The following is a 57,671-nucleotide window of genomic DNA, read 5'->3' on the forward strand; positions in this document are numbered from 1 at the left end:
CGCCCATCACCACCGGATCACCGGGCAGCAACGCGTCGCTGATGTTCGACGCCACCGTCGACTCGGTGGGACCGTAGGCGTTGAAGAACGCGCGGCGCGATCCGTCGGGCAGGATCGTCGCCCAGCGCGACACCAGGCCCGGGGAGCACGCCTCGCCGCCCGTGATCACCACGCGGACGCAGTCGAGGCCCGCAGGGTCCACCGAGCCGAGGGCAGCGGGGGTCACGAAGGCATGGGTGACCGCTTCGTCCGCCAGCAGGCCGGCGAGTTCGGCGCCGCCGTACACGGAGGTCGGCGCGACGACCATCGTCGCGCCCGCGCCGAACGCCAGCAGCAGTTCGAGAACCGACGCATCGAAGCTCGGCGACGCGAAGTGCAACGTCCGGGAGTCGGCGGTGACGGAATACCGTTCCACCTGTTCGGCACAGAAGTTCACCACGCCGGCATGCGCGACGACCACACCCTTCGGCGTGCCCGTCGTGCCGGAGGTGTAGATGACGTACGCCGGATGCGCCGGAAGCAGCGAGCGTACGCGCTCGGCGTCGGACACCGGTTCCGACGGCAGCCCGGCGCCGGCCTCGACCGCCTCCTCGAGCACGAGCCAGGACACCGTGCCCGGCAGCGCGCCGGCTGATTCGGCCGATGTGATACCCAGCGCCGCACCGGAATCCGACAGCATGTACGCGATCCGCTCGATCGGGTACGTCGGGTCCACGGGGACGAACGCCGCTCCGGACCGGACGACCGCCCACAGCGCGACCACCGACTCGATCGACCGCGGGACGGCGAGCGCCACACGGTCTTCCGGTCCGATGCCGCGGGAGATCAGCAGCCGCGCCAGGCGCGACGACGCCGCATCCAGCTCCCCGTACGACACGGACCGGCCGTCGAACCGCAGGGCCACGGCGCCGGGATCGCGCCGGGCGGCGGCGGACAGGATCTCGTCCAGCGTGCCGGCGGGCTCGGCCGGTGCGCCGTGCACCGACGTCAGCGCCCGCCGCTCGGGCTCCGACAGGAACTCGACGTCGCCCACCGCCCGCGCCGGCTCGGCCGCGACGGTCCCGAGCACCCGCAGCAACCGCCGCACGAACGAGGCGATCGTCGCCTCGTCGAACAGATCGGTGGCGTACCGCAGGTCGCAGGCGAGGCCACCCGGCTCGCCGTCCTCGTCGACCGTTTCGACGAAGATGAACGACAGATCGTACTGGGACTGTTCGAGATTCGCGGTGACCGGGCTGATCGCGAGGTCGCCGAGCTCGAGGGTGGTCTGTTCGAGATTCTGGAACGCGAGCATCACCTGGAACAGCGGGTGATGGGACTGCGACCGGACCGGATCGAGCACCTCCACGAGCCGCTCGAACGGGACGTCCGCGTGCCCGAACGCCGCGAGGTCGGACTCGCGCACGCGCGCCAGGAGCCGGGTGAACGGCTCGCCCGGCGCGACCTCGGTGCGCAGCACCAGGGTGTTGACGAACATGCCGATCAGGTCGTCGAGTTCCTGCTCACCGCGACCGGCGATCGGCGTGCCGATGGTGACGTCCGCCGAGCCCGACAGGCGGCTGAGGACGGCCGCCAGGGCGGCGTGCACCACCATGAACGGCGTCGTCCGGGTGTCCTGCGCCAGCCGGACGAGACCCCGGTGCACCGATTCGTCGACGGTGAAGGCGTGCACCGAGGCACGGTTGGTGGCGACGACGGGCCGGGGCCGGTCGGCCGGCAGGTCCAGCCGCTCGGGCACACCGTCGAGACGGCGCGCCCAGTACTCGATCTGCTGCGTGACGACCGACTGCGGATCGTCCTCCGAACCGAGGGCCTGCCGCTGCCAGATGGCGTAGTCGGCGTACTGCACGGCCAACGGCTCCCAGGCGGGTGCCTCGTGCCGGGTACGGGCGTCGTAGGCGACCATCACGTCCCGCGTGAGCGGACCCATCGAGAAGCCGTCCGCTGCGATGTGGTGCACCACGAGCACCAGCACGTGCTCGGTGTCCGAGACCTGCAGCAGACGGACGCGAACGGGCACCTCGGTCGTGACGTCGAACCCGGCCGCGACGGTGCCCGCCACCGTCGACACGATCTCGGACTCGGTCACCCTCGCCGGCGTGAGGTCCAGTTCCACGCCGGAGGCCGGCAGCACCTGCTGGTAGCCGACCCCCTCCGTCTCCGGGTAGACGGTGCGCAGCACCTCGTGCCGCGCGACCACGTCCGACACGGCCGCCCGGAGCGCGTCGACGTCGAGCGTCCCGGACAGCCGCAGTGCGACCGTGATGTTGTTGACCGCCGAGCCGGGATCGAGGCGGTTGAGGAACCACATCCGCCGCTGCGCCAGCGACAGCGGCACCCGCTCCGGCCGCACCTGCGGCACCAGCGGAGGCCGGTGGGAGTCGCCGGCGGCCATCGCCGTGTCGACGAGCGTGGCGAGCTGCGCGGCGGTCGGGGCGTCGAAGAACTCCCGCACGTCGATGCGGACCTTGTGGTCGGCGTTGATACGTGCCACGACGCGCGTCGCACTCAGCGAGTTGCCGCCCAGGGCGAAGAAGTCGTCGTCGACGCCGAGACGCTCGACGCCGAGCACGCTCTCGAAGGCCGCGACGACCGTCTCCTCGGTGGGAGTGCTCGGTGCGCGGTATTCGGTTGCCAGAGAACTGAAGTCGGGCTCGGGCAGGGCCCTGCGCTCGAGCTTGCCCGACGCGTTGAGAGGGAACTCGGTCATCTCGACGAACAGCGACGGCACCATGTAGTCCGGCAGCCGCCGGCGCACGGCCGCGGCCAGTTCGGTGCGGTCGATCGGTTCGCCGTCGGTGACGAGGTAGCCGACGAGGTGGTCGCCGAGCGTCTCGTCGGAGTGCACGACGACGACCGCCTGCCGGACCCCGGGATGGTCGAGCAGGGCGGATTCGATCTCGCCGAGCTCGATGCGCAGGCCGCGCAGCTTGACCTGGAAGTCGGTGCGGCCGACGTACTCGATCAGGCCCTCGGCGTTCCACCTGACCAGGTCACCGGTGCGGTACATGCGGTCGCCGGGCGCACCGAACGGGTCGGCGACGAAGCGGTCCGCGGTCAGGTCGGGTCGGCGCAGGTAGCCGCGCGCGAGCTGGATGCCCGCGAGGTACAGCTCTCCCTCGACACCCTGCGGAACGGGTCGCAGGCCCTCGTCGAGGACGTAGAGGTCGGTGTCGGCGACGGCCGCACCGATGGGGACGACCGCGTCGTCGCCGTGGGTCGCGTAGTAGGTGACGTCGACCGCGGCCTCGGTCGGGCCGTACAGGTTGTGCAGCCCGGCCGTGGAGATCCGGTGGAATCGGGCGACGGTCTGCGCGGGCAGCGCCTCGCCCGAGGCGAAGACATACCGCAGCGAGGTGACGGCCGCGGCGGTGGGCTCGGCGAGGTAGACCGCGAGCATGGACGGGACGAAGTGGGCGACCGTGACCCGGCGCTCGATCATGGTCTGCGCGAGGTAGGCGGGGTCGCGGTGGCCGTCGGGCCTCGCGATCGACAGGCGCGCCCCTACCTGCAGCGGCCAGAAGAACTCCCACACCGACACGTCGAACGTGAACGGCGTCTTCTGCAGCACGACGTCGTCGCCGCGCAGCCCGTACTCGGCCTGTCGCCAGGCGATGTTCGCGACGATGGCCCGGTGCTCGACCGCGACGCCCTTCGGGCGGCCGGTGGAGCCGGAGGTGAAGATGACGTACGCGAGACTGTCGGCGGTCAGGGGGCCGAGCCGCTCGTCGTCGCGCACCGGGTCCGCGGATACGTCCGCGAGGTCGAGGGTGTCGACGAGCACCACGGGCACCGACCCGGGCAGATCCACCCGGTCGCGGGCGGTGGTGACCACCGCGACGGGTTCCGCGGTGTCGAGGACGTAGGCGATGCGGTCGGCGGGGTGATCCGGGTCCAGCGGCACGTAGGCCCCGCCGGCCTTGACGATCGCGTACATGCCGACGAGCAGGTCGAAGGACCGCCGCATCGACAGGCCGACGCGCGCGTCCGGGCCCACGCCGAGCCCGATCAGGTGCCGCGCGAGCCGGTTGACGCGGGCGTCGAACTCCGCGTAGGTCAGGGTCTCGCCGTCGAACTCGAGGGCGACCGCGTCCGGGGTCGCCTCGACCTGGGCGTCGAAGCGGCCCGCGAGGGTGCCGAGGTCGGGGCCGGCGGGGGCGGCCGCCGCGTCGCCGAGGACGGACGCGGCGTCGGCGAGGAGCCGGTCGAGCACGGCGGGCAGCCCACCGTCGGCGAGAAGCGCGGGCGCGAGGTTGGACAGCACGACCGGGACCAGCGCTTCGATACCGAGCACGCCCCCCATCGCGGCGTCGAGGGTGGCGATCTCCTGCTGGAGCCGGCTGTAGGTCAGCTGCGTGTCACCGTGGGCGAGGGCGACGCGGTCGGGCTCGCGGTCCACGACTCCGGCCAGCAACCGGGGCAGGTCTGCGATCGTCAGCGCCTGCTTGCCCGACGTGCCTTCAGCCATCTACTTCATCCTCCGATACCTCTGCGTGTCGCACACAGTCGTGCGCGCTCCGTCGACCCCGCGGCCACCTCGGTGCCCACGGGGTCGGACGACAGTCGATGTTCGATTATCCCGGTCGGACCGACAGCAAACGAAGCGCCCAGGTCAGAGCCCCCTACCGGTGATCTCGTCGGCCGCCGCGAGCACGGATCGGACCAGTTCGGCGAACCCGTCGGCGCCCAGCGCGGGCAGGACGCCGGGGATGAGGGTGTTCAACACCACGGGCACGAGCGCCTCCGCGGTGAGTGCCCCGCCCGTCGCGGTCGCCGTCGCGGCCAGTTTCTGCGCGAACTCCCCGAAGGTGACGTCCCGGCCGCCGTGGCTGAGCGCCACCGTGTCGGGGGCGGTCTCGGCGGCGGCGGCGACCAGGTCCGGCAGGTCCGCCACGGTCCGGGGCTTGCGCGGCGCGGCCACGCGGGCCCGTTCGGCCTCGGTGAGGATGTCGATCGCGCGCAGCCGCACCTGGGGGTCCGACGTCACCGCGTCCAGGACGCGGGTGAACCGCTCGGCGAACAGCTCGACCGTCTCCCGGTCGAACAGCGCGGTCGCGTAGGTGAAGATCACGTCGAGGCCGCCGAGGCCACCGCCGGGCGCGAACTGCTCGACGAAGGTGCACTGCAGGTCGAACTTCGCCTGATGGGCACCCGCCTCGAGCGGGGTGACCGCCAGTCCGGGCAGCTCCAGCGTTCCGGTCTCGATGTTCTGGAACGTGAGCATCACCTGGAACAGCGGCGTGTACGAGCTCGACCGCTTACGGCCGACGGCGTCGACGAGCCGCTCGAACGGCACGTCGGCGTTGCCGAACGCCGCCAGGTCCTTCTCCTTCGCCTGGGCGAGCAGGTCGGCGAACGTGTCCCCGCCGGCCACGCGGGTGCGCAGCACCAGCGTGTTGACGAACATGCCCACCAGGTCGTCGAGAGCTTCCTCGGCGCGGCCGGCGGTCGGGGTACCGACCGCGACGTCCTCGGCGGACGCGAGCCGCGACAGGAGCACCGCGAGGGCGGCGTGCACGACCATGAACACCGTCGCGTTGTGTTCGCGGGCGGTCTTCTCGATGCGCTGCGCGAGCGCCTCACCGATGGTGAACGCCACCGCGTCGCCCTGGGTCGACTGCCGCGCCGGCCGCGGCCGATCGGTCGGCAGCGCGAGCAGCTCGGGGCTGCCGGCCAGCTCGGCGGTCCAGTACCCGAGCTGGCGGGACAGCTCGCTGTCCGGGTCGTCCGGGTCGCCGAGCACCCGCTGCTGCCACAGCGTGTAGTCGGCGTACTGGACCGGCAGCTCCGCCCATCCGGGCACCTGGGCCTCGGCGCGGGCGGCGTACGCGACCATCACGTCGCGCACGAGCGGCCGCATCGAGTAGCCGTCGGCGCTGATGTGGTGGGCCACCAGGGCGAGCACGTGCTCGTCGTCGGCGACGCGGAACAATCGCGCCCGCACCGGCGGGGTCGGTGCCGTCACGTCGAAGCCGGCGCCGAGGACGCCGGTGAGCCGGTCGACGATCTCGCTCTCGGGCACGGGCACCGGGGACAGGTCCGGCAGCGCCTGCGCCGTCGGGAGCACCACCTGGACCGGGCCGTCCTCCGTGTCCGGGTACACCGTGCGCAGCACCTCGTGCCGGGCGATCACGTCGGCGACGGCGGCGCGCAACGCGTCGACGTCGAGGGAGCCGCTGAGCCGCACCGCGACGGGGATGTTGTAGGCCCCCGATCCCGGATCCACCTGGTTGAGGGTCCACATCCGCTGCTGCGCGAGCGAGAGCGGAACCCGGTCGGGCCGCGGCTCCGGCACCAGCGGCGGCCGGGCGCCGCGGCCGACGGACGGCTGGATCCGCCCCGCCAGCGCCGCGACGGTCGACGCCTCGAACACGGTCCGCACCGACACCCGGGTGTCGAGCGCGGCGCCGAGCCGGGAGGCCAGCTGCGTCGCGAGCAGGGAGTTGCCGCCGAGCTCGAAGAAGTCGTCGTCGAGGCCGGCGCGTTCGATGCCGAGAACCTCGGCGAGGATGCCGGCGACGATCTCCTCCACCGGGGTGGTGGGGGCACGGAACTGCCCGGCCTCGAACTCCGGTTCGGGCAGTGCCCTGCGGTCGAGCTTGCCGTTGGTGTTCAGCGGCAGTGCCTCGAGGACGACGAACACCGACGGCACCATGTACGACGGAAGCGCCTGCGCCAGCGCGGTCTTCGTCGCGGCGGCGTCGAGTTCGGCACCACCGGCCGGAACCACGTAGGCCACCAGCCGATCTCCGACGTGCGGGTCGTTGCGGACGAGGACGGCGACGTCCCGCACCTCGGCGCGGGCGCGCAGCACCGACTCGATCTCACCGAGTTCGATGCGGTAGCCGCGCACCTTGACCTGGAAGTCGGCGCGGTCGCGGTAGACCAGTTCGCCGCCGCGGTTCCAGTGCACGATGTCGCCCGTGCGGTACATCCGGCCCCCGCCGAACGGGTCGGCGACGAACCGGTCGGCGGTCAGGTCGGGACGGCCGTGGTAGCCGCGCGCCAGCTGGGCACCGGCCAGGTACAGCTCGCCGGCGACCCCGACCGGCACCGGACGCAGGCGCGCGTCGAGCACGTGGACCCGGGTGTTCCACTCGGGCACACCGATCGGCACGACCGTGGTGTCGGCGTCGTCGGTCTCGTGCACGGTGACGGACACGGCGGCCTCGGTCGGCCCGTACAGGTTGAACAGGACCGCCGCGTTGTCCGCGCGGAACTGCTGCGCGGTGGCCGCCGGCAGCGCCTCGCCGATGGCGAGCACGCGGCGCAGCGACGATGCGACCTCCCCGCCGGCGGCGGTCATGAGCATCGAGAGCATCGACGGCACCGAGTGCAGCGTGGTGACGCGCTCGTCGCGCAGCAGCCGCAGCAGGTAGTCGGGATCGCGGTGCCCGTCGGCGGTGGCGATCACCAGGCGCGCGCCGGAGGTGAGCGCCGACCAGAACTCCCACACCGACAGGTCGAACGTGGCGACGGTCTTGAGCAGCACCGCGTCGTCCGGTCCGAGGTCGAACGCGTCCCGCTTCCACAGCATCTGGTTGACGACGGCGGAGTGCGGAACCGCCACCCCCTTGGGCCGGCCCGTCGACCCGGACGTGAAGATCACGTACGCGGTGTTCGCGGCGCGCAGCGGCGCGCGGCGCTCCGCCGCCGTCACCGGCGCGTCCGGCAGCCCGGACAGGTCCACGCGGTCGAGTTCGACCACCGGCACGCCGGGCACGTCGAACCGGTCCGCCGCGACCGTGACCACACAGGTGGGGGCGGCGGTGTCGAGGATGTAGGCGTTGCGCTCGGCCGGCTGATCCGGATCGAGGGGCACATACGCGGCGCCGGCCGTGGCGATCGCGTACATGCCGACTACGAGTTCCGGCGAGCGTCGCGCGACGAGCGCCACCCGATCCTCCGGGCCCACGCCCAGGGCGATCAGGTGCCGGGCGAGGCGGTGGACTCGGGCGCCGAACTCGCCGTACGTGACGGCAACGCCCTCGTACACCAGTGCGACCGCGCCGGGATCCCGGCGCACCTGCTCGTCGAACAGGTCGACGAGCGTTGCGGCCGTGCCGGTCTCGTGGACGGTGTCGTTCCACGCCGTCAGGACGTCGTGCTGTTCGCGCGCGAGCAGCAACGGGTGGTCACCCACCGGCACGTCCGGCGCCTGCACGAGCGCACGGAGCAACTGCTGGAAGCGCTCGGCCACGGCACGGGCGGTGGACTCGTCGAACAGGTCGGTGGCGAACGTCAGGATCGCGTCCATCCCCGACGGGGCGCCCTGCTCGTCGTACCGGTCGCTGACGATCAGGTGCAGGTCGAACTGCGACGTGCCGCCCTCGAGGTCGATCGGCGCGACGGTCAGGCCCGCCAGTTCCAGTGCGGTGCGCTGCTGGTTCTGGAACGAGAAGCCCACCTGGAACAGCGGGTGCCGCGCGGTCGAGCGAGCCGGGTTGAGCACCTCCACGAGCCGCTCGAACGGCACGTCCGCATGCGCGAACGCCTGCAGGTCGGTTTCGCGGGCCGCCGCGAGCAGTTCGTCGAACGAGCGGCCGCCGTCGACGGAGAGCCGGAAGACCAGCGTGTTGACGAACATGCCGATCAGGTTCTCGACGGCGGCCTCGCCGCGGCCGGCGATGGGCGTGCCCACCGCGATGTCGGCGGATCCGGACAGGCGGGCGAGCAGCGTGGCGAACGCGGCGTGCATCGCCATGAACACGGTCGCGTTGCGGGCGCGGGCGAGATCGCGCAACGCGGCGTGCACGTCCGCGTCCACGGTGAACTCGACCCGGTCGCCGCGGAACGACTGCTGCGCCGGACGCGGCCGGTCGGTGGGCAGGTCGAGCTGGTCCGGCAGGTCGGCGAGCGCGGTCCGCCAGTGGTCGAGCTGCCGGGCGGCGAGCGACTCGGGGTCGTCCTCGGAGCCGAGCAGTTCCCGCTGCCACAGCGCGTAGTCCGCGTACTGCAGCTCGAGCGGCGCCCACGCCGGTTCGGTGCCGGCGGCCCGGGCGGCGTACGCGGTCATCACGTCGCGGACCATCGGGACCATCGACGAGCCGTCGGCGGCGATGTGGTGCACCACGGTGACCAGGACGTATTCGGCGGGCCCGAGGCGCAGCAGCGCGATCCGCAGCGGGATCTCGCGGGTGACGTCGAAGCCGGTCGACGCGAGTGCGCGCAGCCGCGACTCCAGCTCGGCCGCCGGGACGTCGACCGGCTCGAGACCGATCGGCACCGCGGTGGCGGGCCGGATCTCCTGCACCGGACCGGAGTTCGTCTCCGGGTACACGGTCCGCAGCGTCTCGTGGCGGGCCACCAGGTCGGCCACGGCGGCGCGCAGCGCGGCGACGTCGAGGTCACCGGTCAGCCGCAGGGCCATCGGGATGTTGTAGGCCGTCGACTCCGGGTCGAAGCGGTTGAGGAACCACATGCGCTGCTGCGCCGGCGAGAGCGGGATGCGTTCCGGACGCGTCCGCGCCGTCAGCGGCACCCGGCCGCCGCCGGTGGCGTCCTGCTCGACCCGCGCCGCGAGCGCGGCGACGGTCGACGCCTCGAACAGGGTCCGCACCGGAACCTGCGTGTCGAGCGCCGCCCCGAGCCGCGAGACGACCTGCGTGGCGATCAGCGAGTTGCCGCCGAGCTCGAAGAAGTCGTCGTCCGCACCCACCCGCTCGACGCCGAGCACCTCGGCGAACGTGCCGGCGACGATCTCCTCGACCGGGGTCGACGGCGCCCGGAAGACCCGGGTCTCGAACACCGGTTCCGGCAGCGCCCGGCGGTCGAGCTTGCCGTTGACCGTCAACGGAATCGCGTCGATCACCACGAACGCCGACGGCACCATGTACTCCGGCACCAGCGCGCCCACCCCGGCGCGCAGTTCCTCGACGTCGACGGTCGCGCCGTCCGCCGGCACCACGTACGCGACGATCCGCGCCGCCCCGGGGGCGTCCTCGCGCACGATCACCGCGGCCTGCCCGACCGGCTGCTGGGCCAGCACGGCCGACTCGACCTCGCCGAGCTCGATCCGGAAGCCACGGATCTTGACCTGGTCGTCCGCGCGGCCGAGGTACTCGAGGTCACCCGAGACCGCCCAGCGCGCCACATCGCCGGTGCGATAGAGCAATCCGCCGTCGGCGGAGAACGGATCGGCCACGAACCGGGCCGCGGACAGGTCCGGACGGCCCAGGTATCCGCGGGCCAGCTGCCCGCCGCCGACGTACATCTCACCGGCCACGCCCACCGGGACGGGGTTGAGACGGGTGTCGAGGACGTAGACCCGCAGGCCCGCGATCGGCACGCCCACGATGCTCGCCGAACCGGCCTCGGCCAGGTCCGCACCGATCTCCCGGTACGACACGTGCACCGTGGTCTCGGTGATGCCGTACATGTTCACCAGCCGCGGCGAGGTGTCCCCGTGCCGGGCGAACCAGCCCTCCAGGCGGCGCGGCTCGAGCGCCTCACCACCGAAGATCACGTACCGCAGGGCCAGCTCGCCACCGGTCCCGCCGGCCGTGCGGTCCGCCTCGGCGAGCTGGTAGAACGCCGACGGCGTCTGATTCAGCACCGTCACACCCTCGCGAACGAGCAACTCGCGGAACGCCTCCGGCGAGCGCGAGGTGAACCAGTCCACGACGACGAGGGTGCCGCCGTACAGCAGCGGACCCCACAGCTCCCACACCGAGAAGTCGAACGCGTACGAGTGGAACATCGTCCACACGTCCGACGGGCCGAAACCGTAGACCGACTCGGTGTTGACCATCAGCCGCACCACGTTCCGGTGCGGGATCAGCACGCCCTTCGGCCGGCCCGTGGACCCGGAGGTGTAGATGACGTACGCGAGGTTCGTGGCGCCCAGCGGCGCGGTGCGCTCCTCGTCGCGGATCGGCGCGTCGTCCACCCCCGACAGGTCGACGGTGTCGAGCTCGACCACCGGCACCGCGGTGGGCACGTCGACCCCCGTGCCGGAGAGGGTGAGCACCGCGGCCGGCGCGGCGTCGGTGAGCATGAACTCGATCCGGTCGGCCGGGTAGTTCGGGTCCACCGGCAGATACCCGCCGCCGGCCTCGAGCACCGCGACGAGCGCGACCACCAGATCCAGCGACCGCGGCAGCGCGACCGCCACGAGCGACTCCGGACCCACACCCACGGAGATCAGGTGCCGGGCCAGTCGCCGCGCCCGGGAGGCGAACTCGGCGTAGGTGAGCGCCTCGTCGCCGAACCGCACCGCGATGTCGCCGGGTGCGGCGGCGACGCGCGCCTCGAACATGTCCACCAGCGTCACGTCCGCCGGGGCGACGTCGTCGCCCAGCGAGTTCCACCGGGAGACCACGAGCTCGCGCTCGAACTCGTCGACGATCTCGATGTCACCGACCGCGACCGACGCGTCGGCCGCCACGGCCCGCAGGATCCGCAGCAGCTGCTCGGCGAACGCGGCGACCCGCAGCTCGTCGAACAGGTCGGTGGCGTAGGTCACGGCGGCATCGATGCCGGCGGCCGAGCCGTCCGGGGCCACCTGCTCCGAGAAGGTGAACTGCAGATCGAACTTCGCCGTGGGCGGGTCGTAGTCGAGCGCCTCCAGAGCGAGGCCGTCGAGTTCGAACTCGGCCTGTCCGATGTTCTGGAAGGTCAGCGCCACCTGGAACAGCGGGTGCCGGGCCTGGGAGCGTTCCGGATCGAGGATCTCCACCAGCCGTTCGAACGGCACGTCCGCGTGCGCGAAGGCATCGAGGTCGTTCTCGCGCACCGCGCTCAGCAGGTCCGCGAAGGACTGCCCGCCCCGCACGTCGGTGCGCAGGACGAGGGTGTTGACGAACATGCCGACGAGGTCGTCGAGGGCGGCCTCGCCGCGACCGGCGACCGGCGTGCCGATCGCGATGTCCTCGGTCGCGGACAACCGGGCCAGCAGCACCGCGAGCGCCGCGTGCACGACCATGAACAGCGACGTGTTCTTCTCGTGCGCGAGGTTCTGCAGGCGGTCGTGGAGCGCCTCCTCGACGCGGAAGCGGCTGGTGCGGCCGTGCCCGGAGGCCCGCTCGGGACGGACACGATCGGAGGGCAGGTCGAGCTGGTCGGGCAGGGCGGCGAGGGTGCGCTTCCAGAACTCCACCTGCTCGGCGGCCACGGATCCCGGTTCGTCCTCGGAGCCGAGCACGTCGCGCTGCCACAGGGCGTAGTCCGCGTACTGGATCTCGAGCGGTGCCCAGCCGGGCAGCTCACCGCGGGTGCGGGCCGCGTAGGCGACCATCACGTCGCGGGCGAGCGGACGCACCGAGAACCCGTCCGTGGCGATGTGATGGGCGACGAACAGCAGCACATGCTCGGTCCGGCTCAGCTCGAAGACCACCGCGCGGAAGGGCACCTCGGTGGTGACGTCGAATCCGCGCGTCACCAGTTCGCGGGCGCGGTCCGGCAGGGCCTGCGCGTCGATGCGTTCGATCACGAGCCGCACCGGGGACTCCGGCAGGATCTGCTGGTAGCCGGTGCCGTCCACGTCGGGGTAGACGGTGCGCAGCACCTCGTGGCGCTCGGTCAGGTCCCGTATCGCCCCGCGCAGCGCGGGCACGTCGAGGGCGCCGGTGAAGCGCACGCCGATCGGCACGTTGTTCACCGCCGACTCGGGGTCGAAGCGGTTGAGGAACCACATGCGCTGCTGCGCCGGCGAGAGCGGGATGCGCTCGGGCCGCTCGTACGGGACCAGCGGCGTGCGGCGGCCGGCGCCGGCCTCCTGCTCGGCCCGCACCGCGAGGGCCTCGACGGTCGGGGCATCGAACAGGGCCCGCACCGGGATCGACGCGTCGAGCGCCTCGCTGAGGCGGGCCGCGACCTGCGTCGCGACGAGCGAGTTGCCGCCGAGGTCGAAGAAGTCGTCGTCGCGGCCGACCCGCGGCACGCCCAGTACCTGGGCGAACACGCCCGCGACGATCTCCTCGACCGGGGTCCGCGGCGGGGTGAAGGTGCGCACCTCGAAGGTGGGGGCCGGCAGCGCGCGCCGGTCGATCTTGCCGCTGGCGTTCAGCGGGAAAGCGTCCAGTGCGACGAACGCGGAGGGCACCATGTACGACGGCAGCGTGGCCGCGAGCGCGTCCTTCGCCTTCGCGGGATCGAACTCCGCACCCGGCTCGGGGACGACGTAGCCGACCAGCTGCGGCCCGAAGCGCGGGTCCTCGCGCACCACGGCGACGGCCTGGCGCACCTCGTCGAGGGCGGCGAGCTGCGACTCGACCTCCCCGAGTTCGATGCGCAGCCCGCGTAGCTTGACCTGCAGGTCCGTGCGGCCCAGGTAGTCGAGCTCGCCCGCGGCGGTCCACCGCGCGAGGTCGCCGGTGCGGTACATCCGCTCGCCGGCGGCCCAGGGGTTCGCGACGAACCGCTCGGCCGTCAGATCCGCGCGGCCGTGATAGCCGCGGGCCAGCTGGACACCGGTGAGATAGAGCTCGCCGGCGACGCCGACGGGCACGGGGTGCAACCGTTCGTCGAGCACGAGCGCGTCGGTGTTCCACACCGGCGTACCGATCGGCACCGCCCCGGCGTCGTCGGCACCCGCCGTGCGGTGGACGGTCTGGATCGTCGTCTCGGTGGGTCCGTACAGGTTGTGGACGGGCGCGTCGTTCAGTGCGCGGAACCGTGCGACGGTTTCGGCCGGAAGGCTCTCGCCGCCGCAGAAGACCTGGGTCAGGGACGCGGCGGTCGTCCGGTCGAGGTGTTCGAGGACCGCGTCGAAGACGGCGGGCACGAACTGGGCCACCGTGACGGCGTGACGCGCGATCGCCGCCGCCATTCCGGCGGGGTCGCGGTGCAGGTCGGGCGCACCCACCACGATCCGCGCCCCCACCAGCGGGGGCAGGAAGATCTCCCACACCGAGGCGTCGAAGGTGGCGGGGGTCTTGAGCAGCAGGACGTCGCCGGCCGTCGGGCCGAACCGGTCCCGCATCCACAGCAACTGGTTGACCACGGCGGCGTGCGGCACGGCCACGCCCTTCGGCCGACCGGTGGAGCCGGACGTGTAGAGCACGTACGCGAGATGCTGCGGCCGCAGCGGCGCGAGCCGGTCGGCGTCGGTCAGCGGCGCGTCGCCGTACGGTGCGGTGTCGGCCTCGTCGAGCGCCACGACCGGCACCGCGTCGGCACCGGGCAGGCGGTCCCGCCCGGACCGGGTGAGAACCAGGACGGGCGAGGCGGATTCGAGGACGTACGCGATCCGGTCCGCCGGCTGGTCCGGGTCGAGCGGGACGTAAGCGGCCCCTGCGGCGAGGACCGCGTGGATCGCCACGAGCGTCTCCGTGGAGCGGCCGGCGGCCACCGCGACCACCGTGTCCGGTCCCGCGCCGCGCGCGACGAGATACCGCGCCAGCGCGTTGACCCGGGAGCCGAACTCGCGGTAGGTCAGCGCCGACTCACCCGACTCGATCGCCACGGCGTCGGGGGTGCGGGCCGCCTGCTGGGCGAGGAGATCGACCAGCGTGGCCCCGCAGTCGAGCGTGCGGCGGGGCCCCCGCGCGAGCTGCTCGACCGCGTCGAGTTCCGCGCCCGGCAGCATCGGCAGGTCGCCGACCGGCACGTCGGGCTGCTCGGTCACCAGCCGCAGCAGCCGGACGAACCGGTCGCCGACGGCGGCCACGGTCGGGGCGTCGAACAGGTCGGTGGCGTAGGAGATCTCGACGGCGAGGTCGCCCGCGTCGGTGCCGGCCGCCTGACCCTCGAGGATCGTGACCATGAGGTCGAACTTCGACACGCCCGCGTCGAGGGGCAGCTGCGCGACGGACAGCCCCGGCAGTTCCAGGGCCACGTCGCCGATGTTCTGGAACGCCAGCATGACCTGGAACAGCGGAGTCCGGGCCTGGGTGCGTTCCGGCGCGAGCACGTCCACGAGACGCTCGAACGGCACCTCGGCGTGCGCGAAGGCCCCGAGGTCGACCTCGCGCACCCGGGCGAGCAGTTCGGCGAAGGTGTCGGCCGTGTCCACCTCGGTGCGCAGCACCAGGGTGTTGACGAACATGCCGATCAGATTGTCGAGCGAGCGTTCCCCGCGGCCGGCCACCGGGGTGCCGACGGCGATGTCCCGGGACGTGCCGAGGCGGGCCAGCAGCAGCGCCAGGGTCGCGTGGACCACCATGAACACCGTCGCGCGCTGTTCCCCGGCGAGCCGGCCGAGCGCGGCGTGCAGCGACTCGTCGATGGTGAGGCGATGTGTCGCACCACGATTCGTCGCGACCGCGGGCCGCGGCCGGTCGGTCGGCAGGTCGAGCCCGTCCGGCAATCCGTCGAGCGCCTGCTTCCAGTACTCGAGCTGACGGGTGACGACGGAGTCCGGGTCGCCCTCGGAGCCGAGCACGTCGCGCTGCCACAGGGTGTAGTCGGCGTACTGGATCTCCAGCGGCTCCCAGGCGGGCTCGTTGCCGAGCGACCGGGCCGCGTAGGCGACCATGATGTCGCGGGTGAGCGGCCCCATCGAGAAGCCGTCGCCGGCGATATGGTGCATGACCGCGACGAGCACGTGCTCCTCGGGACTCAGGCACAGCAGGCGCACGACGATCGGGACGTCGGTGGACACGTCGAAGTGGGTGGCCGCCAGCGCCCGCAGCTCGCCGGGGAGCTGCGCCGGCTCGATCCGCACGGGCTCGAGCGAGACGCGGACCTCGGACGGGGCGAGCACCTTCTGGTAGCCGTACCCGTCGAGGTCGGGGTAGACGGTGCGCAGCGACTCGTGGCGGGCGAGGACGTCGCACACCGCTTCCTCGAGCGCCGGGACTTCGAGCCGGCCGGACATGCGGACGGCGACGGGGATGTTGTTCGCCGTCGAGTCGGGATCGAACCGGTTGAGGAACCACATGCGCTGCTGGGCCAGCGACAGCGGCACCCGCTCGGGCCGGGGCTGCGGCACCAGCGGGGCCCGTCGCGCCGGGCCGTCGTGACCGTCGATCCGGGCGGCCAACGTCTCGACGGTCGAGTTCTCGAACAGCAGCCGCAGCGGCACCGACGCATCGAGCGCCGCACCGATCCGCGAGACCACCTGCGTGGCGATCAGCGAGTTGCCGCCGAGGGCGAAGAAGTCGTCGTCGAGGCCCACCCGGTCGAGACCGAGCACCTCGGCGAACACACCCGCCACGATCTCCTCCACCGGAGTCGTCGCGGCCCGGAACGCCTTGACCTCGAACACCGGCTCCGGCAACGCCTTACGGTCCAGCTTGCCCGACGCGTTCAGCGGCAGCGCGTCCAGTTCCACGAACGCCGACGGCACCATGTACGACGGGAGCATCTGCCCCACCGCCGACCGGGCCGCGCCCTCGTCGAACACGGCACCGGCGGCCGGCACGACGTACCCCACCAGCTGATCCGACCGGACCAGTACCACTGCCTGCTCCACCGCCGGCACGTGCAGCAGCGCCGCCTCGATCTCGCCCAGCTCGATGCGCAGGCCGCGCAGCTTGACCTGGAAGTCCGTGCGCCCGATGTACTCGAGTTCCCCGCCCTCGGTCCACGTCACCAGGTCGCCCGTGCGGTACAACCGCTCCCCGGGCGCGCCGAACGGCGACGCGACGAACCGGTCGGCCGTCAGGTCCGCCCGACGGACGTAGCCGCGGGCCAGCTGCACCCCGGCCAGGTACAGCTCCCCGGCCACCCCCACCGGGACCGGGCGCAGCCGGGCGTCGAGCACGTACACCCGCGTGTTCCACACCGGCGCACCGATCGGCACCGACACCACGTCCGCGTCGGTCACCTCGTGGAACGTCACGTCCACCGCGGCCTCGGTCGGCCCGTACAGGTTGTGCACGCTCACACCCGGGACCAGCGTCCGCATACGCGCCGCGACCGCGCCCGGCAACGCCTCACCCGATGCGAAGACGTAGCGGAGCGCGGAGAGGCCGGCCACGGCCGGTTCGGCGACGAACACCGCCAGCATCGACGGCACGAAGTGCGCGACCGTCACCGACCGTGCGCGCATGACCGCAGCGAGATACCCCGGGTCACGATGGCCGTCCGGCGCCGCCACCACCAGCCGCGCCCCGACCTGCAACGGCCAGAAGAACTCCCACACCGACACATCGAACGTGAACGGCGTCTTCTGCAACACCACATCCTCGGCGGTCAGCCCGTACCGCCCCTGCATCCACACCAGACGATTGACGATCGCCGCATGCGAGACGCCCACACCCTTCGGCCGGCCCGTCGACCCCGACGTGAAGATCACATACGCCGTGTTCGACGGCCGCAACGGCGCCGTCCGGTCCGCATCGGTCAACGGCGCATCCGACAGCGCCGCGACGTCCACCGCGTCGACCGCCAGCACACGCACCGCCGACTCCGCCGGCGCCTCGAACCCGTCCCGCGTCGTGGTCAGCACCACCACCGGTTCCGCCACCTCGAGGATGTAGCCGTTGCGCTCGGCCGGCTGATCCGGATCCACCGGCACATACCCGCCCCCGGCCTCCACGACCGCGTACATCCCCACCAGCAGATCCACCGACCGGCGCATCGCCAACCCCACCAGCGACTCCGGCCCCACCCCCACCGACACCAGATGCCGCGCCAACCGGCGCACCCGCCCGGCGAACTCGCCGTACGTCAACGACTCGTCCCCGAACACCACCGCCACCGCCTCCGGCGACCGGCGCACCCGCTCCTCGAACAACCCCACCAACGTCACCGACGGCACCGGATGTGCCGTGTCGTTCCACACCTCGAGCACCCGCGACCGCTCCACCGGCTCGAGGATCTCCAGGTCGCCCACCGCCACCGACGGATCCGCCACCACCTCCTCGAGCACCCGCACGAACCGCGCCGCGAACCCCGCCACCGTCGACGCATCGAACAAATCCGTCGCATAGGTGATCTCGGCGACGAGCCCGTCGGCGCGGCCGTCGTCCGAGGACTCGGACAGCGTCAGCTGCAGGTCGAACTTCGCCACCGAGGTATCGATGGCCTGCGTCTCCAGGACGAGACGGGGCAGCTCCACGTGGGTCGATCCGAGATTCTGGAAGGCCAGCATGACCTGGAACAGCGGATGCCGCGCCGTCGACCGGGCGGGATTGAGCACCTCCACCAGCCGCTCGAACGGCACGTCCGCGTGCGCGAACGCCCCGAGCGCCGCCTCGCGGGCCCGGGCGAGCTGCTCGGTGAACGGCCGGTTCGGGTCCACCTGGGTGCGCAGCACCAGGGTGTTGACGAACATGCCGACCACGTTGTCGAGTTCCTGCTCGCCGCGGCCGGCCACCGGGGTGCCGATGGCGATGTCGTCGGTGCCCGACAACCGCGCCAGCAGCACCGACAGCGCCGCGTGCACCACCATGAACAGGGTGGTGCCCTGCCGGCGCGCGACCTCGTCGAGCGCGGAGTGGATCTCGGAGGACACGACGAATCGTTCGGTCCCGCCGCGGAACGACTGCCGTGCCGGCCGGGGCCGGTCCGACGGCAGGTCGAGCTGGTCGGGCAGCCCGGCGAGGGTGTTGCGCCAGTACGCGAGCTGATCGGCGATCAGCGACTCCGGGTCGCCCTCGGAGCCGAGCAGTTCGTGCTGCCACAGCGTGTAGTCCGCGTACTGCACCGGCAGCGGCGGCCACGCGGGGCGCTCCCACTCGATGCGCGCGGCGTAGGCGGCCATGACGTCGCGCGCGACGGGTCCCATCGACCAGCCGTCGGCGGAGATGTGGTGCATGACGATCGCGAGCACGTGCTCGGTCGGGCCGATCTCGAACAGGTGGGCCCGGATGGGCACCTCGCGGGTCACGTCGAACCCGGTGGATGCCAGCGCCGAGATCTCCTGCTGCAGATCCTCTTCCGTGATCAACGTGGGCGTCAGGTTGGGCACCGCCGTGGCGGCGTCCGTGACGACCTGCATCGGCCCGTCCGGCCCTTCCGGGTAGACGGTGCGAAGCGACTCGTGCCGGTCGATGACGTCCATGATCGCGACCTGCAGCGCGGTGATGTCGAGCTCACCGGACAGCCGCAGGGCGAAGGGCAGGTTGTAGGTGGCCGACTCGGGCTCGAATCGGTTGAGGAACCACATGCGCTGCTGGGCCAGGGACAGCGGGATCCGGTCGGGGCGCGGCCGGGCCACGAGAGGGATGCGCCGACCGGCGCCGGCCCGGTGTTCGACCCGCGCGGCCAGCGCGACGACGGTCGACGCCTCGAACAGCAGGCGCACGGGCACCTGGGTGTCGAGGGCCGCGCCGAGCCGGGACACGAGTTGTGTCGCGACGAGCGAGTTGCCGCCGAGTTCGAAGAAGTCGTCGTCCAGTCCGACGCGGTCGATACCGAGGACGTCCTCGAACGTGCCCGCGACGATCTCCTCGATCGGCGTGGTGGGGGCGCGGAAGGTCCGCGCCTCGAACACCGGCTCGGGCAGTGCCTTGCGGTCCACCTTCCCGTTCGGGGTGAGGGGGACGATGTCGAGGACGACGCACACCGAGGGGACCATGTAGGACGGCAGGAATCCGGCGACGTACTCGGTGAGTTCGTCGCTGTCGAGGCCGGCCTCGCCGTGGACATAGGTGACGAGAGTGGTCTGGCCCGAGGGCGTCTCGTGCCCGATCGTGGTGGCGAAGTCGACGGCGGGGTGGGACAGGAAGGCGGCGTCGATCTCACCGAGCTCGATGCGGTAACCGCGGACCTTGACCTGGAAGTCGGTCCGTCCGGCGTACACCAGCCGGCCCTCGTCGTCCCACCGCACGACGTCCCCGGTGCGGTACATGCGCTCGCCCGGCGCGCCGAACGGGGAGGCGACGAAGCGGTCCGCCGTCAGCGCCGGTCGCCGGTGGTAGCCACGGGCGAGGGCGTCCCCGGTCAGGTACAGCTCGCCGGACACGCCGACCGGGACGGGGTGCAGACGCGGGTCGAGCACCAGGGCACCGACCCCGGCGACGGGCGTGCCGATGGTGATGGGCTCCCCGGGGCGCAGTTCGCCACGGGTGGTGACGATCGTGGTCTCGGTGGGGCCGTACGCATTGAAGTAGCGGCGGCCCGGAGACCAGCGGGCGACCAGGTCGCCGGTGGAGACGTCGCCGCCGACGTTGAGGACGCGCAACGTGTCGAGGTCGCGGGGGTCGACCGAACCGAGCACGGCGGGAGTGATGACGGCGTGGGTCACCCCGTGCGCCTTGATCAGGTCGTGCAGTTCGGTGCCGCCCAGCACGTTCGCGGGGGTCACCACGAGCTCGGCGCCGGAGGCGCCGGCCATCAGCCACTCGAGCACCGACGGGTCGAAGCTGGGCGCGCACACGTGCAGCACCCGGGACCGGTCGGTGACGCCGTAGAGTTCGACGCTCTCCTGGACCAGCGCGGCGAGCCCGTGGTGGGTCACGGCGACGCCCTTCGGCAGGCCCGTCGAGCCCGAGGTGTAGATCATGTACGCGACGTGGTCCAGGCGCAGCGAGGCGAGCCGGTCCGCGTCGCGGACGGGCGCGGCGGACGCCCGCGCGATCGCCGCGACGGTCTCGGCGTCGTCCAGGGCGTTCCAGTCGAAGTCCGCGGGCAGCCCCGGCCGGTGCCCGGCGGTGGTCAGGCCGAGCACGGCGCCGGAGTCCCCGACGATGTGCCGGATGCGCTCGATCGGGTGCGCGGGATCGATCGGCACGTACGCGGCGCCGGTCTTGGCTACGGCCCACACGCAGTGCACCATCTCCGCCGAACGCGGGAATGCCAGTGCCACAATTGTTTCGGGACCGACGCCACTGTCGATGAGGACCCGCGCGAGACGATTGGACCACTCGTCGAGCTCGCGGTAGGTGAGAGCGGAGTCGCCGCACCGGACGGCGACCGTGTCGGGAGCGAGATCCGCACCGGCCGTGAGCAACTCGACGAGCGGCCGCTCGCTGCGGTGGAGCCCGGGGCCACGGACCGAGGCGAGCCGCGCCGACTCCTCGGGCGCAAGGATGTCGATGTCACCGACGGGCGTGGCGGCGTCGGCGACGATCGCCTCGAGGATCCGCACGAAACGCTGCCCGAAGACGTCGACGGTGTCGGCGTCGAACAGGTCGGTCGCGTACTCGAACACGGCGTCGACACCGGCCGGGCGGCCCGCGTCGTCGGTGCGCTCGACGAGCCACAGCTGCAGGTCGAACTTCGCGATCGGTACGTCCAGCTCGGCCGCGGTGGCGCGCACGCCGGAGAACGAGATGTCGCGCGTGCCCGGAGATTCCACGGCGAGCGCGGCCTGGAACAGCGGGTGACGGGCCGTGGAACGGGGCGGCTTGAGGACCTCCACGAGCCGCTCGAACGGGACGTCCGCGTTGGAGAAGGCGCTCAGGTCGGAGTCGCGGACCCGGTCGAGGAGTTCCTCGAAGCGCGCCCCCGGATCGACCCGGGTGCGCAGCACCAGCGTGTTGACGAACATGCCGATCAGGTCGTCGAGGAGACGATCGCCGCGGCCGGCGACGACGCTGCCGACGGTGATGTCGTCGGATCCGCTCAGCCTCGACAGGAGCACGGCGTAGGCGGAGTGCATCACCATGAACAGCGACGCCTGATGCGAGCGGGCCACCTCGGCCAGCCCCCGGTGGGTCTCGGGCGAGATCCCGAAGCGGCGCTTGCCGCCCCGGTAGGAGGCGACCGCCGGGCGGGGCCGGTCCGCGGGCAGGTCGAGCTGATCCGGGATGCCCTCGAGTTCGCGGGTCCAGTAGGCGATCTGCTGCGCAGAGATCGAGTCCGGGTCGGATTCGAGACCGAGCACATCGCGCTGCCACAGCGCGTAGTCGGCGTACTGCACCGGCAGCGGGGACCAGGCCGGTTCGGAGCCGGCGGCCCGCGCCGCGTACGCGGCCACGATGTCGCGCACGAGCGGCTCGAAGGACGATCCGTCCGCGGCGATGTGGTGCAGCACCATCGCCAGGACGAACTCGTCGTCCGCCAGGCGATACAGCGCGATCCGGAACGGCAGGTCGACGGTGACGTCGAATCCGCGCTCGGCCAGCGCCACGACCCGGGCGAGCAGATCGGACGCGGCGACGTCGAGGACGGGCACACGGCTGTCGACGTGTTCGACCGGCAGGATCACCTGCTGCGGTTCGCCGTCGACCGCCGGGTAGACGGTGCGCAGCGTCTCGTGCCGGGCGACGACGTCGCCGAAGGCGGCGTCGAGGGCAGCGGGATCGAGCGGACCGGTCAGCCGCACCGTGAAGGGCAGGTTGTAGGCGGCGGTGCCGACGTCGAACCGGTTGAGGAACCAGATCCGCTGCTGCGCCGTCGAGAGCGGCAGCACGTCCGGCCGCGAGCCCGCCACGAGCGGCCGGCGGGCCCCGGACCCGGACTGGCGCGCCACCCGGGCGGCGAGACCCACGACGGTGGACGACTCGAACAGCACCCGCACCGGCACCTGGGTGTCGAGTGCGGAGCCGATCCGGGACACCAGCTGAGTGGCGACGAGCGAGTTGCCACCGAGTTCGAAGAAGTCGTCGTCGAGGCCCACCTCGGCGACCCCGAGGACCTCGGAGAACGTCTCGGCCACGATCCGTTCGGCGGCGGTGCGCGGCGCCCGGAACATGCGGGCGCTGTTGAACACCGGCTCGGGCAGGGCCTTGCGGTCGAGCTTGCCGCTGGTGTTGAGCGGGAACGCCTCGAGCACCATCAGCGAGGCCGGCACCATGTACGACGGGAGCGCCCGCCCGAGCGCCTCGGTCAGCGCCTCGGTGTCGATCGCGTGCCCGGGGGCGGCGACGAGGTAGCCGACGAGCTGGTCGCCCGTCGCCGTGGGCACCACGAGCACGACGGCCTGCGACACCTCCGGGGCGGCGAGCAGGACCGTCTCGATCTCGCCCAGCTCGATCCGCTGGCCGCGGAACTTGACCTGGAAGTCGGTGCGGCCGATGTAGTCGAGGTATCCGCCACCGTCCGCGCCGAGGCGCCACAGCACGAGGTCGCCGGTGCGGTACATCCGGTCGCCGGGCGCACCGAACGGATCGGCGAGGAACCGGTCGGCGGTGAGGTCGGGGCGGCTCAGGTAACCGCGCGCGAGCTGGACACCGGCGAGATACAGCTCGCCGGGCCGGCCGGGCGGCACAGGGCGCAGCCGGTGGTCGAGGACGTAGGCGCGGCTGTTCCACTGCGGCACGCCGATCGGGACGGTGGTCACGTCCTCGGGTCCGGCGCGGTGGTAGGTGATCGAGACCGCGGCCTCGGTGGGTCCGTAGAGGTTGTGCAGCTGCGCGTTGCACAACTGGGCGAACGCCGCGGCCGTCTCCGCCGGCAGGGCCTCGCCGATCACGAACACGTGCCGCAGCGTGTCGCACGAGCCGGGGCGGGCATTGGCGACGAACACGGTGAGCATCGACGGGACGAAGTCGGTGACGGTGACGCCGTGCGCGGCGATCTTGTCGGCCACGTACATCGGGTCGCGGTGGCCGTCCGGGGTGGCGACGACCAGGGTCGCACCGACGCGCAGCGGCATGAAGAAGCCCCACAGCGACACGTCGAACGTCGTCGCGGTCTTCTGCAGGTACACGTCGGACGCCGACAGCGCGTACTGGTCGTTCATCCACCGGATCTGATTGTCGATCGCCCGGTGGGTGACGGCGACGCCCTTGGGCCGCCCCGTGGAGCCGGAGGTGAAGATGACGTAGGCGGTGGTGTCGAGGCGCACCGGCGCGAGCCGGTCGGCGTCGGCGAGCGGGCGCGTGTCCAGGCCGGTGAGGTCGAGGCGGTCGATCTCGACCACGTCGAGGCCGGCAGGCAGGTCCACCTCGTCGCGCGCGGTCGTGACCACGCAGACGGGCCGGGCCGTCTCGAGGATGTAGGCGGTCCGGTCCGCGGGATGGTCCGGGTCGATCGGCACCCAGGCGCCGCCGGCCTTGACGATCGCGTACATGCCGACGAGCAGTTCCAGGGAGCGCCGCACCGACAGCCCGACCAGGGACTCGGGTCCCACGCCGCGGGCGACGAGCAGCCGCGCGAGCGCGTTCGCGCGGGCGTCGAACTCGGCGTACGTCAGGCTCTCGCCCTCGTACACGAGGGCCGGGGCGTCCGGTGTGCGCGCCACCTGCTCCTCGAACGCCTCCAGCAGCGTGCGGTGGTCGAGGGGGTGCTCGGTGCGGTTCCACTCGGTGAGCACCTGGGCGGTCTCGGTGCCCGTTCCGAGGGGCAGGTCCCAGACGCGCCGGTCGGGCTCGGAGGTGACGAACCGGTCGAAGAACTCCACGAACCGGGAGTGGTGCGCACGGGACTCCTGCGCGCCGTAGAGGTTGGGGTTGGACTCGAAGTCGATGTGGGTGTGCGTGCCGCCGCTCTTGTAGACGTTGACGCCGAGGTCCTCGATGAGACCGGTGGACAGGATGTTGATCCGTCCCACCATGTCGCCGAGGCGGACCTCGTTGTCGAACAGCATGATGTTGATCCACGGCCCGAAGAACGTCGAGCGGCCGCCGGCCGCGTTGCCGGCGTCGCGGACGATGTCCTCGTGGCGGTACCGCTGGTGCCGCAGCGCACCGGAGACCGCGGCGGTGGCCGCCTCCACGAGCTGCCGCACGGTGGTGCCGGAGTCCACGTCGAGCCGCAACGGCACCACGTTGGAGACCATGCTCCCGGACCGGCGCAGCACCGCGGTGGTCCGCGCGGCGACGGGCAGGCTGAGCACGACGTCGGTGCGGCCGGTCATCTGGGCCATGTAGGCGGCGAAGGCGGCGATGACCGCGGTCGCGAGACTGGTGTTCTCGCGTTCGGTGAAGCTGTCGACGAGCCGCTCGACGCGGTCGCCGAGGGCGGCGCTGTCGATCCGGCTGACGGGGGCCGGCGGGGCGGTGCGGCCGGCCAGGCTGGTGGGTTCCTCGATGCCCTCGATGACCGTCGACCAGTACTCGCGGTCGGTGTGGAACCGGGGTGAGTTCCGGTACGCGATCTCGGCCTCGTACACGGTGCGCACGTCCGAGGCCTTGTTGGGGCTGGGCTCGGCGCCTTCGACGGCGGCGGTGTAGAGCTCCGCGATGCGCGTCATGAAGGTGGCGGCACCGAAACCGTCCAGGGCGAGGTGGTGGACGCGGTTGTACCAGAAGTAGCGCCGCTCGCCGATCTGCAGGACGGTGGCCACGATGAGCCGGTCCTTGAGCACGTCGACCGGCGTGCTGCGGTCGGCGCGCATCCATTCGAGCGCGGCCTCGCGAGGGTTCTCCGCCGCCCGCAGGTCGACGAACCCGAGCGGCGCCTCGAGGCTGGGATCGACCAGCTGATAGGGCTGCGCGTCGACCTCGAGGAAGCGCAGGAAGCCGGACCCCATCTCGAGGGCGGCGCGGGCGCTGGACTCCCGGAGCAGGTCGACATCGAGGTCGCCGACGAGCTCGACGTACTGGGCGATGTTCGCGGGCACGGAAGGATCGACGTGTTGCGCGAACCACATCCCGAGCTGCGCCGGGGAGAGGGGGAAGGCGCCGTCCGGCACGTTCGCCGCGTTCGTGTTCGTCGCACCCGATCCGCCGACACCCAGCGAGTCCAAACCCCAACCTCTCTCTCACCGTCGGACGCAGGCCCGACCGTCGCGCCCGGTGGCCCGGGCGAGCACCGTGCTCAGGTATATCTGCAGTTCAGGGGAGGAGCGTTACACGGCGGACAACGGCGCGAACGCCGCGAGACCCGCCGGGACAACGATCCCCCCGCCTGTCGGCGCGGAGCTGCCCGAGCAGGTTACTCGCCGGTCGCCTTCCGGCCGCGTGACTTGCGCACCGGACCAATCTACAGGGTCGGTAAGGTCGGCTTCATCTTCGCCGCCGGGGGTGTCGGAGCCGTCACCACAGCACGGCGATGACGACGTTGAGGACACCGAGAGCACCGGCCGCGTGTGCGAGGGCGGCGGTCGAGCCCGGGTTCTGCCGTTCCTTCTTCATGCCGACGATCGCGAGGACGAGGATGACGACGGCGACGACGAGCTTGATACCGATCTTCATGTGGTTCAGGTCGGCGTCGTTCGCCTCGTTGAGCCCGACCAGTGCGAGACCGGTCACCACCTGCAGGATCGCGCCGTGCAGCATGCCGGCCACCACGCGCGGTTCCTTGATCACGGCGAGCCAGGAGCCGATGATCCCGGCGAGGCCGATGAAGTGCAGGATGAGGAAGATCTTGATCGCGACGTCCATGCGGCCATCGGATCACCCGAGCAGGACGGATGTCCAATCAGGCTCACCCCACCGGATGTGCCGTCCGGTGACGCGGGTCACCGCGGCTCCTTCCGCTGCCCCGCGTACCAGTCGAGCAGCTCCGGCGCGTCGACCGCGCTGCGATCCACCGTGCGTGCCGCGTCGGCGCCCTGGAAGAGCCGCTTGATCGGCACCTCGAGCTTCTTGCCGGTGCGGGTGTGCGGCACACCGGGGGCGGCGACGATGTCGTCGGGGACGTGCCGCGGCGAGGCCTGCTCCCGGATTGCCGCGCGGATCTTCTCCCGCAGCTCGTCGTCGAGCTCGACCCCGTCGGCGAGCACCACGAACAGCGGCATCCAGTAGCCGCCGTCCGGCTGCTCGGCGCCGATCATGAGCGCCTCGACGACCTCCGGGAGTTTCTCGACGGCCTGATAGATGTCGGCGCTGCCCATCCGGACGCCGTGCCGGTTGAGCGTCGAGTCGGAGCGCCCGTGCATCTCCACGGTCCCGCGCCCGGTGATCGTGATCCAGTCGCCGTGCCGCCACACCCCGGGATAGACGGAGAAGTACGCCTCGCGGTAGCGGTGCCCGTCCGGGTCGTTCCAGAAGCGGACCGGCATCGACGGCATGGGTGCGGTCACCACGAGCTCCCCGACGTCGTCGCGGACCGGGCGACCGTGTTCGTCGTACGCGTCGAGTGCGACGCCGAGGTACGGCACCGACAGCTCGCCCGGCCACACCGGGACAGTGCGTACCGCGCCGACGAAGGCCGACACCACGTCGGTGCCGCCGGTGATGGACATCACCGGGACGTGTTCGCCGACGTTCTCCGCCAGCCACCGCGACGAGGACGCGGGCAGCGTGGACCCGGTGACCCCGACGGCCCGCAACGCGGACAGGTCGTGGTCCCGCCGGGGTACGACGCCCGCCTTGATACAGGCGAGCACGTAGCCGGGACTCGTGCCGAGGACGGTGACCCGTTCCTCCGCGGCGATCCGCCACAGCCGGTCGACCCGCGGGTGTGACGGGCTGCCGTCGTAGCAGACGATCGTGGCCCCGACGAGCAGCCCGGCCGCCTGGAAGTTCCACATCATCCAGCTCGGGCTGGTGTACCAGAGGAAGGTGTCGTCGGGCCCGAGGTCGGTGTGCAGCGAGACCGCCTTGAGATGCTCGAGCACCACCCCGCCGTGCCCGTGCACGATGCCCTTCGGCAGGCCGGTGGTCCCGGAGGAGAACACGACCCACAGCGGATGGTCGAACGGCACCGGCTCGGGGTCGAGGGGATGGTCCCCGAGGGTCGCCGCCTCCCAGGTGAGCGCGCCTTCGAGGTCCTGCCGCGGACCACCGAGCCGGGGCACCACGACGGTCAGCGCCAGCGACGGCAACCCCTCCCGCAGCCGGGCGACCGCCTCGGCGCGGGGGTGGGTGCGGCCGGCGAACCGGTAGCCGTCGGCGGTGATGAGGGCAGCGGGGTCGAGTTGCCCGAGCCGGTCCAGGGCTGCGGGAGCCGAGTAGTCCTGGCCGCAGGCCGCCCACACGGCGCCGATGCTCGCGGTGGCGAGCAGCGCGACCACGGCCTCCGGGATGTTCGGCAGGTAGCCGACGACGCGGTCACCGACGCCGATGCCGTGCTCGCGCAGCGTGGCGGCCAGCGCGGCCGCCTGCCTGCGCAGTTCGGCCCAGCCCAGCTCGGTGCGTTCCCCGTCCTCGCCGACGTACACGATTGCCGGGCGGTCGTCGCGCGCGTGTCGCAGGGCCTGCTCCACGTAGTTCAGTCGCGCCCCGGGGAACCAGACCGCGCCGGGCATCGAGGCGTCGGCCAGCGCCGGTCCCGGATCGGTGCGCGACCGCACGTCGAACCAGTCCCACACGTCCTGCCAGAACCGCCCGAGATCGTGGACGGACCACCGCCACAGAGCGTAGTAGTCGGGAAGAGAGAGGCCGTGGCGCTGCTCGACCCACCGGGTGAAGGCGGTGATGCGGGCGTCGGCGACGTCCTGTTCGGTGGGGGTCCACTGCGGCGGCACCGGGGTGTCGGTCATGCCGTCGCACCCCCTCGGTGATCGCCCGAGCGGGCCTCGACGGAGCGGTGCAGGATCTGCTCCGCGTGTCGCAGCACCGGCGCGTCGACCATCCGGCCCTCGAACTGGAACACCCCCCGCTCCTCCGGCACCGCCGCCAGCACCCGCCGCGCCCACGCCACATCCTCCGCGCTCGGCGCGTATGCGGACCGGATCACCGCCACCTGACCGGGGTGGATCGCCACCTTCGCATCGAACCCGACCGCCACCGCGTCCAGCGCCTCCGCCCGCAACCCGTCGTGGTCCCTGATGTTCAGATACACCGAGTCCAGGGCGAACCGCCCGTACGCCTTCGCCGCCAGCAACGCCTGCGACCGCACGTGCCGCGCCACGTCCCGATACGTCCCGTCGCCCCGGCGGGACGACTGCCCACCCAGGCCGACCACGAGATCCTCCGCACCCCACATCAGACCGACCGTGCCCGCCGCCAGGGCGATCTCGTCGACCTTCAACGCCCCCAGCGGGGACTCGATCAGCGCGATCACCTCCCGCGGCGCCAGCGACGTCACCTGCTGCGCCGACTCGCACTTGGCCGGCATCACCCGCATGTAGTCGGTGGCCGCCAGCGCCTTCAGGTCCGCCTCGTGATCGTCGGTGCCGACGGGGTTGACCCGCACCACCGTCCGGGCCGGATCGAGCGGGGTGTCCTGCAGGCACCGGCGCGCGTAGTCCTTGTCCCCCGGCGCCACCCCGTCCTCGAGATCGAGGATCACCACATCCGCCGTCGCGGCCGCCTTACCGAACCGCTCCGGACGATCGGCCGGACAGAACAACCACGCCGGGCCGCCGACGCTGTACATAGAGACCTCCTCGATCGGGTGATCTCTTCGATGATGCGGCCCGGGCACCGCACTGTCAGCACAATCGTGACCCGAGCGCGGGACGGGTGGTCGTCCGCGCGGGAATTCCGCGCGGACGACCGGCAAGAGCGCGGATCCGTCAGGCGCCGGCCGCTGCCTCCGACTGCCCGGCCGCTGCCTCCGACTGCCCGGGCGCTGCCTCCGACTGCCCGGAGCGGTGCAGGATCTGCTCCGCGTGTCGCAGCACCGGCGCGTCGACCATCCGGCCCTCGAACTGGAACACCCCCCGCTCCTCCGGCACCGCCGCCAGCACCCGCCGCGCCCACGCCACATCCTCCGCGCTCGGCGCGTATGCGGACCGGATCACCGCCACCTGACCGGGGTGGATCGCCACCTTCGCATCGAACCCGACCGCCACCGCGTCCAGCGCCTCCGCCCGCAACCCGTCGTGGTCCCTGATGTTCAGATACACCGAGTCCAGGGCGAACCGCCCGTACGCCTTCGCCGCCAGCAACGCCTGCGACCGCACGTGCCGCGCCACGTCCCGATACGTCCCGTCGCCCCGGCGGGACGACTGCCCACCCAGGCCGACCACGAGATCCTCCGCACCCCACATCAGACCGACCGTGCCCGCCGCCAGGGCGATCTCGTCGACCTTCAACGCCCCCAGCGGGGACTCGATCAGCGCGATCACCTCCCGCGGCGCCAGCGACGTCACCTGCTGCGCCGACTCGCACTTGGCCAGCATCACGCGGGAATAGGGGGTCTTCGCGAGGGACTCGAGATCGGCGAGGTGGTCGGCCGTGCCGGCCGGGTTGAGCCGCACCACCGTCCGGGCCGGATCGAGCGGGGTGTCCTGCAGGCACCGGCGCGCGTAGTCCTTGTCCCCCGGCGCCACCCCGTCCTCGAGATCGAGGATCACCACATCCGCCGTCGCGGCCGCCTTACCGAACCGCTCCGGACGATCGGCCGGACAGAACAACCACGCCGGACCACCCACGGAGTCGACGGAACCCATGCTTGTCCCCTATCCCTTCTGCGTGTCGTCGGCGGGCCGGCATTGCACGAGTGTCTGGCGCACCGCGACCGCGACGACGTCGCCGTGCTGGTTGCGGGCCGTGTGCTCGAGCGTGACGATCCCCTGCCCCGGACGGGACTTGGACTCGCGCTTGTCGGTGACCAGGGTCTCGGCGTACAGGGTGTCGCCGTGGCGGACCGGCGCGGGGAACTTGATCTCCGAGAAGCCGAGGTTGGCGACGATCGTGCCCTGGGTCAGCTGCGCCACCGACAATCCGACGAGGGTGGACAGGGTGAACATCGAATTCACCAGGCGCTCACCGAATTCGGTGCCCTCACTGTAGGCGGCGTCGAGGTGCAGCGCCTGCGTGTTCATCGTCATCGTGGTGAACGCGACGTTGTCGGCCTCGGTGACGGTGCGCCCGGGGCGGTGCTCGTAGACAGTGCCGACCTCGAACTCCTCGAACCACAGTCCCCGCTGGGTGACGCGTCGCTGAGCGCTCACAGGCCGAGCTCCCGCGCCACGAGCATGAGCTGGACCTCGGTGGTGCCCTCGCCGATCTCGAGGATCTTGCTGTCCCGGTAGTGCCGGGCCACCGCGTACTCGTTCATGAAGCCGTAGCCGCCGTGGATCTGCGTCGCGTCGCGCGCGTTGTCCATCGCCGCTTCCGACGCGACCAGCTTGGCGATGGCAGCCTGCTTCTTGAACGGCTTGCCCGCCAGCATGAGGGCCGCGGCGTCGTAGTAGGCGGCGCGGGCGGCATGGGCCCGTGCCTCCATCCGGGCGATCTTGAAGGCGATCGCCTGGTTCCGGCCGATGGGACGGCCGAACGCCTCGCGCTCCTTCGCGTACTTGACGGACTCGTCGACGCAGCCCTGCGCCGCGCCGGTGGACAGGGCGGCGATCGCGATGCGGCCCTCGTCGAGGATGCGCAGGAAGTTCGCGTAGCCGCGGCCGCGCTCGCCGAGCAGGTTCTCCGCCGGCACCCGCACGTCGGTGAAGCTCAGCGGGTGGGTGTCCGAGGCGTTCCAGCCGACCTTGTTGTAGGCGGGCTCGGCGACGAAGCCGGGCGTGTCGGTGGGCACGACGATCGTGGAGATCTCCTTCTTGCCGTCGCGTTCGCCGGTGACGGCGGTGACGGTCACGATCTCGGTGATGTCGGTGCCGGAGTTGGTGATGAACTGCTTGCTGCCGTTGATGATCCACTGGTCACCGTCGAGCTTGGCGGTGGTCTTGGTGCCGCCGGCGTCGCTGCCGGCGCCGGGCTCGGTCAGGCCGAACGCGCCCAGCGCCCGTCCCGCGGCGAGCTGCGGCAGCCACTTCTGCTTCTGCTCCTCGGTGCCGAAGCGGTAGATCGGCATCGCGCCGAGCGAGACGCCGGCCTCGAGGGTGATGGCCACGGACTGGTCGACCTTGCCGAGTTCCTCGAGCGCGAGGCACAGCGCGAAGTAGTCTCCGCCCTGCCCGCCGTACTCCTCGGGGAACGGCAGCCCGAACAGGCCGAGTTCGGCCATGCCCGCGACGACCTCGTACGGGAACGTGTGGTTGGCGTCGTGCTCGGCGGCGACGGGTGCGACGACGGTCTGCGCGAAGTCGGCGACGGTGTTCTTCAGGTCCCGGTAGTCCTCGGGAAGCTGTCCGGTGGAGAGGTAGTCGGTCATCGGGGTGTCCTAGCTGTCGGTGGTGTCGGTGGGGGCGGGAACGGAGTGGGTGGGAACTCCGCTGCCGGGGACGACGCGGGCGAGGAGCTGGTCGACCTTGACCTGGTCGCCGGGGGCGACGAGGAGTTCGACGGTGCCGTCGACGGGCGTGGTCAGGGCGTGTTCCATCTTCATCGCCTCGACGACGACGACGGTGCTGCCGGCGGTGACGGTGGCGCCGTTCTCGACGGGGACGGCGATGACGGTGCCGGGCATCGGGCTGGTCAGCTCGGCCTCGCCGGCGTGGGCGTCGGCGTCGCGGATGTTCGGTTCGCGGGCCTCGCGCACCGGCCAGGTGCCGCCGTCACCGGCGAGCCACAGCTGCCCGTCGCCCTCGGCGACGAGGAACTCCGAGCGCACCCCGTCGAGGGTGACGGCGAGGCGGCCGGCGTCGAGCCGGGCGGTGAGTGCCCGCTCGGGGCCGTCCTCGACCCGGGCGGTGGCGGCCTCCGGGGTGCCGGTGAGGTGCACGTGATCGGTGCGGGTGGGGGTCTGCAGCCGCACGGTGGTCGGCGCGGGTCCTCCGACCCGCCAGCCGGTGGGCCGGTCCCACGGGTCCACTGCCGACGTCGTGGACGTCGCGGGCCAGCGGCGCAGCCAGCGGTGCGCGGCCGCGGCGACGAGCACCGCGTCGGGGGTGTCCGGGGCGGTGTAGTCGTCGAGGCGGCGATCGAGCAGCCCGGTGTCGAGGTTGCCGGCCTGCACGTCGGGATCGGCGAGCAGGAAGCGGGCGAAGTCGATGTTGGTGACCACCCCGAGGACCGCGATCTCGGCCAGGGCCCGGTCGAGCCGGCGCAGCGCGGCGGCGCGGTCGGGTCCGTGCGCGATCACCTTCGACAGCATCGGGTCGTAGTCGCTGCCGACGACCGTGCCCACCTCGAGCCCGGAGTCGACGCGGATGCCCACCCCGGTGCCGGCCTGGTTGGCGGGTTCGTCGAGCCCGACGACGGTGCCGCCGGTGGGCAGGAATCCGCGGGCGGGGTCCTCGGCGTAGACGCGGGCCTCGATCGCGTGCCCGGTCAGGGTGATGTCGTCCTGTTCGAAGCCGAGCGCCTCGCCGGCGGCGACGCGCACCTGCCACTCCACCAGGTCCAGTCCGGTGACCAGTTCGGTGACGGGGTGCTCGACCTGCAGGCGGGTGTTCATCTCCATGAAGAAGAACTCGTCCGGCGCGTCCGCGGAGACGATGAACTCCACCGTGCCGGCGCCGGTGTAGTCGACGCTGCGGGCGGTGTTGCACGCGGCCTGCCCGATCCGGGCGCGAGTGGCCTCGTCGAGCAGCGGCGACGGGGCCTCCTCGATCACCTTCTGGTGGCGGCGCTGCAGGCTGCACTCACGCTCGCCGAGATGGACGACGTTGCCGTGGGTGTCGGCGAGGATCTGCACCTCGATGTGCCGCGGGCGCTGCACGAACCGTTCGAGGAACAGGGTGTCGTCACCGAACGCGGAGGCCGCCTCGCGCCGCGCGGAGGCGAGCGCCTCGGCGAGCTGACCGGATTCGGTGACCAGGCGCATGCCCTTGCCGCCGCCGCCGGCGGACGGCTTGATCAGCACCGGGTACCCGATGTCGCCGGCCGCGGCGATCAGCTCGTCGTCGGTCAGGCCGGGCCGGGAGATGCCCGGCACGACCGGGACGTCGAACGCGGCGACGGCGTTCTTGGCGGTGATCTTGTCGCCCATGACCTCGATGGCCTTGGCGGGCGGGCCGAGGAACACGATCCCGGCGTCGGCGCAGGCCTGCGCGAAGCCCGAGTTCTCGGACAGGAAGCCGTAACCGGGGTGGATCGCCTGCGCACCGGTGCGCCGGGCCGCGTCGATCACCTTGGCGATGTCGAGGTAGCTCTCGCGCGCGGCGGCGGGGCCGAGGCGCACCGCGGTGTCGGCCTCACGCACGTGCCGGGCGCCGACGTCGGCGTCGCTGTACACGGCGACGGACCGGATGCCCATGCGGCGCAGGGTCCGGATCACCCGGACCGCGATCTCCCCGCGGTTGGCCACCAGTACGGTATGGAACATCCCGGCTCGGCCGGTGGTATCGAACATGTTCATGTGCCTCACATCCGGAAGACGCCGTAGGAGACCGGCTCGAGGGGTGCGTTCGCGCACGCCGACAGGGCCAGGCCGAGAACTTCCCGCGTGTCGGCGGGATCGATGATGCCGTCGTCCCACAGCCGCGCGGTCGAGTAGTAGGGGTTGCCCTGGTGCTCGTACTGGGCGCGGATCGGCGCCTTGAACGCCTCCTCCTGCTCGGCGGTCCACGGGGTGCCGGACGCGTCGAGCTGTTCCGAACGCACCGTCGCCAGGACGGAGGCGGCCTGCTCGCCGCCCATCACCGAGATGCGGGCGTTGGGCCACATCCACAGGAAGCGCGGCGAGTACGCCCGCCCGCACATCGAGTAGTTGCCGGCGCCGTAGGAGCCGCCGACGACGACGGTCAGCTTCGGCACCCGCGCGCACGCGACGGCGGTGACCATCTTGGCGCCGTGCTTGGCGATGCCGCCGGCCTCGTAGTCCCGGCCGACCATGAAGCCGGAGATGTTCTGCAGGAACAGCAGCGGGATCGAGCGCTTGTCGCACAGCTCGATGAAATGGGCGCCCTTCTGGGCGGATTCACCGAACAGCACGCCGTTGTTGGCGACGATGCCGACCGGGTGGCCGTGGATCCGGGCGAAGCCGGTGACCAGGGTCTTGCCGTACTCGGCCTTGAACTCGGAAAAGCTCGAGCCGGGCCCGGCGGGGTCGCCGTCGACGATGCGCTCGATGACCTCGTGCACGTCGTAGGGGGTGCGCGGGTCGGTGGGCACCACGTCGTACAGCTCGGCCGGATCCGCGGCGGGCGCGAAGGTCGGCGCCACGTCCCACGGCCGGGGGTTGCGGGGCCCGAACGTGGCGACGATGTCGCGCACCCTGTTCAGCGCGTCGCGGTCGTCCTCGGCGAGATGGTCGGTGACACCGGAGACCTTCGAGTGCAGGTCGCCGCCGCCGAGTTCCTCCGCGGTGACGACCTCGCCGGTGGCGGCCTTCACCAGCGGCGGGCCGCCGAGGAAGATGGTGCCCTGGTTGCGGACGATGACGGCCTCGTCGCTCATCGCGGGCACGTAGGCGCCGCCGGCGGTGCACGAGCCCAGCACCGCGGCGATCTGCGGGATCCCCTTGGCGCTCATGGTGGCCTGGTTGTAGAAGATGCGGCCGAAGTGCTCGCGGTCGGGGAACACCTCGTCCTGCCGCGGCAGGAACGCCCCGCCGGAGTCGACCAGGTAGAGGCAGGGCAGCTGGTTCTGCAGCGCGATCTCCTGCGCCCGCAGGTGCTTCTTGACCGTGATCGGGTAGTAGGTGCCGCCCTTGACGGTGGCGTCGTTGGCGACGATCACGCACTCGCGGCCGGACACCCGGCCGATGCCGGCGATGATGCCCGCGCCCGGGCACTCGTCGTCGTACATGCCGTTCGCGGCCAGCGGCGCGATCTCGAGAAACGCGCTGCCGGGGTCGAGCAGGGCGTCGACGCGGTCCCGGGGCAGCAGCTTGCCGCGGGCGACGTGCCGATCCCGCGCCTTCTCACTGCCGCCGAGGGCGGCGGTCGCGAGCTTGTCGCGCAGCTCGGCGACCAGCTGGACGTGCTGGTCGCGGTAGGTCCGCGGAGCGGTCGTTGGGGGGGTTGTCACAGTACCGTCCTCGCCATGGGGGTGAACGCCTGAGTTAATACTCGATAACTGAAAATAAGGTTAGCTGTGATTAACTGAGTTGTCCAGACCACATCAGGAAGGAAGGGTGCGGCCGATGACCGAGCTGAAGCCGGACACCGACGAGCAGCTGCTCACCGCGCGCGGCCGGGCCAAGGCCGACCGGCGGCGGCAACTGCTGCAGGCCGCGGCACGGCTCGTCGCCGAGCGCGGCTTCAACGGCGTGCGCCTCGAGGATCTCGGCGCGGCGGTGGGCATCAGCGGTCCCGCCGTCTACCGGCACTTCCCCAACAAGGACGCGCTGCTCGTCGAGCTCCTGGTCGACATCAGCCGCCGCCTGCTGGCGGGCGGTACCGACGTGATCGACCACACCGACGAGCCCCGGCGCGCACTCGACCGGCTCGTGGACTTCCACCTCGACTTCGCGCTCGGGGAGCCGGACCTGATCCGCGTCCAGGACCGGGAGCTGCAGTCCCTCCCGGAGGACGCCCGCCGGGAGGTGCGCCAGACCCAGCGGCGGTACGTCGAGCTGTGGGTGGGCGTGCTGCGCCGGCTCGACCCCGCCCTGGGGGAGTCCGACGCTCGGACCATGGCCCACGCGGCGTTCGGGCTCATCAACTCGACGCCGCACAGCGCCGACCGGTCCTCTCCCGCGGCGACCCGGGCGGTCCTGCGGCGCATGACCCTGGCCGCGCTCGGCGCCGATCGGCCGGGCACCGAGGACGCCGGGACCTGAACAGGCACGGGGACCCCGTCCGGATCTCCGGACGGGGTCCCGTTTCGCCGCTGTTACCGGACCCTGCTCCTCGTCATGGAGGTGTAGGCCAGCGTCAGCACCGCGGCCACGGCGATACTGATGATCCAGCGGATCCAGTCGATACCTTCGGTGTCGCCCTGGTCGCTGATCATGCCCCAGATCCAGTAGCCGAGCAGGGCACCGATGATGCCGATGACGATGGTGATGAGCCATCCCATCGCCTGCTTCCCCGGTATCACCAGGCGTGCGAGCACACCGATGACCGCGCCGAAGATGATCGTGCCGATGATTTCTCCCATCACGGGCTCCTCTCTCGGAACATCGAACCGTGGGGACGGTATGCCACAGGGTGCGCGGAATATGCGCACTTCGGGTGAATTCCGGTGAATCTTCTGCAAAAAGTTGCGCGGTCCCGGAGGTGCGCCCCGCCCGGCGGGCGAGGCGCACCCCACGATCAGGCGTCGTGGACGATGACGCCGCGGATGTTCTTGCCGTCCCGCAGGTCCTGGTAGCCCTGGTTGACCTCCTCCAGGCTGTAGCGATGGGTGACCAGCTCGTCGAGCTTCAGCTGGCCGGCATCGTAGAGCCGCAGCAGCCGCACGATGTCGTACTGCGGGTTCGCCGAGCCGAACAGCGAGCCCTTGATGGTCTTCTGGAACAGGGTCAGTTCCGTTCCGGACACGTGCACGGTCAGCTTCTCGGGATTGGCCAGGCCGGTGATGACGACGGTGCCGCCCTTGCCCACGATCGAGGTGGCCGCCGAGACGACCTCCTCGTCGACGGTGCCGACGAGGATCAGGGCGGCGTCGGCGCCCTGGCCCCAGCTCAGCTCGTTGACCTTCTCGGCCGCCTCGGCGGCGCTCGCGAAGGCGTGCGTGGCACCGAACTTCAGGGCGGTCTCGCGCTTGAACTCCACCGGGTCGACGACCACCACGTACTTGGCGCCCGCGTGCACGGCACCCTGGACGGCATTGACACCGAGGCCGCCGATGCCGTAGATCACGACGATGTCCCCGGCACGGACGTCCCCGGCGTACACCGCGGTGCCCCAACCGGACGGCACACCGCAGCCGACGAGCACGGCGGTCTCGAGCGGGAGCCAGTCGTCGACCTTGACCACCGAGTGCTGCGAGATGGTGGCGCGTTCGGCGAACGTGCCGAGCATGCACATCGCGCCGAAGTCGGTGCTGCCGGAGTGGAACCGGAACGAGCCGTCCGGCATGCAGCCCTCGAGGATGGTGGCGCCCATGTCGCACAGGTTCTGCCGGCCCGTCGAGCAGTACCGGCAGGTGCCGCAGTTCGGGATGAAGCTGCACACCACGTGGTCACCGGGCTTGACCTTGGTGACGCCAGGGCCGACCTCCTCGATGATGCCGGAACCCTCGTGGCCACCGACGATCGGGAAGCGCGGGGGCAGGTCCCCGTCGGTCAGGTGCAGGTCCGAGTGGCACAGGCCCGCCGCGGTGTACTTGATCAGCACCTCGCCGGGGCCCGGGCCGTCGAGGTCGAGTTCCATGATCTCGAACGGCTTGCCGGTCTCGAGCAGGACTGCGGCTTTGGTCTTCATCGTTGTTCTCCTTGAGGGTGGCGGGTGACGGGGGTCAGAGGGCGATGTTCACGGCCTTGGTCTGGGTGTAGAGGTCCAGCGCTCCCGCGCCGAGCTCGCGTCCCCACCCGGACTGCTTGAACCCGCCGAACGGCATCGCGGTGTCGAAGCCGTTGTACTGGTTGATCCACACCGAACCGGCCTTGAGCCGCCGCGCGGTGCGGTGCGCCTTCGACAGGTCCCGGGTCCAGATGCCGGCGGCCAGCCCGTAGATCGAGTCGTTGGCCGCGGCGGTGATGCCCTCGTCGGCGTCGAACGGCATGGCGGCGACGACGGGACCGAAGATCTCCTCGCGCACCACGCTGAAGTCGGGCTGCACGTCCACCAGCACGGTCGGTTCGACGAAGAAGCCCTTGTCGCCCCAGCGCTTTCCGCCGGTGAGGGCGCGTGCCCCGTCGGTCAGGCCCTGGCGCAGGTAGCCGGTGACCCGGTCCAGCTGCTCCTGGGAGACCAGCGGGCCGAGCTGGGTGGCCGGGTCGAGACCGGGGCCGATCTTCACCTTGCTCGCCGCCTCCGCGACGGCCTCGGTGAACTTCTCGAAGATGGGACGCTCGACGAACAACCGGGTGCCGGCGACGCAGCACTGGCCGTGGTTGAACAGCCACGCATCGAGCGATCCGGCGACGGCGGCGTCGAAATCGGCGTCGGCGAAGACGATGTTCGGGCTCTTGCCGCCGAGTTCGAGAGAGACCTTCTTCAGGTTTCCCTTGGCGGCGTCGACGACCTTCTTGCCCACCTCGGTGGACCCGGTGAAGGCGATCTTGTCGACGTCGTCGTGGGCGGCGAGCGCGGCGCCGGCGTCGCCGAAGCCGGGCACGATGTTCACCACGCCGGGCGGGAAGCCGGCCTCCTCGAAGATCTCGGCGAGCAGCAGCGCCGTGAGCGGGGTCTGCTCTGCGGGCTTGAGGATGACCGTGTTGCCGGCGGCCAGGGCCGGCGCGAGCTTGAACGCGGCCATCAGCAGCGGGAAGTTCCAGGGCACGATGAGCCCGCACACGCCCACCGGCTCGCGCAGCGTGTAGGCGTGGAACTCACCGCCGGGCACGAACGGCATCGTGACGTTGACCGTGCTGCCCTCGATCTTGGTGGCCCACCCGGCGTAGTAGCGGAAGATGTCCGCCGACCACGCCGTGTCCACGGCCGCGGCGATCACGGCGGACTTGCCGTTGTCGAGGGCCTCGAGCTGGCCGAACTCCTCGGCGCGTTCGGTGAGCAGATCACCGACCCGCCAGATCATGCGCTCGCGCTCGGCGGCCTTCATCGTCGGCCAGGGGCCCTCGTCGAACGCCTTGCGGGCGGCCCGCACGGCCCGGTCGACGTCCTCGGCGGCACCGTGGGCGACGTCGGTGAGCTTGTCCCCGGTCGCGGGATCGTAGGTCGCGAAGACGCGGCCCGAGGCGGCGTCGACCCATTCGCCGCCGATGTAGAGCTGCCTGGTCCCGGAGAGAAACTCCCGAACCCGCGGAGCGACGGTGTGCTCGGCAACAGCTGTCATGCCCAACCTCCTGAAGTAGTGTGACACGGGTCATACTGCTTCGGGCAGGCCCGCGGGAACTGTTCAAGGATTGGACAGTGCGCACATGCGCATACGACGGTCAGCCGGCGATGCCGAGTGCGCGGATCCTGCTGTAGAGGGTGGTGCGGCTGATGCCGAGCCGCGCCGCGGCGTGCACCTTGTTGCCGCCGCTCTCGCGCAGCGCCTCGATGATGGCCTCCCGCTCGGCGCGCTCGCGCCCGCCCAGACGCGAGACCCGGCTCGTCGCGCGGTACTCGACCGGCAGATCCTCCACCCGCACCGGCAGCGGGGACTCCCGCTCCGGGATGGCGGCCAGCACCGCCCGCAGCTCGGCGAGGTTGCCGGGCCACGAGCGTTCCGACAGCGCCGTCAGGGCACTGGGGCCCAGGCGCAGGTCCGGCCGGTCGAGTTCCCGGGCCAGCGCGGAGGCCAGGTCGCCGAGTTCCCGGATCCGTTGCCGCAGCGCGGGCACCCGGACCTGACCGGGGCAGCGCGCCAACAGTTCTCGCACCGTCGGGCGGACGTCGTCCAGGGGGTCCGCGGTGAGCACGAGGCGGGCCGCGGCCGGGTCGGAGAGCATCGACGAGAGCAGCGCCAGCACCGGATCCGGCGCCAGGTGCACGTGTTCGACGACCACGACGCCGCCGTCCGCCGCAGCGGCGACCGACAGCAGCCCGGCCGCCCACTCGTGTTCGCCCTCGCCGACGATCCGGGCGGCGTCGAGGAAGGTGACGGTGTCACGTACGAGTTCCCTTGCGGCCCAGGTCCGTCCACTCCCGGGCTCGCCGAGGATCGCCACGCCACCGGTGCGCTCGCGCAGCCGTCCGAGCCGCTGCCGCAGCCGCGTCGTCGCGTCCTGCGCGACGTCGCTGCGGGGCACGGGTTCCCGCGCGGCGGCGGCGTCGAGCAGGAACAGCGCCCCGCTGCCGATGCCCGGGATGCGGTCGATCCGCAACCGGGTGCGCCCGCCGGCGGACAGCGCGAAGTCCATCGTGCGGGACTCCCCCGCCGGCAGGTCGACCGCGATCGCGCGCAGCGCCGCGTGGTCGGCGGGCACGAGCAGTTCCACGGCGGCCTTGTTGGTGAGCATGATGTCCTCACCCATGGCCGCGACCGCGACGCCGCGCTGCTGCGCGGCCCGCTGGAACGCATCGACCACCCGCCGGTCCGATTCGCGGGCCCCCTCGAGCAACCGCGCCTCGATGTCGCGGGCCGCGCGGGCGAGGAACGGCACGAACAGCGGATTGGCGATCTTGCCGGCGGCGGTGATGTCGAGGATGCCTTCGATGCGGCGGGTGACGGGATGCACGAGGGGGTGCCCGTAGCAGCTGAAGTCCTTGAGGGACTCGAGGTAGTGCTCCTCGCCGTGCACCACGAGGCTCTGCCGCACCTCGAACGGGGTGCCGAGAGCGTTGGTGCCGTAGGTGTCCTCGCTCAGGGTCGCGCCGGGGACCACGCCGATCTCCTCCATGGCGCGCTGCATGGGTGCCGCGTCGAACAGCCGGGCCACGATCCGGCAGTCCCGGTCCACGAGGAGGATGCAGCAGCCCGTGCCGGCGAGCTGCGTGCGCAGCTCGTCGAGCACCGGCCGGGCGGCGTCGAGCAGCCGCCCGGCCGCGTCCGAGGGGCCCAGCAGGGTCGGCTCGGGGAGCCGTCCCGGGTCGATCCCGCTCAACTGCGAGCGTTTCCAGGACAGCGCGATCTCCGGCCGCAGACCGTTCACCCCCGCTCGGCCTCCCCGAGCAGGGCCGTGGACAGCTCCCGCATCTCGACCTTGCGGATCTTGCCGGTGACCGTCATCGGAAACTCGTCGACGATGTGCACGTAGCGGGGGATCTTGTAGTGCGCGAGCTTGCCCGTGCAGTACTCGCGCAGCGACTGCGCGTCGAGCGGCGCCGCCCCCTCCCGCATCCGGATCCACACCATGAGCTCCTCCCCGTACTTCTCGTCGGGCACGCCGACGACCTGCGCGTCGAGAATGTCCGGGTGGGTGTAGAGGAACTCCTCGATCTCCCGCGGGTAGATGTTCTCGCCACCACGGATGACCATGTCCTTGATGCGGCCGGTGACCGAGACGTACCCGTCGGCGTCCATGACGCCGATGTCGCCGGTGTGCATCCACCGGGCCTTGTCGATGGCCTCGGCGGTCTTGTCGGGCTGGTTCCAGTAGCCGAGCATCACCGAGTAGCCGCGGGTGCACAGCTCGCCCGGTTCACCACGCGGGACGGTCAGGCCCGTGGCCGGGTCGACGATCTTGACCTCGAGGTGCGGGCCGACGCGGCCGACGGTGGACACGCGCTGGTCGATGGTGTCGTCGCTGCGGGTCTGCAGGGACACCGGCGAGGTCTCGGTCATGCCGTAGCAGATGGAGACCTCGGTCATGCCCATCCGCTCGATGACCTGCTTCATCACCTCGACCGGGCACGGGGAGCCGGCCATGATGCCGGTCCGCAGGCTCGACAGGTCGTGGGTCTCGAAGGAGGGGTCGGCGAGTTCGGCGATGAACATCGTCGGCACCCCGTACAGGGAGGTGCAGCGCTCCTCGGCGACGGCGGCCAGGGTCTGGGCCGGGTCGAAGGCGGGTCCCGGGATGACCATCGTCGCGCCGTGGCTGGTGCAGGCCAGGTTGCCCATGACCATGCCGAAGCAGTGGTAGAAGGGCACCGGGATGCACACCTTGTCGTTCTCGGTGTAGTGGCACAGCTCGCCGACGAAGAATCCGTTGTTGAGGATGTTGTGGTGGCTGAGGGTGGCGCCCTTGGGGAATCCGGTGGTGCCGGACGTGTACTGGATGTTGATCGGATCGTCGGCCGACAGGTCACGCTGGGCGGCGTCGAGCCGGGTGCGGTCGTCGGCGAGTGCGGCGCGTCCGGACTCGGCGAGTTCGTTCCATTCGGGGTATCCGAGCAGCACCACCTGCTCGAGGTCCGGGCAGTCGCCGCGCACCTCGGAGATCATTGCGGCGTAGTCGGACGTCTTGAAACTCGGCGCGGAGATCAGCATCCGGATCCCGGCCTGGGTGAGCACGTACTGCAGTTCGTGCGAGCGGTAGGCGGGGTTGATGTTGACCAGGATCGCGCCGATCTTCGCGGTGGCGTACTGGACGAACACCCACTCCGCCCGGTTCGGCGCCCAGATGCCCACCCGGTCGCCCTTGCCGATGCCGGCGCGCAGCAGACCGAGCGCGAGGGCGTCGACCTCCGCGGCGAGTTCGGTGTAGGTCCAGCGCCGGCCGGCGGCGCGGTCGACGAGCGCGTCGCGGTCGCCGTGGCGGGCGACGGTGCGGTCGAAGTTGTCGCCGATCGTGTCCCCCAGCAGCGGGGTGTTCCACGCCCCCGAGGTGTAGCTGGGCAATTCGGGTGTGGCGAAACCGGTCATGGGTGCTCCTGCAGTGTGCGCGGCCCGGGGCGAGCGAGGGGATCTCGTGGACTCGTCCACCATGCTCGCCGATCCGGCGCCGCAGGTGTTCGGATTCTGGACAGTTGGCGGTGCGGTGGCAGCACGAGGCGCCCTCCCCGGGGTGTCGGGGAGGGCGCCGGTGGGATCAGAGCGCTCGGTCGCGGGTCTCGACGAGGGCCTTGGTGCACACGAAGCTCAGCACGCCGAGCACGGAGAGCATGATGCCGATGGCGATGCCGCCGTAGGACGCCGCGAGGGGCGCGGCCAGCATGGGCGGAATCGCGCCACCCAGGACGCCGGCGAGGTTGTAGCCGAGTCCGGCGCCGGTGTACCGGTACCGGGTGTGGAACATCTCCGGCAGCAGCGCCCCGCATGGTCCGTAGGCGATGCCGAAGATGGCCAGGGTGACCATCATGCCGACGACGAACGCGACCGGCGAGCCGGTGTCGAGCAGCGGGAACAGCGCCAGCGCCCACACGACGGAGAAGCCGCAGGAGATCATGATGACGCGCCGGCGGCCGACCCGGTCGGAGTAGAGGGCGGAGAGCACGATCGCGGCGCCGAAGACGAACGAGGCGACGATGCCGACGGTGAGGACGAACGGCCGGGAGAAGCCGAGGGTCTTGGTCGCGTAGCTGGTCAGGTACGCGGTGCCCATGTAGAAGAAGGCGAACATGATCGCCAGTGCGCCGGCCGAGAGGAGGATCTCCTTGGTCTGGTAGCGCAGGGCGTCGAGGAACGGCAGGGTGCGCTTCTCGGCCGGGGCGGCGGCGCGGGCCTCGCTCTCGGCCCGGAACACGGGGGTCTCCTCGATGGCGAGGCGCATGTAGAGACCGATGGCCACGAGAACGATGCTGAACAGGAACGGGATACGCCAGCCGTAGTTGAGGAAGGCCTCGTTGGTGTCGCCGAGGGCCAGGCCGGTGAACAGGAAGGTGGCGCTCGACAGGGCGAAGGCGATGGCGGGGCCGAGCTGCGGGAACATCGCGTACAGGCCGCGTTTGCCCGGTGGCGCGTACTCGGCGGTGAGCAGCGTCGCGCCGGCCCATTCCCCGCCGACGGCGAAGCCCTGCGCGAATCGCAGCAGCACGAGGATGATCGGGGCGGCGACGCCGATCGTCTCGGCGCCCGGCAGCAGCCCGATGAGCAGGGTCGAGATGCCCATCAGCAGCAGCGTGGAGACGAGGGTCTTCTTGCGGCCGATGCGGTCGCCGAAGTGCCCGAACAGCATGGCGCCGACCGGGCGGGCGATGAACGCGACGGCGAAGGTCGCGAACGAGGCGACCGTGCCGGCGGTGGCGCCGAGAGCCGGGAAGAACACCGTCGGAAAGACCAGGGCTGCGGCGGTTCCGTAGATGAAGAAGTCGTAGAACTCGATGGTGGTGCCGATGCAGCTGGCGATGGCGACGCGTCGGATGCCGGGTCCGCCCGGGGCGGGGGCGGTCGGCGCGGCGGGCTTCTGTCCCGCCGGTACCACGGGGGGTTCGGCCCCCGGTGTCGACACTGTGGTCACGTCTGTCCTCCGTATTTCCGTCCGAGCCGCGGCGGCCCTGCGCCGCGCGATGGAAGGAAAGGTAGTGATCCGTCTCACTCCCCCACTACCCCCGAAAGGGGGGTGGCTGTGAGCCGGATCACGTAGTTTGCCGAACGAAGGACTTGATCGTCGCGGGGCGTCCACCCCTCACCACGCGCGGTCGTCCGCTCGGATTCCGGGACACCCGGTGGCCGAACAACTTTCGCGCCGTCTACGCTCCGTTCATGGCGACGACGACCTGGGACCCGCACGCCCCGGGGATCCTGGCACTACCGTCGGGCCGGTACGTCCGGGGCCGTGGCGTCCGACGTCCCCTTCCGGCCGGACCGCTGCCCACCCTCGGGGTGTACCTCGCGGGCCGGACGCCGCCGGCGGTCCCGTGGGACGCCCGGTGGATCCGGTGGCCCGACTTCCGCCTCCCCACCGACCCCGGCGCTGCCCGCCGGATACTGCACGAGGCGTGGCAGCGGTGCGCGACCGAACGCGTCGAGGTCGCCTGCGGCGGTGGCCGGGGGCGCACGGGCACCGCCCTGGCCTGCCTCGCGATCCTCGACGGCGTACCGCCCGGCGAGGCCGTCGCCTATGTGCGCGAACACTATTCGCACCGAGCGGTGGAGACGCCGTGGCAGCGGCGCTTCGTCGCTGCGTTCCGGTGACCGGCGGCGCCGGTCAGCGACCGGCGGCGCCGGTGAGTTCGGCGCGCATCTCGCTCCACACAGTCGCGTACGAGTCGATGTTCGGCGCCGTCGCCCACGCCAGCGCGCCGGACTTGATCTTCCCGAGCGCCTCGGCGAACAGGTCCTGATACCGCGACAGGCGCGGAACGAACGCCGACACGTCGTCGAAGAGGTTCTGCGCCTTGCGATCCAGCTCGATCAGTTCGTCGAGGAAGTTGGCGGATTCCGGGTCGGCGAGCAGCGCGGAGAGCTCTTCGTCGAGCGGGCCGAACTGCTCGAACAGCTCCGCGAGAGAATCCTCGTCGATCGAGACGCGCTCCGCGTCGAGCTGATCGGTCAGTTCCGCGACCCCTGCGTCGGTCAGGGAGATGCCGTTGCCGGTCTCCTTCGCCTTGCCCTGCGTGACCAGCGCGTCGTACGCCGCCCGCCCGGACGCGACCGACACCCCCAGATGCGCCGCGATCATCTCGGCGGTGACGGTCTCCTTCAACCGCACCGTCTGCAGCAGAGCCAGCTCGTCGACATTGCCAGCGAACGCCATCGTGTCTTCTCCTCGTCGCCCGGTCGCGGGCGGTACGTGTCACCCGGTCGGGCGGAGTACATGATTTGGCGCTTCCGGTCGCGATGTCAACCGCCCACGCGGGTACGTCACACTCTCGCCTCTACAACTCCCCCACCGTCGCGGAATCGAGCCGGTCCGCCCGCGTCGTGTCCTTCAGGTCCACACCGGAACGCCCGAGCCGGCGCGCCCCGTCGACCAGCCCCGCGACGACACGCGCGGCCGCGGCGTACCCGAGCCCCTCCGGGGGGTGGATGTTGGACACGCAGTTCCGCTCGGCGTCGGCCCGACCGGGCCGCGGCTCGTGGGTCAGGTACACCCCGAGGCTGTCGGCGACCGACAACCCGGGCCGCTCCCCGATCAGCACCAGCAGCGTGCGCACCCCCAGGGCGGCGCCGATGTGGTCGCCCAGCGCCACCCGTGCCGACGTCGCGATCACCGGCGGTGCCACGGACAGGTGCCGCGGCAGGGCCGCCACGACGGCCTCGAGCAGGGCGACGCCGTGCTCGGCCAGGGCTCGCGGCGAGAGCCCGTCGGCGAGGACCACCCCGACGTCGGCGCCGGTGCCGGGGACCGCGGACAGATCCTCGGGCAGGCGGCCCAGGTCCGGGCGGCGCAGGTACTCGCCGCGATCGCTCACCCGGCTGGTGACGACGATCGGCGCGCCGAGTCCGAGGCGTTCGACGTCGGTGGCCAGCGCCGGCACGTCGAGGGGCTGGTGCACCGCGTCGCGGGCCGCGGCGTGCGCGGCCCGGAACTCGAGCACCCGAGCGGTCGGGAGGCCGTCGCCGGCCCGGCCGAGCCCGATGCGGGCCTGGGTCGCCGACCGCAGCGGTGCCCAGAAGTCACGGTCGACGGACCCGCTCACGCCGCACCTCCCGCGAGGGCGCGCAGCGGGGAGGCCGCCGCGTCCACCGGCAGGATGTGCCCGGCTCCGTCCACCATGCCGAGACCGGAGAGCCATCGCTCGAACTCGGGGGCGGCGCGCAGGCCCAGCGCGCGACGCACGTACAGCGCGTCGTGGAACGACAGGCTCTGGTAGCCGAGCATGACGTCGTCGGCTCCGGGCACCGCGATGACGAACGCGGCGCCGGCCACCCCGAGCAGGGTCAGGAGGGTGTCCATGTCGTCCTGGTCGGCCTCGGCGTGGTTGGTGTAGCAGACGTCCACGCCCATCGGCAGGCCCAGCAGCTTGCCGCAGAAGTGGTCCTCGAGGCCGGCCCGGACGATCTGCTTGCCGTCGTAGAGATATTCGGGGCCGATGAACCCGACCACCGTGTTGATCAGCAGCGGGTCGAGCGCCCGGGCGACGGCGTACGCGCGGGTCTCGAGGGTCTGCTGGTCGACGGGGCGTCCGCCCGTGCCGAGGTGCGCGCCGGCCGACAGCGCCGAGCCCTGCCCCGTCTCGAGGTACATGACGTTGTCGCCGACGGTGCCGCGCCCCAGAGCGCGACCGGCCTCGTTCGCCTCCCGCAGCAGAGCCAGGTTCACGCCGAAGCCGGCGTTCGCCCCCTCGGTGCCGGCAATGGACTGGAACACCAGGTCCACCGGGGCACCGGCCTCGATGAGGCCGAGCGTGGTCGTCACGTGGGACAGGACGCAGGACTGCACCGGGATGTCGAAGCGCAGCCGCATCTCGTCGAGCAGGTGCAGCAGGTCGGCGGTGGCCTGTGGCGAGTCCGTGGCCGGGTTGATGCCGATGACGGCGTCGCCGCAGCCCATCAGCAGCCCGTCGAGGGTCGCGGCGGCGATGCCGCGTGGATCGTCGGTGGGGTGGTTGGGCTGCAGCCGGGTGCCGAGCCGGCCGGGCAGTCCGACGGTGGTGCGGAACGCCGAGGTGACCTCGATCGCGCGGGCCACCGCGATCAGGTCCTGGTTGCGCATGAGCTTGCTGACGGCGGCGACCATCTCGGGGGTCAGGCCGGGCGACATGGCGGCGAACGCCGCGGCCGCATCGGTTTTCGTGACGGTGTCGAGAAGCAGGTCGCGCAGTCCCCCGACCGTCAGGTGCTGCACGGACCTGTAGGCGTCGCGGTCGTGATCGTCGAGGATCAGCCGGGTGACCTCGTCGGTCTCGTACGGCACCACCGGCTCGGCGAGGAACACGTCGAGCGGGATGTCGGCGAGGACCCACTGCGCGGCCGCACGCTCGGCGTCGGATTCGGCCGCGCAGCCGGCGAGTTCGTCGCCGGAGCGGCGCGGGGTGGCCTTGGCGAGCAGGTCGACGAGGCCGTCGAAGGTGTAGGTGGTGCCGGCGAGATGCTGGGTGTAGACGCTCACTTCAGCTCGGCCTCCGCCTCGGCGAGCGCGGCGAACTCCTCGTCGGGCGAGTTCGCCACCAGCCGGTGCCGGCTGTAGAGCCCGAAGTAGGCCATGAACGCGGCGAAGGCACCGAGGGTCCACAGGGCGGCGACGGGATCGACCAGGAAGGTGGCCACGACGGCGGCCGCGGCGACGACCAGCGCGAAGGAGGTGGTGACGACGCCGCCGGGGGTGCGGTAGGGCCGCGGCATGTGCGGTTCGCGCCGGCGCAGCACGATGTGGCTGACCATCATCAGCACATAGCTCACCGCGGCGCCGAAGACGGCCATGTTGAGCAGCATCGCTCCCTCGCCGGTGAGCGAGAGCGCGAACCCGATCACGCCGGGGACGATCAGCGCCAGCATGGGCGCCTTGCGCTTGTTGGTCAGCGACAGGCTCGTGGGGAGGTACCCGGCGCGGGAGAGCGCGAACGTCTGCCGCGAGTACGCGTACATGATCGAGAAGAAGCTCGCGATCAGGCCGGCGAGCCCGATGTAGTTGACCACCTTCGCTGCGCCGGTGTCGCCGAGGGCCTCGACGAGCGGGTTACCGGATGTGGACAGGGCGTCGGCGCCGAGCGCGCCGGTGGCCAGGAACAGCACGGTCGCACCGGTGACGAGCAGCACCAGCATGGACACGATGATGCCCTTGGGCACGTTCTTCTCCGGCTCGGTTGCCTCCTCGGCGGCCAGGGGCACACCCTCGACGGCGAGGAAGAACCAGATCGCGAACGGCACGGCCGCCCAGATGCCGAACAGGCCGAAGGGAAGGAACGACGACGCTCCGGCGGCGGTCTCGTCGACGGCGATGTCGGTCAGGTTCGCGGTGTCGAACAGCCCGACGGCGGAGACGGCGAACACCACGAGCCCGACGAGAGCGATCGCCGTGATCACGAACATCGCCTTGAGCGCTTCGCCGGCGCCGGTGAGGTGGATGCCGATGAACACCGCGTACACGGCGAGATAGATCCACCATCCGTCGGTGATGCCGAACAGGTTCAGCGACTCGACGTACCCGCCGATGAACGTGGCGATCGCGGCCGGGGCGATCGAGTACTCGATGAGAATTGCTGTGCCGGTGGCGAATCCACCCCACGGTCCGAGGGCGCGGCGCGCGAAGGTGTAGCCGCCGCCGGCGGCGGGCAGCGCGGAGGACAGCTCGGCCATGCCGAGCACCATCGCGAAGTACATGGCCGCGATGACCACCGAGGCGACGAGCAGACCACCGAATCCGCCCTCGGCCAGGCCGTTGTTCCAGCCGGCGTAGTCACCGGAGATCACGTAGCTGACACCGAGGCCCGCGAGCAGCACCCAGCCCGCCGAACCCTTTCTCAGAGTGCGCTTTTCGAGATACGCACGACTCTCGGCGTGGAAGTCCGCGCCGTCGTGGTGGGCCGGGGTCTCGGCCCCGGTCCTGGGCGGGTCGGTCAACGACATGATCTCTCTTCTCGACGGAGGATGGCGACGTGTCGAGCGGGCACGTCGAGGACACCGCGCGTACTCACGGTACGAGCGGTAGGTACACACCGCGTCAGTACGCGGTCACGGAAGTGTTACGAGGAGGCGCCCCGGGGCGTCGGCACCGGGCACGCGTCGGCGGCCTCGGCCACGACGGTCGGCTCGGCGGCCGGCTCCGGACGGGCACCGGCGGCCCACCGCTTGCCGAGCAGGGGTGTGTCGCGGGCGAGGGCGTCGTTCTCGTCGGCGGTGAAGGCGCGGCCGCGGCTGAGGAAGCGCAGCCCCTCGGGCGATTCCAGGCTGAACCCGGAGCCGCGGCCGGGCACCACGTCGAGAACGAGCTGCGTGTGCTTCCACGCCTCGAACTGGGACCCGGAGATCCACACCGGGACGGCGTCGGCGCCCGCGGGCAGGTCACCGGCCGTCGTCCCCACCTGCAGCCGCAGGTCCAGCACCCCCAGCAGCACGTCCAGGTCGCCGACGACGAAGTCGCCGTCCGGGTAGCACATCGGCGCCGACCCGTCGCAGCAGCCGCCGGACTGGTGCATCATCAGCGGCCCGTGCCGCTCGGCGAGACGGCGCAGGAGAGCAACCGCGTCGGCGGTGGCGACGAGGCGGAGCGGGACGGACATGGGGTGCCTTCCGGTTGTCGGCTTGCGCCTCCCCCGAGCGAATGTATCGCTCACCTCGACTGATCGAGTGGGCGATACATTCGCTCGACTCGGGGCAGGGCGGAATGGGAACGGCGCCTGCCACGTCGCAGGGGGGATGACGTGACAGGCGCCGGGTCTTCGGATCAGAAGAAGCCCTGGGCCTTCGGCGCATAGGACACCAGGAGGTTCTTCGTCTGCTGGTAGTGGTCGAGCATCATGTGGTGGTTCTCGCGGCCGATGCCGGACTGCTTGTAGCCACCGAACGCCGCGTGCGCCGGGTACTGGTGGTAGGTGTTGGTCCACACCCGGCCGGCCTGGATGGCGCGGCCGGCCCGGTAGGCGACCCCGCCGTCGCGGGACCAGACGCCGGCTCCGAGGCCGTAGAGGGTGTCGTTGGCGATGGAGATGGCGTCGTCGAAGTCCTGGAAGGACGTCACGGAGACCACCGGTCCGAAGATCTCCTCCTGGAAGATGCGCATCTTGTTGTGGCCGCTGAACACCGTCGGCTGGACGTAGAAGCCGCCGGACAGATCGCCGCCGAGGTCGGCGCGCTCGCCGCCGGTGATCACCTGCGCGCCTTCGCTCTTGCCGATCTCGATGTAGGACAGGATCTTCTCGAGCTGATCGTTCGACGCCTGGGCACCGATCATCGTGTCGGTGTCGAGCGGGTCGCCCTGGCGCACGGCCTTCGTGCGCACCGCGGCCAGCGACAGGAAGTCGTCGAAGATGTCCTGCTGGACCAGGGCGCGCGACGGGCAGGTGCACACCTCGCCCTGGTTGAGGGCGAACATCGTGAAGCCCTCGAGCGCCTTGTCCTGGTAGTCGTCGTTGACCGAGAGCACGTCGGAGAAGAAGATGTTCGGGCTCTTGCCGCCGAGCTCGAGGGTGACCGGGATCAGGTTCTGCGAGGCGTACTGCATGATCAGGCGGCCGGTGGTGGTCTCGCCGGTGAACGCGATCTTGCGGATGCGCGGGCTCGAGGCCAGCGGCTTGCCGGCCTCGACGCCGAAGCCGTTGACGATGTTCACCACGCCCGGGGGCAGCAGGTCGCCGATGACGGAGATCAGGTACAGGATCGAGGCGGGCGTCTGCTCGGCCGGCTTGAGGACGACGGCGTTGCCGGCGGCCAGGGCGGGGGCGAGCTTCCACACGGCCATCAGGATCGGGAAGTTCCACGGGATGATCTGGCCGACGACGCCGAGCGGCTCGTGGAAGTGGTAGGCCACGGTCTCGGCGTCGATCTCGGAGATCGAGCCCTCCTGCGCCCGGATCGCGCCCGCGAAGTAGCGGAAGTGGTCGATCGCCAGCGGGATGTCGGCGTTGAGGGTCTCGCGGATCGGCTTGCCGTTGTCCCAGGTCTCGGCGAGGGCGATCGACTCGAGGTTCTCCTCGAGGCGGTCGGCGATCTTGTTGAGCAGGATGGAACGCTCGGCGACGGACGTCTTGCCCCAGGCCGGCGCGGCGGCGTGGGCGGCGTCGAGGGCCAGCTCGATGTCTTCCTCGGTGGACCGGGCCACCTCGGTGAACGGCTGACCGGTGACCGGGGTGACGTTCTCGAAGTACTGACCCTTCACAGGCGGTACCCACTGGCCGCCGATCCAGTTGTCGTAGCGGGACTGGAAGGACATCAGGGCGTCGGGCGAGCCGGGACGGGCGTACACGGTCATCGGTGTTCACTCCTCGGATGGTCTGGCACCCCCCATGCGGGGCGTGTGATCCGGAACACTACGAACGTGTGGGTTGCAACTACGTTGCGTAGCTCCGAACCTCAGATCCCGAGCTGACGGTCCAGCAGCTCGATCCGGGCCTTGACCTGGGCGAACAGCGTCGAATGCGGATCGAGGGTGGTCAGGTACGCCTCCCACGCGGCGATGTCGTCGCGCCCGTGCACCGACGCGGTCCACCGCGCGAGCAACTGGGCGTCGCCGGCCCGGAGCAGCGCGGCCTGCACCCGGGCGCGCAGCTCGTCCCGGATCTCCTCGATGCCGGGCGCGGCCGATCCGGGCAGCACCGGTCCGGCATACAGACGCACCGCCGTCGCCACATCGCCGCGGTCGAGTGCGCCGCGGACCTCCGCGACGTCGGTGACGAGTTCGCCCAGGAGCCGGTATGGGCGCGAGCCGAGCCCCTCGGGTCCGAAAACCTTTCGCAGGCGCGACATCTCGGCACGGATGGTGACGGAGTCGAGCTCGGCCTCGTCGAGCAGCACCGCAAGCCGGTCCGAGCTCAGGCCCTCGGGGTGTTCGGCGAGCAGCAGCAGGATCTCGGCGTGGCGCTGGGAGAGCGGGATCCGTTCGCCGTCGCGGTGCAGAGTGGGCCGGCCCGACCCGAACGTGTCGAGGCTCGTCCGGGCAGCCGACAACAGCCGCGGCGAGCTGAGCAGGTGCAGCCGCAGTTCCGACTCCGCGGCGGCGACCGTGGCCCGCACGAGCTGCAACACCTCCGGCGCGGCGACGCGGAGCCCACCGGTGATGTCGATGGCGCCGAGGATCCGGCCGGTGCTCGGGTCGTGCACCGGCGCGGCCGAGCAGCTCCATTCGTGCACGGTGCGGTTGAAGTGCTCGGCGGCGACGATCTGGACCGAGTGGTCGACAGCGAGAGCGGTGCCGGGCGCGTTGGTGCCCACCCGCTCCTCACTCCAGTCGGCGCCCTCGACGAAGCTCATCGACAGCGCCCGGTCACGGGCGGCGTGATCACCCTCGACCCACAGCAGCCGGCCCTGTTCGTCGCTGATCGCGACGAGCAGCCCGCTGTCGGCGGCGTCCTCCACCAGCAGCTTGCGCACGACGGGGCGGATCAGCGCCATCGGGTGCCCGGCCCGGTACCGCTCGAGGTCCAGGCCCGTGAGCAGGCTCGGCTGTTCGACGGCGTCGGGACTGATGCCGTTCCTGCGGCTGCGCAGCCAGGATTCGCGGACCACCGAGCGCACGGAGGCAGGTACGACCGACGTGTCGGCCGCGTCGAGGAACGAGCTGTGCGCCGAGGACGCGCGTTGCGCCAGCTGCGACGGGTCGTCGCCGGGCCGCAGCGCCACCCAGGGGTTGGCCGCGCCGGATCGTTCGTCGGTCATGCGCTGCTGCTCATCTGCCGGTTCCTCCTCCGAACAACTGTAACCCGAGTCACAAGCACGTCCGGGTGCCCACCCGTTCGGCCAGCATCACGGCCGTCGCGTGCGGCCCACGGCTGGGCACCTGCGGGAACACGGACGTGTCCACGACGCTCAGCCCCTCGGCGGCGTGCACCCGGCACCGCTCGTCGACGACGGCCGAGGCGTCGCCGCCCATCCGGCAGCTTCCGGACAGGTGCAGCGACGTCCCGAGGTGCCGCTCGAGCCACGCGTCGCCGGGGTCGAATGCGTCCGGGTCGAGGCCGGTGCGGTCGACGACGTCCGGCATCGCCGCGAGCAGGTGCGCGGCGCGCGCCACCCCCTCGCGCAGGTCGGCACGGTCGGCCGGGTCGTCGAGATAGCGGTAGTCCAGCAGCGGCGGCCGGAACGGGTCGGCCGGGTCGAGCCGGATCGCGCCGCGGCTGCGGGGCCTCGTGAGCACCACCCCCAGGACCGGGTCGGCGACGCCGCTACCGGGGACGGACGCGGCGAACGGTGCGGTGTAGGGGCGCAGCTCGAGGTTGCCGGCGTGCAGGACGACCTGCAGCACGGGGGCCGGCCCGGGCAGCGGTGCGCGGTACCGGTAGGGGACGGCGACCTCCGGATGGTCGGTGTAACCCGTGCCCACACCGGGGATCTCGATCCGGGGGGTGATGCCGTGACGGGTGAGCTCGGCGCCGTCGCCGATGCCGGAGAGCATGAGCAGCTGCGGGGAGCCGATCGCACCGGCGGCGAGCACGACGTGGCCGGCACCGACGGTCTCGCCGTCCTCGGTCTCGACACCGACTGCGCGCGCGCCCGAGAGCACGACCCGCCGCACGCGCGTTCCCGTGCGCACGGTCAGGTTCGGCCGGGCCAGCGCCGGCAACAGGTACGCGTGGGCGGGACCGACGCGCATCCCGTCTCGGATGTTGAGCGGGACGGGGCCCACCCCGTCCGGGCCGGGCGCGTTGAGGTCGTCCACACGGCGATGGCCGGCGGCGAGCGCCGCGTCGTGGAACGCGGCGCTGGCCGGGTGCAGCCGCTCCCGGGGCGTGCGGGCGACGGGCACGGGGCCGGCCGCGCCGTGCCATCGCCGGCTCACTCCGGTCTCCACGGCGTCCGCCGCGTCGGCGTCGGTCTCGGTGGCGCGGAAGTGCGGCACCACCCGATCGAACGACCAGGACGGCGGCCATGCCTCGAAGTCGTCCGGGCGGGCCCGCACGAAATACGCGCCGTTCACTGCGCCGGAGCCGCCCAGCAACCGGCCGCGGGCGACGACGGAGCGACGACGTCCGGTCAGCCGGGCCGGGTAGGCGCAGGTCCACGGGCTGTCCGGACCGACGGGCAGGACGGTCGCGTCGAGCACCGCGGGCGGGGTGTCGGCGGTCGTGCGGTAGCCGGGGCCGGCCTCGAGCAGCAGGACCGTCCGGTCGGGGTCCTCGCTGAGCCGGGCGGCCAGCACGCAGCCGCAACTGCCGCCGCCGACCACGACCACGTCGGCGTGCACCGGATCGGCCATGGATGGGGTACCCCGGCTCAGCCCCGGATGCGGGGCGTGAGCGCCGCCGGATCCCGGGCCTCGACCGCGCCCCACCACAGTCCGGCGCCGTAGGCGATGTCGTCGAGGCGCTTGTAGAACACGTAGCGCAGGGGGTCGAGGCCGCCCTCCTCACGGTGGCCGTACCAGTCCCACAGCCCCTCGGCGACGGCGAAGCCGAGGACCGCGCGACGCACCTTCGGCGAGACCACGGCGGCGACGAGCGTGACCGGCCAGTAGTGCCGGCACAGCGCGGAGGCGACCTGCCACATCCCGCCGACGAACCCCTGCGCGGTGAGCACCGCCGCGATGCGGGTCGGCTGGTCGAGTTCGGTGAACATCCGCCGCAGCCGGAGCATCGTCACCGACAGCGACGCGACCGAACCGACGACGCCGAGGCGGGTGCGGCTCGCGGCGGCCACACACGCGAACAGCATCGACCCCGACATCGACATGGTGGGCACCGAGCCGGGGTGCCGGCTCGCGAGGGGCGCCGCACCCGTGCCGTAGAAGGCCTTGCGGGTGAACCACTTCCGGAATCCGACGCGGTGGTCGTGGGCCACGTGCGCCACCGGTTCGTAGCGCAGCCGCCAGCCGGCCTCCTGCAGCCGCCAGCACAGGTCCACGTCCTCGGCGACGTGCATGGCCTCGTCGAAGCCGCCGGTCGCGGTGAGCACGTCGCGGCGGACGATGATCGCGGCGCTCGGTACGTACGAGACCGGGCTGCCGGACTTGACGGCGGCCTCGCGGCGGCCGAGATCCAGCGACGAGCGCGCGTGTTCGTAGCGCCCCAGGGCGCCCTTGTCGGGCTCGAGCGCGACGACGCGCGGGGCCACCAGGGCCACCGCAGGGTCGGAGAAGTGCCCGAGCATCACCTCGAGCCATCCCTTCCGCGGCACCACGTCCGAGTCGAGGAATGCGACGAACGGCGTTGTGGCGGCGCGCAGTCCGGTGTTGCGTGCCGCGGCCGGACCACGGGATCGCTCGTGCCGCAGCACCCGGACCGACGCCCTGGCCGGGGCGGGCACCGGGACGTCGGAGCCGTCGTCGACGACGATCACCGTCAGTCCCTCGACGGCCGCCAGCAACCGCTCGAGCCCGGCCGTGTTGTTCTTGACGGGAATCACGACGGTGACGTCGGACGTGGCAGGCAGGGCCGTGGGACGGGGGTTTCCGACTCCGGAGTCGAGCAGCCGCCGCGCCACGACGGCGGTCTGCGAGTCGACGACCTTCACGTAGCCGTCGCCGATCATCGCCGCGGCCGCCGGGGCGAGCTTGAGCATGCGGGTGGGCGAGCCGCCGATGAGCACGCGGCCGTCGGAGTAGGCGCGCACCCGCGGGTCGATACGGACGCCGAATCCGTCGGGCAGTCGGGCCGTGCTCGTCAACGGAGTCTTCCTTTCCCATCCGGCTCCCACCGGGTTACCTGTGCCGTTGCTCGATCGACGAGTTCGGCGAACCATCGTGCCCCCTGCGCCGCGCTCGCGGGCGTCGGATCCCCCAGCACGCCGTTCGCGGACACGGCGACGATACCGCCCTCGCGCATCCGTGGCATCAAGTCGGCGAGGGTGCCGGTGTTGCCCATCTCGGCGCGGGCGGTGTCCACCACGCGCGGGTCGAGGTGCAGCAGCAGGCTGGTCTCGGTGACCCCGGCGTGGGCGTCGCCGCCGGGCACGGCGAACGGCAGCCACGCCACGTCGCGGCCCTCGTAGCGCAGCAGGGACACCGCCCTGGTCAGCGGGTGCACGTTGCCGCCGTGCCAGTTGACGAACAGCAGGCGCGCGGCCCACCGGCACACCGAACGACCGTATTCGACGAGGACGGTCTCCATCGCCTCCGCGCCGAGCGAGACGGTGCCGGGGAAGCCCTCGTGCTCGCCGCTGGACCCGTACTCGAGGGCCGGCGCGACGAGCACGCCCGGCAGGGCGGCCGTCAACGCGCGGGCGATGCGGGTGTCGGTGTCGAGCGGCAGGTGCGGCCCGTGCTGCTCGAGCGCGCCGACGGGAACCGCGACCGTGGCCCGGCCCGGTTCGAGGTCGGGCCAGTAGGCGGTGGCGAGTTCGCGGGTCACCGGTCCGATGGTAGGGGTGCACCCTCCTGGTCGCCGTCGGCGGTGGCGAGAGCGCGCTCGACCCGGGCCAGCGCCCCCTGCCAGTGGGCGCGCTGAGCAGCGCGTTCGTCCGGGCCGGCGAGGCGCTCCTGATGGAAGCGGAGCACGGTGCCGCGGGGCGCGGCCGAGACGGCCACCTGCACGGTACTGTCGTGGTTCCAGCCTGCGGGCCGCCAGGTCAGGCGCACCCGGTCCCCCTCGTGGCGGCTGCGCAGCTCCCCCGTGACACCGTCGCCGCTGCGCCACTCGGCACCCGGGGCGCGCGGGACCGTCGCGCCGCGGCCGAGCCACAGCTCGGGTGTGCCGACGAGCAGCCGCCACACCGCGTCGATCGGATGCGGCAGGGTCTTCGACACCCCGATCTGCCATCCGGCGTCCTTCGTCTGTCCGACCGGCATCACTTCTCCTTCTCCCGATGGGCACGAACCTTGTCACGGTTGCCGCACCGCGCCATCGAGCACCAGCGCCGCGTTCCCGCGCGGGAGGTGTCGGCGAAGACGATGGCGCAGTCGTCGGCGGCGCACCGCTTGATGCGCTCGGCGTACGGACCGGTCAGCAGGCCGATCGCGTCGCGGGCCAGCGTCGACAGCACCTGACTGCCGGTGACGGGAGTGACCACGCCGGGCGGGCGCAGCTGTGGGGCGATGTCCGGCCGGGCGGCGGCCGCGTCGAGGGCGGCGCTGTCGGCGGCCGCCGGCCCGTCTCCGTCCGCAGACCGGTTCGCGGTGCGCCACAACACCTCGCGTAGTTCCTTGGCGCGGATCAGATCCTCGGCGGTGACGTCGACCGCTGCCGCGGCGACGGCCCGCCCGAGCAGGTGCGTCGCGACCCAGCGCGCGAGGTCGCCCGCGGCGTGCAGCGTCTCCCACCGGGCCCGATCCCCCTCGCCGCCGGTGTAGAGCAGATCCAGGCACGGCGCTCCGGTGTCGACGACGAACTCGATGCCCTCGGCGGAGCGCATGTCGACCCGACTCACGTAACCACATTAACCAGTTACACATCCATTGCGACGAGTTTCCGTCCGTCCGGCAGTCGGTACGGACAGAATCGAGACACCGCGAGCGGAAGGCAGGCCGATGAGCAAGCTGCTGTACTCGGCGACGACGTCGGTCGACGGATTCATCGCCGGTCCCGGCGGCGACATGTCGTGGCTGGTGCC

General features: G+C 71.6%; 31 protein-coding genes (2 of these 31 running past the window's edge). 3 read left to right on the forward strand and 28 right to left on the reverse strand.

Translation table 11 applies throughout. From position 1 onward, the window contains the following. From KZJ41_RS19515 to KZJ41_RS19560, 10 genes are all read right to left on the reverse strand, one after another. Positions 1-4,468 carry the 5' portion of a non-ribosomal peptide synthase/polyketide synthase gene (locus KZJ41_RS19515; protein WP_251549433.1) on the reverse strand. The gene continues 25,076 nt to the left of window position 1, outside the view, so 4,468 of the gene's 29,544 nt are visible here — the first part of the coding sequence; its start codon is at positions 4,466-4,468; the stop codon falls past the left edge of the window. Between the two features lie 144 nt (positions 4,469-4,612). Beyond that, positions 4,613-25,402: a non-ribosomal peptide synthase/polyketide synthase gene (locus KZJ41_RS19520; RefSeq protein WP_251549435.1), complete on the reverse strand. Its 20,790-nt coding sequence runs from the start codon at positions 25,400-25,402 to the stop codon at positions 4,613-4,615. Positions 25,403-25,691: 289 nt separating this feature from the next. Next, a complete protein-coding gene (locus tag KZJ41_RS19525) occupies positions 25,692-26,039 on the reverse strand; it encodes a hypothetical protein (protein ID WP_006939718.1) in 348 nt (115 codons plus the stop codon). Positions 26,040-26,116: 77 nt separating this feature from the next. Next, a complete protein-coding gene (locus KZJ41_RS19530; RefSeq protein ID WP_185712889.1) occupies positions 26,117-28,081 on the reverse strand; it encodes an acetoacetate--CoA ligase in 1,965 nt (654 codons plus the stop codon). Continuing rightward, a complete protein-coding gene (locus tag KZJ41_RS19535) occupies positions 28,078-28,920 on the reverse strand; it encodes a CoA ester lyase (protein WP_185712890.1) in 843 nt (280 codons plus the stop codon). The genes KZJ41_RS19530 and KZJ41_RS19535 overlap by 4 nt, the downstream gene beginning before the upstream one ends. A 139-nt stretch (positions 28,921-29,059) precedes the next feature. Continuing rightward, on the reverse strand, positions 29,060-29,938 hold the full coding sequence (locus KZJ41_RS19540; protein WP_050035546.1) for a CoA ester lyase: 879 nt from the start codon (positions 29,936-29,938) through the stop codon (positions 29,060-29,062). Between the two features lie 9 nt (positions 29,939-29,947). Then, positions 29,948-30,442 carry a MaoC family dehydratase gene (locus tag KZJ41_RS19545; RefSeq protein ID WP_006947103.1) on the reverse strand — a complete coding sequence of 165 codons (495 nt, stop codon included), beginning with the start codon at positions 30,440-30,442 and terminating at the stop codon, positions 29,948-29,950. Further along, the gene (locus KZJ41_RS19550) at positions 30,439-31,599 is read right to left on the reverse strand and encodes an acyl-CoA dehydrogenase family protein (protein ID WP_102799907.1); all 1,161 of its coding nucleotides are present in this window, start codon (positions 31,597-31,599) and stop codon (positions 30,439-30,441) included. Before KZJ41_RS19550 ends, KZJ41_RS19545 begins: the two co-directional genes overlap by 4 nt. Positions 31,600-31,608: 9 nt before the next feature. After that, positions 31,609-33,681, reverse strand: coding sequence for an acetyl/propionyl/methylcrotonyl-CoA carboxylase subunit alpha (locus KZJ41_RS19555; protein ID WP_251550987.1), 2,073 nt, complete (start codon positions 33,679-33,681; stop codon positions 31,609-31,611). A gap of 11 nt (positions 33,682-33,692) precedes the next feature. Then, the gene (locus KZJ41_RS19560) at positions 33,693-35,300 is read right to left on the reverse strand and encodes a carboxyl transferase domain-containing protein (protein ID WP_029544938.1); all 1,608 of its coding nucleotides are present in this window, start codon (positions 35,298-35,300) and stop codon (positions 33,693-33,695) included. A gap of 115 nt (positions 35,301-35,415) precedes the next feature. Between KZJ41_RS19560 and KZJ41_RS19565 the strand changes: the two genes are divergently transcribed. Next, positions 35,416-36,054, forward strand: a complete 639-nt coding sequence (locus KZJ41_RS19565; RefSeq protein ID WP_102799906.1) for a TetR/AcrR family transcriptional regulator — start codon at positions 35,416-35,418, stop codon at positions 36,052-36,054. Positions 36,055-36,107: 53 nt separating this feature from the next. On the opposite strand, the gene KZJ41_RS19570 is transcribed toward KZJ41_RS19565, so the two are convergent. The 6 genes from KZJ41_RS19570 to KZJ41_RS19595 all read right to left on the reverse strand — a co-directional run bounded on the left by KZJ41_RS19570 (position 36,108) and on the right by KZJ41_RS19595 (position 44,109). Then, a complete protein-coding gene (locus KZJ41_RS19570) occupies positions 36,108-36,374 on the reverse strand; it encodes a GlsB/YeaQ/YmgE family stress response membrane protein (protein WP_006947094.1) in 267 nt (88 codons plus the stop codon). A 155-nt stretch (positions 36,375-36,529) separates the two neighbouring features. Next, the gene (locus KZJ41_RS19575) at positions 36,530-37,642 is read right to left on the reverse strand and encodes an NDMA-dependent alcohol dehydrogenase (RefSeq protein WP_006947092.1); all 1,113 of its coding nucleotides are present in this window, start codon (positions 37,640-37,642) and stop codon (positions 36,530-36,532) included. 34 nt (positions 37,643-37,676) lie between these two features. Then, positions 37,677-39,176 (reverse strand): aldehyde dehydrogenase family protein, encoded by a 1,500-nt coding sequence (locus KZJ41_RS19580; RefSeq protein ID WP_006947089.1) that lies wholly within the window; start codon positions 39,174-39,176, stop codon positions 37,677-37,679. A gap of 100 nt (positions 39,177-39,276) precedes the next feature. Beyond that, the gene (locus KZJ41_RS19585; protein WP_029544940.1) at positions 39,277-40,920 is read right to left on the reverse strand and encodes a sigma-54-dependent Fis family transcriptional regulator; all 1,644 of its coding nucleotides are present in this window, start codon (positions 40,918-40,920) and stop codon (positions 39,277-39,279) included. Continuing rightward, positions 40,917-42,575 (reverse strand): AMP-binding protein, encoded by a 1,659-nt coding sequence (locus KZJ41_RS19590; RefSeq protein WP_006930868.1) that lies wholly within the window; start codon positions 42,573-42,575, stop codon positions 40,917-40,919. The genes KZJ41_RS19585 and KZJ41_RS19590 overlap by 4 nt, the downstream gene beginning before the upstream one ends. 166 nt (positions 42,576-42,741) lie before the next feature. Further along, positions 42,742-44,109: an MFS transporter gene (locus KZJ41_RS19595; RefSeq protein WP_029544943.1), complete on the reverse strand. Its 1,368-nt coding sequence runs from the start codon at positions 44,107-44,109 to the stop codon at positions 42,742-42,744. 245 nt (positions 44,110-44,354) lie between these two features. On the opposite strand from KZJ41_RS19595, the gene KZJ41_RS19600 reads away from it, so the two are divergent. Next, on the forward strand, positions 44,355-44,786 hold the full coding sequence (locus tag KZJ41_RS19600; RefSeq protein WP_029544945.1) for a protein-tyrosine phosphatase family protein: 432 nt from the start codon (positions 44,355-44,357) through the stop codon (positions 44,784-44,786). 13 nt (positions 44,787-44,799) lie between these two features. Here KZJ41_RS19600 and KZJ41_RS19605 read toward each other — a convergent pair whose 3' ends face one another. The 12 genes from KZJ41_RS19605 to KZJ41_RS19660 form a co-directional block, all read right to left on the reverse strand. Then, positions 44,800-45,348, reverse strand: coding sequence for a hypothetical protein (locus KZJ41_RS19605; protein WP_006930889.1), 549 nt, complete (start codon positions 45,346-45,348; stop codon positions 44,800-44,802). Positions 45,349-45,469: 121 nt separating this feature from the next. Beyond that, a complete protein-coding gene (eutC, locus tag KZJ41_RS19610) occupies positions 45,470-46,234 on the reverse strand; it encodes an ethanolamine ammonia-lyase subunit EutC (protein ID WP_029544948.1) in 765 nt (254 codons plus the stop codon). Next, positions 46,231-47,646: an ethanolamine ammonia-lyase subunit EutB gene (locus tag KZJ41_RS19615; RefSeq protein ID WP_029544950.1), complete on the reverse strand. Its 1,416-nt coding sequence runs from the start codon at positions 47,644-47,646 to the stop codon at positions 46,231-46,233. Before KZJ41_RS19615 ends, eutC begins: the two co-directional genes overlap by 4 nt. Continuing rightward, on the reverse strand, positions 47,643-49,103 hold the full coding sequence (gene eat, locus KZJ41_RS19620; protein ID WP_029544952.1) for an ethanolamine permease: 1,461 nt from the start codon (positions 49,101-49,103) through the stop codon (positions 47,643-47,645). Before eat ends, KZJ41_RS19615 begins: the two co-directional genes overlap by 4 nt. Positions 49,104-49,219: 116 nt before the next feature. Beyond that, positions 49,220-49,756, reverse strand: coding sequence for a DUF779 domain-containing protein (locus tag KZJ41_RS19625; RefSeq protein WP_102799905.1), 537 nt, complete (start codon positions 49,754-49,756; stop codon positions 49,220-49,222). Positions 49,757-49,920: 164 nt separating this feature from the next. After that, positions 49,921-51,444 (reverse strand): aldehyde dehydrogenase family protein, encoded by a 1,524-nt coding sequence (locus KZJ41_RS19630; RefSeq protein WP_006930896.1) that lies wholly within the window; start codon positions 51,442-51,444, stop codon positions 49,921-49,923. 101 nt (positions 51,445-51,545) lie between these two features. Further along, positions 51,546-52,847 carry a helix-turn-helix domain-containing protein gene (locus KZJ41_RS19635; protein ID WP_065922335.1) on the reverse strand — a complete coding sequence of 434 codons (1,302 nt, stop codon included), beginning with the start codon at positions 52,845-52,847 and terminating at the stop codon, positions 51,546-51,548. Between the two features lie 49 nt (positions 52,848-52,896). After that, positions 52,897-54,384, reverse strand: a complete 1,488-nt coding sequence (gene mftG / locus KZJ41_RS19640) for a mycofactocin system GMC family oxidoreductase MftG (RefSeq protein WP_050035553.1) — start codon at positions 54,382-54,384, stop codon at positions 52,897-52,899. A gap of 17 nt (positions 54,385-54,401) precedes the next feature. Next, a complete protein-coding gene (gene mftF / locus KZJ41_RS19645) occupies positions 54,402-55,790 on the reverse strand; it encodes a mycofactocin biosynthesis glycosyltransferase MftF (RefSeq protein ID WP_251549437.1) in 1,389 nt (462 codons plus the stop codon). Further along, the gene (mftE, locus tag KZJ41_RS19650; protein WP_006930905.1) at positions 55,787-56,473 is read right to left on the reverse strand and encodes a mycofactocin biosynthesis peptidyl-dipeptidase MftE; all 687 of its coding nucleotides are present in this window, start codon (positions 56,471-56,473) and stop codon (positions 55,787-55,789) included. The genes mftF and mftE overlap by 4 nt, the downstream gene beginning before the upstream one ends. Next, positions 56,470-56,910 (reverse strand): SRPBCC domain-containing protein, encoded by a 441-nt coding sequence (locus tag KZJ41_RS19655; protein ID WP_251549439.1) that lies wholly within the window; start codon positions 56,908-56,910, stop codon positions 56,470-56,472. Before KZJ41_RS19655 ends, mftE begins: the two co-directional genes overlap by 4 nt. Beyond that, positions 56,910-57,488: an ABATE domain-containing protein gene (locus KZJ41_RS19660; RefSeq protein ID WP_198163401.1), complete on the reverse strand. Its 579-nt coding sequence runs from the start codon at positions 57,486-57,488 to the stop codon at positions 56,910-56,912. The genes KZJ41_RS19655 and KZJ41_RS19660 overlap by 1 nt, the downstream gene beginning before the upstream one ends. Positions 57,489-57,588: 100 nt before the next feature. Between KZJ41_RS19660 and KZJ41_RS19665 the strand changes: the two genes are divergently transcribed. Further along, positions 57,589-57,671, forward strand: partial view of a dihydrofolate reductase family protein gene (locus KZJ41_RS19665; RefSeq protein WP_251549440.1) — the start only. Its footprint extends 460 nt past the window's final position; only the first 83 of its 543 coding nucleotides appear in the window; the start codon lies at positions 57,589-57,591; its stop codon lies off the right edge, out of view.

This window comes from Rhodococcus sp. 11-3, from assembly GCF_023704055.1.
Taxonomy (GTDB): domain Bacteria; phylum Actinomycetota; class Actinomycetes; order Mycobacteriales; family Mycobacteriaceae; genus Rhodococcus; species Rhodococcus aetherivorans.

Bases quoted from the DNA above. Each gene is read 5' to 3' on its own strand.
- KZJ41_RS19525 (WP_006939718.1), bottom strand. From the start codon at position 26,039: ATGGACGTCGCGATCAAGATCTTCCTCATCCTGCACTTCATCGGCCTC.
- KZJ41_RS19530 (WP_185712889.1), bottom strand. From the start codon at position 28,081: ATGACCGACACCCCGGTGCCGCCGCAGTGGACCCCCACCGAACAGGAC.
- KZJ41_RS19535 (WP_185712890.1), bottom strand. From the start codon at position 28,920: ATGTACAGCGTCGGCGGCCCGGCGTGGTTGTTCTGTCCGGCCGATCGT.
- KZJ41_RS19540 (WP_050035546.1), bottom strand. From the start codon at position 29,938: ATGGGTTCCGTCGACTCCGTGGGTGGTCCGGCGTGGTTGTTCTGTCCG.
- KZJ41_RS19550 (WP_102799907.1), bottom strand. From the start codon at position 31,599: ATGACCGACTACCTCTCCACCGGACAGCTTCCCGAGGACTACCGGGAC.
- KZJ41_RS19555 (WP_251550987.1), bottom strand. From the start codon at position 33,681: ATGTTCGATACCACCGGCCGAGCCGGGATGTTCCATACCGTACTGGTG.
- KZJ41_RS19565 (WP_102799906.1), top strand. From the start codon at position 35,416: ATGACCGAGCTGAAGCCGGACACCGACGAGCAGCTGCTCACCGCGCGC.
- KZJ41_RS19570 (WP_006947094.1), bottom strand. From the start codon at position 36,374: ATGGGAGAAATCATCGGCACGATCATCTTCGGCGCGGTCATCGGTGTG.
- KZJ41_RS19575 (WP_006947092.1), bottom strand. From the start codon at position 37,642: ATGAAGACCAAAGCCGCAGTCCTGCTCGAGACCGGCAAGCCGTTCGAG.
- KZJ41_RS19580 (WP_006947089.1), bottom strand. From the start codon at position 39,176: ATGACAGCTGTTGCCGAGCACACCGTCGCTCCGCGGGTTCGGGAGTTT.
- KZJ41_RS19590 (WP_006930868.1), bottom strand. From the start codon at position 42,575: ATGACCGGTTTCGCCACACCCGAATTGCCCAGCTACACCTCGGGGGCG.
- KZJ41_RS19600 (WP_029544945.1), top strand. From the start codon at position 44,355: ATGGCGACGACGACCTGGGACCCGCACGCCCCGGGGATCCTGGCACTA.
- KZJ41_RS19605 (WP_006930889.1), bottom strand. From the start codon at position 45,348: ATGGCGTTCGCTGGCAATGTCGACGAGCTGGCTCTGCTGCAGACGGTG.
- eat (WP_029544952.1), bottom strand. From the start codon at position 49,103: ATGTCGTTGACCGACCCGCCCAGGACCGGGGCCGAGACCCCGGCCCAC.
- KZJ41_RS19625 (WP_102799905.1), bottom strand. From the start codon at position 49,756: ATGTCCGTCCCGCTCCGCCTCGTCGCCACCGCCGACGCGGTTGCTCTC.
- KZJ41_RS19630 (WP_006930896.1), bottom strand. From the start codon at position 51,444: ATGACCGTGTACGCCCGTCCCGGCTCGCCCGACGCCCTGATGTCCTTC.
- KZJ41_RS19635 (WP_065922335.1), bottom strand. From the start codon at position 52,847: ATGACCGACGAACGATCCGGCGCGGCCAACCCCTGGGTGGCGCTGCGG.
- mftG (WP_050035553.1), bottom strand. From the start codon at position 54,384: ATGGCCGATCCGGTGCACGCCGACGTGGTCGTGGTCGGCGGCGGCAGT.
- KZJ41_RS19655 (WP_251549439.1), bottom strand. From the start codon at position 56,910: ATGCCGGTCGGACAGACGAAGGACGCCGGATGGCAGATCGGGGTGTCG.